Annotated in this window: 50 protein-coding genes and 1 pseudogene (2 of these 51 only partly in view); 32 read left to right on the plus strand and 19 right to left on the minus strand. The window is 42.2% G+C overall.

The window, feature by feature from the left end:
* The 4 genes from Q0R52_RS15975 to Q0R52_RS15990 all read right to left on the minus strand — a co-directional run.
* A protein-coding gene (locus tag Q0R52_RS15975) for a GNAT family N-acetyltransferase (RefSeq protein WP_295796026.1) crosses the window boundary here: on the minus strand, positions 1 to 398 show its 5' portion. It extends 121 nt beyond the left edge of the window; 398 of the gene's 519 nt are visible here — the first part of the coding sequence; it begins with the start codon at positions 396 to 398; its stop codon lies beyond the left edge, outside the window.
* Positions 399 to 483: 85 nt separating this feature from the next.
* Positions 484 to 1074: a hypothetical protein gene (locus tag Q0R52_RS15980; RefSeq protein WP_252790308.1), complete on the minus strand. Its 591-nt coding sequence runs from the start codon at positions 1072 to 1074 to the stop codon at positions 484 to 486.
* On the minus strand, positions 1061 to 1558 hold the full coding sequence (locus Q0R52_RS15985) for an RNA polymerase sigma factor (protein WP_252790307.1): 498 nt from the start codon (positions 1556 to 1558) through the stop codon (positions 1061 to 1063). The genes Q0R52_RS15980 and Q0R52_RS15985 overlap by 14 nt, the downstream gene beginning before the upstream one ends.
* Before the next feature lie 42 nt (positions 1559 to 1600).
* Positions 1601 to 2128 (minus strand): hypothetical protein, encoded by a 528-nt coding sequence (locus Q0R52_RS15990; RefSeq protein ID WP_295796032.1) that lies wholly within the window; start codon positions 2126 to 2128, stop codon positions 1601 to 1603.
* Between the two features lie 196 nt (positions 2129 to 2324).
* On the opposite strand from Q0R52_RS15990, the pseudogene Q0R52_RS15995 reads away from it, so the two are divergent.
* The 6 genes and pseudogenes from Q0R52_RS15995 (at position 2325) to Q0R52_RS16020 (ending at position 8493) form a co-directional block, all read left to right on the plus strand.
* Positions 2325 to 4043, plus strand: a pseudogene (locus Q0R52_RS15995) (GMC family oxidoreductase).
* 83 nt (positions 4044 to 4126) lie between these two features.
* Complete coding sequence (locus Q0R52_RS16000; protein ID WP_295796034.1) at positions 4127 to 5125, plus strand: phosphotransferase; 999 nt, start codon at positions 4127 to 4129, stop codon at positions 5123 to 5125.
* 96 nt (positions 5126 to 5221) lie between these two features.
* A complete protein-coding gene (locus Q0R52_RS16005; protein ID WP_295796037.1) occupies positions 5222 to 5722 on the plus strand; it encodes a molybdopterin-dependent oxidoreductase in 501 nt (166 codons plus the stop codon).
* Between the two features lie 632 nt (positions 5723 to 6354).
* The gene (locus Q0R52_RS16010; protein ID WP_295796040.1) at positions 6355 to 7008 is read left to right on the plus strand and encodes a DUF4331 family protein; all 654 of its coding nucleotides are present in this window, start codon (positions 6355 to 6357) and stop codon (positions 7006 to 7008) included.
* 29 nt (positions 7009 to 7037) lie between these two features.
* The gene (locus Q0R52_RS16015) at positions 7038 to 7592 is read left to right on the plus strand and encodes a DUF4331 family protein (RefSeq protein ID WP_295796042.1); all 555 of its coding nucleotides are present in this window, start codon (positions 7038 to 7040) and stop codon (positions 7590 to 7592) included.
* A 217-nt stretch (positions 7593 to 7809) separates the two neighbouring features.
* Positions 7810 to 8493, plus strand: coding sequence for a HupE/UreJ family protein (locus Q0R52_RS16020; RefSeq protein WP_295796043.1), 684 nt, complete (start codon positions 7810 to 7812; stop codon positions 8491 to 8493).
* Here the strand turns inward: Q0R52_RS16020 and Q0R52_RS16025 are convergent.
* The gene (locus Q0R52_RS16025; protein WP_295796045.1) at positions 8482 to 9774 is read right to left on the minus strand and encodes a hypothetical protein; all 1293 of its coding nucleotides are present in this window, start codon (positions 9772 to 9774) and stop codon (positions 8482 to 8484) included. The genes Q0R52_RS16020 and Q0R52_RS16025 overlap by 12 nt on opposite strands.
* Before the next feature lie 166 nt (positions 9775 to 9940).
* Between Q0R52_RS16025 and Q0R52_RS16030 the strand changes: the two genes are divergently transcribed.
* The 10 genes from Q0R52_RS16030 to Q0R52_RS16075 all read left to right on the plus strand — a co-directional run bounded on the left by Q0R52_RS16030 (position 9941) and on the right by Q0R52_RS16075 (position 22899).
* A complete protein-coding gene (locus Q0R52_RS16030) occupies positions 9941 to 10390 on the plus strand; it encodes a hypothetical protein (protein WP_295796047.1) in 450 nt (149 codons plus the stop codon).
* 282 nt (positions 10391 to 10672) lie between these two features.
* Positions 10673 to 12961 carry a TonB-dependent receptor gene (locus Q0R52_RS16035; protein ID WP_295796049.1) on the plus strand — a complete coding sequence of 763 codons (2289 nt, stop codon included), beginning with the start codon at positions 10673 to 10675 and terminating at the stop codon, positions 12959 to 12961.
* Between the two features lie 58 nt (positions 12962 to 13019).
* Positions 13020 to 13457, plus strand: coding sequence for a MarR family transcriptional regulator (locus Q0R52_RS16040; RefSeq protein WP_295796050.1), 438 nt, complete (start codon positions 13020 to 13022; stop codon positions 13455 to 13457).
* 1 nt (position 13458) lies between these two features.
* Positions 13459 to 13965 carry a GNAT family N-acetyltransferase gene (locus tag Q0R52_RS16045; RefSeq protein ID WP_295796052.1) on the plus strand — a complete coding sequence of 169 codons (507 nt, stop codon included), beginning with the start codon at positions 13459 to 13461 and terminating at the stop codon, positions 13963 to 13965.
* 330 nt (positions 13966 to 14295) lie between these two features.
* Entirely contained in the window at positions 14296 to 14973 is a 678-nt protein-coding gene (locus tag Q0R52_RS16050) for an ABC transporter ATP-binding protein (RefSeq protein WP_295796053.1), read from the plus strand.
* 28 nt (positions 14974 to 15001) lie between these two features.
* Positions 15002 to 16348, plus strand: coding sequence for a TolC family protein (locus tag Q0R52_RS16055; protein ID WP_295796054.1), 1347 nt, complete (start codon positions 15002 to 15004; stop codon positions 16346 to 16348).
* Between the two features lie 173 nt (positions 16349 to 16521).
* Positions 16522 to 17118 carry a porin family protein gene (locus tag Q0R52_RS16060; RefSeq protein ID WP_295796056.1) on the plus strand — a complete coding sequence of 199 codons (597 nt, stop codon included), beginning with the start codon at positions 16522 to 16524 and terminating at the stop codon, positions 17116 to 17118.
* A gap of 209 nt (positions 17119 to 17327) precedes the next feature.
* The gene (locus tag Q0R52_RS16065) at positions 17328 to 19124 is read left to right on the plus strand and encodes a glycoside hydrolase family 9 protein (RefSeq protein WP_295796057.1); all 1797 of its coding nucleotides are present in this window, start codon (positions 17328 to 17330) and stop codon (positions 19122 to 19124) included.
* Positions 19125 to 19150: 26 nt separating this feature from the next.
* Positions 19151 to 21430 (plus strand): glycoside hydrolase family 3 N-terminal domain-containing protein, encoded by a 2280-nt coding sequence (locus Q0R52_RS16070; RefSeq protein WP_295796058.1) that lies wholly within the window; start codon positions 19151 to 19153, stop codon positions 21428 to 21430.
* Positions 21431 to 21855: 425 nt separating this feature from the next.
* Positions 21856 to 22899, plus strand: coding sequence for a glycosyl hydrolase 53 family protein (locus Q0R52_RS16075; RefSeq protein ID WP_295796059.1), 1044 nt, complete (start codon positions 21856 to 21858; stop codon positions 22897 to 22899).
* On the opposite strand, the gene Q0R52_RS16080 is transcribed toward Q0R52_RS16075, so the two are convergent.
* The 5 genes from Q0R52_RS16080 to Q0R52_RS16100 form a co-directional block, all read right to left on the minus strand.
* Entirely contained in the window at positions 22896 to 23960 is a 1065-nt protein-coding gene (locus Q0R52_RS16080; RefSeq protein ID WP_295796061.1) for a DUF3667 domain-containing protein, read from the minus strand. The two genes, Q0R52_RS16075 and Q0R52_RS16080, sit on opposite strands and share 4 nt — an antisense overlap.
* A gap of 66 nt (positions 23961 to 24026) precedes the next feature.
* A complete protein-coding gene (locus Q0R52_RS16085; RefSeq protein WP_295796063.1) occupies positions 24027 to 25286 on the minus strand; it encodes a nucleoside permease in 1260 nt (419 codons plus the stop codon).
* 129 nt (positions 25287 to 25415) lie between these two features.
* Positions 25416 to 26021, minus strand: coding sequence for a bifunctional nuclease family protein (locus Q0R52_RS16090; protein ID WP_252790290.1), 606 nt, complete (start codon positions 26019 to 26021; stop codon positions 25416 to 25418).
* Positions 26022 to 26045: 24 nt separating this feature from the next.
* The gene (locus Q0R52_RS16095) at positions 26046 to 27020 is read right to left on the minus strand and encodes an electron transfer flavoprotein subunit alpha/FixB family protein (protein WP_295796065.1); all 975 of its coding nucleotides are present in this window, start codon (positions 27018 to 27020) and stop codon (positions 26046 to 26048) included.
* A 39-nt stretch (positions 27021 to 27059) separates the two neighbouring features.
* Positions 27060 to 27797 (minus strand): electron transfer flavoprotein subunit beta/FixA family protein, encoded by a 738-nt coding sequence (locus Q0R52_RS16100; RefSeq protein ID WP_295796067.1) that lies wholly within the window; start codon positions 27795 to 27797, stop codon positions 27060 to 27062.
* A gap of 104 nt (positions 27798 to 27901) precedes the next feature.
* On the opposite strand from Q0R52_RS16100, the gene Q0R52_RS16105 reads away from it, so the two are divergent.
* Both Q0R52_RS16105 and chrA read left to right on the plus strand, forming a co-directional pair.
* The gene (locus Q0R52_RS16105) at positions 27902 to 28225 is read left to right on the plus strand and encodes a tetratricopeptide repeat protein (protein ID WP_295796069.1); all 324 of its coding nucleotides are present in this window, start codon (positions 27902 to 27904) and stop codon (positions 28223 to 28225) included.
* Between the two features lie 194 nt (positions 28226 to 28419).
* Entirely contained in the window at positions 28420 to 29619 is a 1200-nt protein-coding gene (gene chrA / locus Q0R52_RS16110) for a chromate efflux transporter (RefSeq protein WP_295796071.1), read from the plus strand.
* Between the two features lie 247 nt (positions 29620 to 29866).
* Here the strand turns inward: chrA and dnaB are convergent, their stop codons facing one another.
* The gene (gene dnaB / locus Q0R52_RS16115) at positions 29867 to 31438 is read right to left on the minus strand and encodes a replicative DNA helicase (protein WP_252790285.1); all 1572 of its coding nucleotides are present in this window, start codon (positions 31436 to 31438) and stop codon (positions 29867 to 29869) included.
* A gap of 295 nt (positions 31439 to 31733) precedes the next feature.
* On the opposite strand from dnaB, the gene rlmB reads away from it, so the two are divergent.
* Positions 31734 to 32507 (plus strand): 23S rRNA (guanosine(2251)-2'-O)-methyltransferase RlmB, encoded by a 774-nt coding sequence (rlmB, locus tag Q0R52_RS16120; protein ID WP_295796074.1) that lies wholly within the window; start codon positions 31734 to 31736, stop codon positions 32505 to 32507.
* Positions 32508 to 32602: 95 nt separating this feature from the next.
* Here rlmB and Q0R52_RS16125 read toward each other — a convergent pair whose 3' ends face one another.
* Positions 32603 to 33688 carry a mannose-1-phosphate guanylyltransferase gene (locus Q0R52_RS16125; RefSeq protein ID WP_295796076.1) on the minus strand — a complete coding sequence of 362 codons (1086 nt, stop codon included), beginning with the start codon at positions 33686 to 33688 and terminating at the stop codon, positions 32603 to 32605.
* Positions 33689 to 34018: 330 nt separating this feature from the next.
* Here Q0R52_RS16125 and recQ point away from each other — a divergent pair, with 330 nt between their 5' ends.
* Entirely contained in the window at positions 34019 to 36211 is a 2193-nt protein-coding gene (gene recQ / locus Q0R52_RS16130) for a DNA helicase RecQ (protein WP_295796211.1), read from the plus strand.
* Positions 36212 to 36284: 73 nt separating this feature from the next.
* Here the strand turns inward: recQ and Q0R52_RS16135 are convergent, their stop codons facing one another.
* The 3 genes from Q0R52_RS16135 to Q0R52_RS16145 all read right to left on the minus strand — a co-directional run bounded on the left by Q0R52_RS16135 (position 36285) and on the right by Q0R52_RS16145 (position 39715).
* On the minus strand, positions 36285 to 36932 hold the full coding sequence (locus tag Q0R52_RS16135) for a carbohydrate-binding protein (RefSeq protein ID WP_295796078.1): 648 nt from the start codon (positions 36930 to 36932) through the stop codon (positions 36285 to 36287).
* 76 nt (positions 36933 to 37008) lie between these two features.
* Complete coding sequence (locus Q0R52_RS16140) at positions 37009 to 38802, minus strand: OmpA family protein (protein ID WP_295796079.1); 1794 nt, start codon at positions 38800 to 38802, stop codon at positions 37009 to 37011.
* Positions 38803 to 39091: 289 nt separating this feature from the next.
* Complete coding sequence (locus Q0R52_RS16145; protein WP_295796081.1) at positions 39092 to 39715, minus strand: 7-carboxy-7-deazaguanine synthase QueE; 624 nt, start codon at positions 39713 to 39715, stop codon at positions 39092 to 39094.
* Positions 39716 to 39864: 149 nt separating this feature from the next.
* Here Q0R52_RS16145 and Q0R52_RS16150 point away from each other — a divergent pair, with 149 nt between their 5' ends.
* From Q0R52_RS16150 to Q0R52_RS16165, 4 genes are read left to right on the plus strand one after another with little or no spacing between them, the layout of a single operon-like run.
* On the plus strand, positions 39865 to 40629 hold the full coding sequence (locus Q0R52_RS16150; RefSeq protein WP_295796083.1) for a hypothetical protein: 765 nt from the start codon (positions 39865 to 39867) through the stop codon (positions 40627 to 40629).
* Between the two features lie 5 nt (positions 40630 to 40634).
* The gene (locus Q0R52_RS16155) at positions 40635 to 40967 is read left to right on the plus strand and encodes a Rieske (2Fe-2S) protein (protein ID WP_295796085.1); all 333 of its coding nucleotides are present in this window, start codon (positions 40635 to 40637) and stop codon (positions 40965 to 40967) included.
* Positions 40964 to 41398, plus strand: a complete 435-nt coding sequence (locus Q0R52_RS16160; RefSeq protein ID WP_295796086.1) for a hypothetical protein — start codon at positions 40964 to 40966, stop codon at positions 41396 to 41398. Before Q0R52_RS16155 ends, Q0R52_RS16160 begins: the two co-directional genes overlap by 4 nt.
* Positions 41399 to 41448: 50 nt before the next feature.
* Positions 41449 to 44217, plus strand: a complete 2769-nt coding sequence (locus Q0R52_RS16165) for a family 78 glycoside hydrolase catalytic domain (protein ID WP_295796088.1) — start codon at positions 41449 to 41451, stop codon at positions 44215 to 44217.
* A 9-nt stretch (positions 44218 to 44226) separates the two neighbouring features.
* Here the strand turns inward: Q0R52_RS16165 and Q0R52_RS16170 are convergent, their stop codons facing one another.
* Together Q0R52_RS16170 and lepA are read right to left on the minus strand one after the other, a co-directional pair.
* Positions 44227 to 45108, minus strand: coding sequence for a tetrahydrofolate dehydrogenase/cyclohydrolase catalytic domain-containing protein (locus Q0R52_RS16170; RefSeq protein ID WP_295796090.1), 882 nt, complete (start codon positions 45106 to 45108; stop codon positions 44227 to 44229).
* A gap of 87 nt (positions 45109 to 45195) precedes the next feature.
* On the minus strand, positions 45196 to 46983 hold the full coding sequence (gene lepA / locus Q0R52_RS16175) for a translation elongation factor 4 (RefSeq protein ID WP_295796091.1): 1788 nt from the start codon (positions 46981 to 46983) through the stop codon (positions 45196 to 45198).
* A gap of 363 nt (positions 46984 to 47346) precedes the next feature.
* Here lepA and mtaB point away from each other — a divergent pair, with 363 nt between their 5' ends.
* The 4 genes from mtaB to Q0R52_RS16195 all read left to right on the plus strand — a co-directional run bounded on the left by mtaB (position 47347) and on the right by Q0R52_RS16195 (position 51307).
* The gene (gene mtaB, locus Q0R52_RS16180) at positions 47347 to 48666 is read left to right on the plus strand and encodes a tRNA (N(6)-L-threonylcarbamoyladenosine(37)-C(2))-methylthiotransferase MtaB (RefSeq protein WP_295796093.1); all 1320 of its coding nucleotides are present in this window, start codon (positions 47347 to 47349) and stop codon (positions 48664 to 48666) included.
* A gap of 27 nt (positions 48667 to 48693) precedes the next feature.
* On the plus strand, positions 48694 to 49863 hold the full coding sequence (locus tag Q0R52_RS16185; RefSeq protein ID WP_295796095.1) for a prolipoprotein diacylglyceryl transferase family protein: 1170 nt from the start codon (positions 48694 to 48696) through the stop codon (positions 49861 to 49863).
* Entirely contained in the window at positions 49856 to 50320 is a 465-nt protein-coding gene (locus tag Q0R52_RS16190; RefSeq protein WP_295796097.1) for a GtrA family protein, read from the plus strand. The genes Q0R52_RS16185 and Q0R52_RS16190 overlap by 8 nt, the downstream gene beginning before the upstream one ends.
* A gap of 198 nt (positions 50321 to 50518) precedes the next feature.
* Positions 50519 to 51307, plus strand: coding sequence for an inositol monophosphatase family protein (locus tag Q0R52_RS16195; protein ID WP_295796098.1), 789 nt, complete (start codon positions 50519 to 50521; stop codon positions 51305 to 51307).
* A gap of 107 nt (positions 51308 to 51414) precedes the next feature.
* Here the strand turns inward: Q0R52_RS16195 and Q0R52_RS16200 are convergent, their stop codons facing one another.
* Together Q0R52_RS16200 and purB are read right to left on the minus strand one after the other, a co-directional pair.
* Positions 51415 to 51966 (minus strand): NifU family protein, encoded by a 552-nt coding sequence (locus Q0R52_RS16200; RefSeq protein WP_295796099.1) that lies wholly within the window; start codon positions 51964 to 51966, stop codon positions 51415 to 51417.
* 155 nt (positions 51967 to 52121) lie between these two features.
* Entirely contained in the window at positions 52122 to 53465 is a 1344-nt protein-coding gene (gene purB / locus Q0R52_RS16205; RefSeq protein ID WP_295796100.1) for an adenylosuccinate lyase, read from the minus strand.
* Between the two features lie 268 nt (positions 53466 to 53733).
* On the opposite strand from purB, the gene Q0R52_RS16210 reads away from it, so the two are divergent.
* From Q0R52_RS16210 to Q0R52_RS16225, 4 genes are all read left to right on the plus strand, one after another.
* A complete protein-coding gene (locus Q0R52_RS16210) occupies positions 53734 to 54345 on the plus strand; it encodes a TetR/AcrR family transcriptional regulator (RefSeq protein ID WP_295796103.1) in 612 nt (203 codons plus the stop codon).
* Between the two features lie 83 nt (positions 54346 to 54428).
* On the plus strand, positions 54429 to 55778 hold the full coding sequence (locus tag Q0R52_RS16215) for a TolC family protein (RefSeq protein WP_295796105.1): 1350 nt from the start codon (positions 54429 to 54431) through the stop codon (positions 55776 to 55778).
* A gap of 24 nt (positions 55779 to 55802) precedes the next feature.
* Positions 55803 to 56906, plus strand: coding sequence for an efflux RND transporter periplasmic adaptor subunit (locus Q0R52_RS16220; RefSeq protein WP_295796106.1), 1104 nt, complete (start codon positions 55803 to 55805; stop codon positions 56904 to 56906).
* 24 nt (positions 56907 to 56930) lie between these two features.
* On the plus strand, positions 56931 to 57671 hold the beginning of the coding sequence (locus Q0R52_RS16225; RefSeq protein WP_295796108.1) for an efflux RND transporter permease subunit. Its footprint extends 2694 nt past the window's final position; the window shows 741 of its 3435 coding nt (coding positions 1–741); the start codon lies at positions 56931 to 56933; the stop codon falls past the right edge of the window.

Raw genomic sequence — 57671 nt, forward strand, 5'->3', positions numbered from 1 at the left:
CATACACCTAGCCATACGTAGGCAAATTGCTTACTTAGGGCTGTATTTATAGCAAAATCGAGCAATTGCTTCCCGATTTGTTTACCAGGATGCTCGCCTGATACATATATACGTTCAACTTCCAGCGCATTTTTATCCTTGTATTCTGTTTGCGCATCGTTAAAATTTAGTTTGATATAGCCGACGATTACGTCGTTGAGCATTGCAAAATAAAATTCAGAATCCGGATTACTAAGCTGGCTTTGCATGTTTTGCATTGTAAACGCAACGGAAGAGTAGGCCTCCATATTTGCAGGCTCATTTAAATGAGCGAAAAACTCGTAAAATGTTTTTTTGCTGTAATCCAACAGTATACCAGCTTGTGATAGTTCTGCCTTTTTGATTTGAATGTTCGACAATTTGATAATTTGAAGATGTTGAAAACCTAAATACAAGAATAATAATTTTCAAATCAACACATCATCAAATTTTAAAAATTAAAAACTAATCAAATTGTTCCTGCAGGCGTATCAACCTGTCGATCATTAAATTCAGCTTTTCTTCCTCATTTTTAAACATCCTCGGTTTTAAATAAAAGGTGATGAACAAAAACCAAATGATGATGGAGCCATAGGTTACCAGTTTAAAGTAGGTGGGTGCATCCTCCAATACCTCAATAAAATACAGCGCCAGGCCAGTGCTTATCATCAGCATAAAAACATAGTAAAACCAGCCGATAGTTTTGGTGCGGTTTTTTTGATATTCTTTAAGCGTATTGAGGTATTCCGTTGGGTTTTGAGTGAGGTCGTGCTTGTTCAAGATGTGGTAGTGGCGTACTATAAGGGACAAGTATAGCAGCATGGTTACTAAAATCAGCAATATGCCGACTATAGTGGCGGGAGAGCGGAAAGCAAAAAAGAAAGTTATAATAAAGGCGCAAACTATCAACCCAATCATGGCAACAATACCCCAGTAAAGTTTACTGGTTATGCCGCGTATCCCTTTCTTCACCTGCTTTAACGCCTCGTCCACCGAAAGCTTGTCGTGTTTTGGCTGTCCCTGCCAAACCGACATTAAATGCTCAAATTCTTTCATAGTGGTTATACAATTCGGTTAGTTTTTGTTTAATACGATAAATTTTCACCCGCAGATTTCCTTCTGATATCCCCGAAACTTCAGCGATTTCGGGGTATGGCACCTCATCAAGTACCAATGTAATAATAATTCTTTCCGATTCTTCCAACTTCGATATGCACTTATAGAGCAGGGCCACCTGCTCGTTTTTTTCAGATACTTCTTCTTTTTTTGTTTCAGATATTAAGGGTGTAAGCTCGTCTTTTGCCTGTCGTTTTTCCGACCGCAGGTAAGTAAGGCAAGTATTGACAGCAATACGGTATATCCAGGTCGATATCATAGCCTGGTTGCGGAATTTGTCGAGGTTTTGCCAGACTTTTAAAAAGGTTTCCTGTAAAAGGTCGCTCGCAGCATCATCATCACCTGTATAACCGTAGCACAAATGGTAGATTTTTTTTGAATTGGCTTCGTAAATCTTCTTAAAAGCTGCTTCTTTTTCTGCCACTATCAGTTAATTTATTAGTTAGATTTTAAAACACCAAAGATGTTACAACAAATAGTCATTCTTGTAAAACCACGGGAATTTATTTTCAGCCGCTGCAATTAAAGTATTATACTCCTGGCTGTAATCAAATTGCAAATCCTCATGCAGCTTATTTATGCTTGCGTTTATTTTTTGCACCTGCCGAACCAGTATCATCCGCAACGGTTTGTACGAGGTGTTGCGGTTGATGTATTGCAAGTAGTTGTTGCAAAAATTGAGCAACAACTCTATTTCAGCCGGTTTCGAGCCCATGAATTTGGTATACTTGCTTATCAGCCTCAACACCTTACGCACGCTTTTCGACGCCAGGTAACTGTGCGACGGCAACTGGCTAAGCATAAAGCCAACTTCGGCCTTTACTTTTTCAACAAACGCATGTTCGTCATTTGCTTCAAATAGAAGGTAAGCCAGCAATTCTTTGTTTTCCTTTTTATACCGCACCAGTCGCAGGCAAAGCTCGGCAACCTGCTCCTGCGGCAAATGCTGAACTTCTTTTTTTATATCCTGTAAGCCATAGGTAGTTATGCTCATTGTAGTAAATATGCTGCAAATTACTAAATTTTGTAGTATAACGCTAATGAGGAGGTATGGTTTTATACGCGACGGGAATCAAAGACATAAATGTTCATAATACAATTACAACATTGTTTTAGTTAATGCATTTTGATATTATTGTAAAACCAATTATGCAATCGATTTCACACATGCAAACCAACAAACGCAAAACATGGCAGCAGATACTGTAAACATCAACGGCAAGGCTAAAATCAATAACACTTATGACGCCATTGTTATTGGCTCTGGTATAAGTGGCGGCTGGGCTGCCAAGGAGCTTACCGGTCGGGGACTAAAAACCATAATGCTGGAACGTGGGCGTAATTTTGAACATTTAAAAGACTATAAATCTGCCGCAAAAGACCCCTGGGAACTTGAACACCGCGGCAACCCGACACAAATGGAGCGGCGTGCGCGCCCGGTTATTTCGCGCAACTGGGGTGCTTACGAGCCGATTATGGATTATTGGGCGAACGAACAGGACGCACCCTATACCGAAATAAAGCCATTTAACTGGTGGCGTTCATACCAGTTAGGTGGCCGTTCTATTTTATGGGGACGCCAAAGCTACCGGTGGAGCGATTTTGACTTTGAAGCCAATGCCAAAGATGGCTGGGCAATAGACTGGCCCATACGCTATAAAGACCTTGCGCCATGGTACGATCATGTAGAAAAATTTGCCGGTGTAAATGGCTCGATAGAGGGCCTGCCGCAACTGCCGGATGGTCATTTTTTGAAGCCGATGGATTTAAACGTGGTGGAAAAAGATGTGGCTGAACGTTTGAAAAAACACTACAACAACACCCGCCATATGATAATTGGCCGCAGCGCTAATCTTACCGAGGCAATTCCGGATAGAACTGCCTGCCATTTCAGGAACCGTTGCTGGGAAGGATGCCCGTTTGGCGGGTATTTTAGCACGCAGTCGTCAACTTTGCCGGCAGCTGTAGCAACCGGTAATTTAACGGTAAGGCCGTTTTCGATTGTTACCAAAATCATTTATGATAAAAACACTAAAAAAGCAACGGGGGTTGAGATTGTTGATGCCGAAACGCACCAAACCTACGAGTATCATGCAAAAATTGTGTTTGTAAATGCATCAACACTGAACAGCGCGTGGGTGTTGATGAATTCGGCGACCGACATTTGGCCAGATGGCTTAGGCAGCAGCAGTGGCGAACTGGGGCATAACATAATGGATCATCATTATAACCTGGGTGCATCGGGCACGATTGAAGGATACGAGGATAAATACTATTTTGGAAGAAGACCAAATGGTATTTATTTGGTGCGGTTTGCCAACCTGCCCGGCGATACGAAGCGGGACTATATGCGTGGTTTTGGCTATTAGGGTTCAGCGAGCCGCGAGGGCTGGAGCAGAAATATTGCGGAGTTAAACGTGGGCGCAGCCTTTAAAGAGGCAATTACTGAACCGGGTCAATGGGCGATAGGGATCACTGGTTTTGGTGAGTTGCTGCCATACCATGATAACAAAATTACGCTGGATAAAGACAGGAAAGACAAATGGGGCCTGCCGATTTTGGCTATGGATGCCGAAATAAAAGATAACGAAAAGAAAATGCGTGTCGATATTGTAAAAGAGGCGCGCGAAATGCTGGAAAATGCGGGCGTAAAAAACGTCCAATCGTGGGACAGGGGGCATAACGTAGGCGATGGCATCCACGAGATGGGCACTGCCCGCATGGGCCGCGATCCGAAAACATCGGTGTTGAACGAGCATAACCAGGTTTGGGATGCTAAAAACGTGTTTGTTACTGATGGTGCCTGTATGGTTTCGTCAGCCTGCCAAAACCCGTCATTAACTTATATGGCTTTAACTGCCCGTGCGGCTAATTTTGCTGCGGACGAATTGAAGAAAGGAAATATCTAAAAGGAGGTAAAAGTTGAAAGGTTAAAGGCGAAAGCTGAAAGGTAATTGATACTTTTGCGCGCTAAACAATCACCGGATCAACAATGGATATTTTCCCTGCGCAGTATTCTACACTTTCGTCAAAGGCTTTAAATAGGTTTATTTCAGAACGCTATGGGTTAGTTAGTACCGTTTGCCGATTGCTTATCCATAATGTGAGCGATACCTATTTGATTGAGAACAGCACAGATAAATACATCCTCAAAATATATCGCGACGCCCATCGTAAACTTGACGAGATAGCAGGCGAGGTTGAGTTGCTTACCATACTTACTGAAAGAGGTGCGAAAGTATCGTATCCTGTTGCCGATTTATCTGGTCACAAAATACAAGCCTTTAATGCGATAGAGGGCACCCGGCACGGTGTATTATTTACTTTTGCACAAGGCAGGGTTGTGAATGATATGAATGATGCGCAACTGACCATACTAGGACAAGAGATGGCAGCCATTCATAATATAACTTCAGATATTAACCTGAAAAACAATAGGATATCATTTAGTATTGAAAGTACAATTTCAGGTCCGTTGGAAACTATTAAACCTGCATTTAGCGACCTGCCGGATGAGTACGAATATTTAACTAGTACTGCCGAAAAGGTAATTGCGCGGCTTAATCAATTCGATTATAATAATTTTAGCTACGGCTATTGCCAGTACGATTTTTTGCCAAAGAACTTTCATTTCGACCGGAACAACCAAATTACCTTTTTCGATTTTGATTTTGCCGGCCAGGGCTACCTGGCTAATGATATAATGTCGTTTTATATTCACTACTTTTTAGAAGCCACTTATGGTAAAATGTCGCGCGGGGAAGCCGAACGCGCATTTGCTGTATTTGTTGAAAATTACCGTAAAGTAAGGCCGCTGCACAATGATGAGTTGAATGCGATACAATGTCTGGGCTTCGGCTTTTGGGTGTTTTACCTGGGCTTTCAATACGAGAACTTTGATGATTGGTCGAGCATCTTCTTCGGCCCTAAGTATTTAAAGGACAGGACGGCGCTTGTAAAGAAATGGATAGACTGGTTTGGCGGATTGTAGAACAAGCTGATGCTGCAAATTTTATTAACAAAAACGGCTAAAGCCCGGCAATTTGTATCGTGTAGTCATTATCTTTGCTTTATCTATCATCACAATATGAAAAGTACTGTTATTACTTTCCTATGCATTGCAATATTATTTATTACCAGCACCATAACAAAAGCGCAGGTAACAGCACCAAACGTTAAAATAACGGGCGAGGTTAGTACACCACTTGATATAAAACTATCTGATCTTCAGTTGTATAGCCAGGTCCAGGTAAAGTACAAAGATAAGGACGGTAACTACCATAATTATAGCGGAGTAGTTCTGGCTGATATCTTGCAAAAGGCAGGTGTTCCGCTCGGTAAAGAACTGCACGGAAAAAACCTCGCTAAATTTGTGGTAGCTGAAGGGAGCGACGGCTACCAGGCCGTTTTTGCGCTGGCTGAACTGGATAAAGGTTTTACCGACAGGCTGGTTATAATCGCTGTTACCATTGACAGTAAGCCGCTGTCACCGACTGAGGGGCCGTTTCGCATCATCGTGCAAGATGAGAAAAAACAGGCCAGATGTGTACGAATGGTAAGAACCATTAAAGTTGAGTCTGCAAAATAGTTTATAACAAATGAGTGCCAATTTTAAATTGAAGGTATGGCGCAACTTTTGCATATGTTTGCTATGCAACGTCATTAAGGTTTTATCGGGATGTTTCAGGTTCCCCTCTTGGAATGTCGTCTGAACCAAATGATGAACCAATTGGGCCTCGTTAAAGCTTAACGGTGCGGGACTGATGCTGAATACAGCATACGAGTTGGAGCACAGACAGCCGCGCCCTAACAATGACCGTATTGCCGCACATCAGGTACTTTTTTATATTTTGGCTGCCCCGCAGGCCGCTTTATATGCGGCATTTTATTGAAAATAGTGTTCAATTAAACAAGTCCGAAATTACACGTTACCACTGGAAAGCAATTCCCCTTAAAGACCCGGATGGGGCTGGTTCATGTTTCCACTAACCGTTGCCGAACGCCTGAATTTCCCCTGAAATTTCCGCCGGTTTTATTTTTTTTTTATTTTTTTTTGCCGTCTTACCCTCCCGTTTTTATACTTAAAAGCGTCATTTTTTTGCGACAAACAGGCACGCCCATTCCAAGCCGGAATAAATAAAAGTGCTATTCCATAAAACCGGATGCTATTGATGTTGCGTATTTCAACCAAATACATCAAATAACTAAAAAAGAATCATAATGAAAAAGACTAAACTAATTATCGCATCCGCAGCCGTAGCACTGGCATTAGGCGGAGGAATTTTATGGGCCTCGGACCACGCTGACGCGCCCAATGTAAAAGGTAAAAGCACCGACATTACTGACTTGTATGTTTTCCAGGGGGAAAATACAAACAACCTCGTATTTGTTGGAAATGTGCAGGGTTTATTAACACCCGCTGCCACGGGCGCTGCATCGTTTTCAGAAAACACGATGATTGAATTTAAAATTGACAACAGCGGCGATAATGTTGAAGACCTTGTAATTCAATGTGTTTACAAAGCCGGCAAAATGTACATTTACGGCCCGGTTAAACCAGCAAACACAGGCACATCAAGCACAGTTGTTGGTACTGCTTCGGTAGTTGTACCCGTTACCCCTTACGGTACTGCTGCTATTACCACTACTTCCACTACAGGCATCAAAGCATTTGCCGGCCCAAGGGATGACCCTTTCTTTTTTGACCTTGACCAATTCCACAAAATAACCGGCGGAACAGCATCAGGTTTCAACAACCCAGGCACCGATACATTTGCAGGTACCAACGTATTGAGCGTTGTTGTTGAAGTTCCAAAAAGCATGTTAAACAGCACCGGTAAATTAGGTGTATGGCTGCAAACAAAAACTAAATAATTTATCAACTAAGAAAGGAAATCAGAATCATGAAAAAGAATATAATATACTCGATAATAGGTATTTGTGCATTGACACTAACAATAAGCTCTTGCAGTAAAGATAAAAAGGTTACACCAACTCCGGGCGACCCTAACACAGGTGCGGTATTCTCAGTAGCAGGCGACCAGGTAGGCCGCCCCGGTATAGCAACAGTATTTGTTAGCGCCGCTGATAAAGATAATTTCAACACAACAGTTCCTTCGGCAATGGGTGCATTGTACCAGCCCAAGTTTCAAACGCAGCTACAAGCCTACAATGGCGGTGCTTATACCACAAACCTTTTAGGTTTATCAGCAGCAGCGTTTACAGGTGTATTGGCAACAGACGTGCTTGGCGTTTCAACAACTGGTAAAACAACCTACTACGATGGCACTAACGTGCTTACAGGAAGGGCATTGAATGACGATGTTATTGACGTAAGCTTAATATTAATATTTGGCGGACCTGATGCTACTAAAAACGCAGCATTGACTTCGGACCACGTAAATGCTAACGACAAGCCGTTTTTAACTTCGTTCCCGTACGAGGCGGCACCATGGTAAAAGTTTGAGTAATAATAGGTTTGGGTTTGCGAAGGCTGGGGATATCCCCGGCTTTTGTTATATAAAACACAGATTTAGGCAGATGAAGGTAATGAAACAGATGTGCCTAACAAATTAAAATAAAATCAGCTTCATCAGTTCAATCAGCTAACATCCGCGATAACTTTTTTATCACAGTTTTCATCAGCGTACATCCGTATATTAGCCCATCAAATAAATGGAACACAATACCCCACAAACCTCACACTACAGGCGCATAGCCGGTCTTTCGCTATTGTTTTTACTGTTAAGTCAGCCGCTTTGGGCACATGTGATAGTCGGCGAGCTAGAAAAAATGTCGAAAGGGGACGCGGCTTTGGTTTACCTGGGGTTGGGTTATAAGCATATTCTTCCTTTAGGTTTCGACCATATTCTTTTTATCCTGAGCCTGTTCCTGCTGTCTCCTAAACTAAAACCTGTGCTGTGGCAGGCAACTGCGTTTACAGTTGCACATTCAGTAACCCTTGGGTTGGCAATGTACCACGTAATTACGCCCCCGGCAAAAATTGTGGAGCCGGTTATAGCGCTATCCATTTTGTATGTGGCTTTAGAGAACATCTTTTCGCCAAAACTTAAGACCTCGCGAATTGGCGTAGTATTCCTGTTTGGCCTTGTACATGGGATGGGTTTTGCAGGCGCGCTGGGGCAATTGGGGCTTCCCAAGAACTCCTATCTTATCTCGCTGATAATGTTTAATGTAGGCGTGGAGCTGGGGCAGTTAACGGTGATACTAACCGCGTACTTTGTACTGGCACGCTACTTCGGCGATAAGCCTTACTACCGCAAATACATTGTAATCCCGCTATCAATTATGATCGCGATGGTTGCCACTTACTGGACGATTCAGCGCTTATTCTTCTAAATTCTTTTCCAGGTCTTTTTCGAGCGCGGGGCTAAGGTCATATTGGTTCTTTTTAGCTGCTTTAAAAAACTCACCGGCGTTGTAGCCTTTTCCGAGGCCTTTCATCATTTTGCCCATGTAATAAAGTTCCAACCCTTCCAGCGGCTGGCCAGACACATGCTGTTCAAAAACCTTATAGGCTTCATCGTGTTTGTTATCCTCAAACAGCGTATAAGCGTACCATGCCCAGGTTTGCGGCGTTGCCCGGTTGGTTAATTCATCTTTAGCCAATGCTTCGGCTTGCACAGGATTATTTAAAATACCTGTATAAATTTCGATGGTATATTTATTATACATCCGGCCGTAAACGGTATCAGTTGCTTTGGCAATAAAGTCAACAGCATATTTTTTCTCCAGTGTTTTATCGCCGCGTTGCTGGGCCATTTGGTATAGCTTATATAGCGGATCGGGCAGTTTGTTTTTTGTGAGTACAAATTTGAATAATTTTTCGGCCAGCGTATCGTTTTTATCGCCGACCAGAGCCACCCAGCCGAGGCCAAGAATGCTGTGAAAATCGGCACTGTTTAACTTAATGCATTGTTTGTAAAGATCGCCGGCCTTTTGCAGATCGCCGGCGTGTATATTAAGGTCGGCAGCATTTGAAAGGGCAATCCCCTCCAGGTATGGAGATTTTTCGGATAGCGAGGCTCCTTTTGTCATCGCACTTATTGCGCTATCGATGGTGCCGCTAAAATGGTCGTATTTAGAACGCCTAAAAAAATAGCTATAATCTTTATCGCGTTTCATGCGGTTTAAAAATATTCCCGCAGCATTATATCGCCCCAACTCGAAATTTACATCGAACGTTAACGTATTTAGGGTAAACTTATCAACCCCTAATTTTTGGGCTTTTTCAAACAATGAATCTGCTTTACTAAAATGGTGTTGCAGCATAGCTGTTGATGTTAAAGCCACAAACGGCCCTGCAAGCGTATTGTTATAAGTTTTGTTCACCGCGTTGTAAATGGAATCTGCGCGCTTAACATCGTTTATATCGCCAAAAAAATGGAAGCGGGAGATAAGCGCAGAGGCATATTTTGATTCATTAACCTGGCGCGGATTTTTTGGGTCGATACGGCTTTTCCAAAACTGTATGTCCTTATCATTGATCTCCGCAGCTTTCGATAGGGTGTAATTGCCTATCAGGCTGTCGGTATAGGCTTCACTAACAATTTTTGCGTTTTTATTTTTGCAGGATACAAACAGGGTGGCCAATAAAACAGCGCCAATAACATACTTCATATAAGGGGGATTTTTTGAATGGAATTACGTAAATATAGGTTTATTGGTTTGAACGGCTTTTTATAAATATTTAATATCGTTAATATCGGCTGAAATAAATCTGTAGCAAACCAATCTTCGTAATTCACCATAACCTTTAACTAATACCGGTACATTGTTTACAAACTTGCATAAATTACTTCATATAGATGAGTTCGAGAACCCATTGATATTTGCTGCGCATAAACGTGCCGTGCCGCTGCGAAGGGTATTGATGAAGGATGTTGCTTCGCTACTGCTGGTTGCTTATGTACTGCTGATATTAAATCCGGTGATGCCCATTATCGTTGATGCCGCAGCGCATACCTTTTGGGAGAAGCAGCACCTGCTAACCGTACACAATGTTAACGGTAAATACCACATGCATTTCGAGCTGTTAAAAAGCGACCGCCAGGCTGATAGCAAAGCCCCAGGTAATTTAAAAACCGGCAGCGAAGATTATATTCATACTGTTTTTAACGTCTCCTACAGCTTTGTTAACAAAAGCTACACTATAAAGCAGGCGTACCCGCCATTCTACTGTCTTGCTCATCCTCAGTTATTTAAGGATGTTGACTATCCACCGCCACGCGCTTAACCTACCATTTTACTTTTATCATTCCATTATTTTGATTTAAGCAAATACGCTTCGCTGGTTAGTGTGCGATAATATTTTTATGCATTCATTATTCCTTTTTTAGCAGTAATTATTGCTAAACACAGGTCTGTTTTATTATTGATGATTACATAAGTTATTTGTGTGTACGCACGCTAATCAGCCAGGCTATTTGGTCCTGTACTTCGCTTTAACTCCATTGTAAAGCAGGCTGACTATTGCCCGCTATGGACCTTTTGTATACTCCTTATTAGCAATTTAAAAATGAAACTACTTTTATATAAAACCTCAAAAAAACTGGTGATGCTTTTTGCATTGCTGTTTTTAACCGCCATGCTGTATGCCCAGCAGAAAGGCATCAGCGGGCGGGTAATCGACAGTGCAACCAATACGCCTGTTAACGGTGCCACTGTAATTTTAATACCAGCAAACAGGGCCACTCTTACCGACGAGATAGGCCGGTTTACCTTTAAAGATATATCAAACACAACAACCATAACTATAACCGCTGTAGGTTACGAAAAACGGGTTTTTAATATAGCAGATTTTAAAGATGGCCAAACCGTAAGCCTTAGCGAGCACCAAACCCAACTGGCAGATGTTGTGGTAAGGGCCGATGCCGGCAATCCGTATAAAGCCATCAGCGAAACCGACATCAGGATGCGGGGAATATCAAACTCGGAGGAAGTGCTGAGGATTGTACCAGGTCTGTTTATAGGCCAGCACCAGGGCGGGGGTAAGGCCGAGCAGATATTTTTGCGCGGTTTTGATGCAGACCACGGTACCGATATTTCATTGCATGTTGATGGTATCCCGGTTAGCATGGTATCGCACGCGCACGGACAGGGTTATGCCGACAGTCACTTTATTATCCCCGAAACTATCGAAAGCACCGAATTTAAAAAAGGCCCTTATGATGCTAAAAAAGGTGATTTGGTAACATCCGGTTTTGTTGATTTCCATACGGCAGATGCTATCAGCGGCAATACCATAAAACTGGAAGGCGGGCAGTTTAATACTTTCAGGGCGCTGGCCATGATTAATTTGTTGTATGACGGGGCAAAAGCGAAGGGGCAATCGTGGTATGCGGCGTCTGAATTCAGGTACAGCGACAGCTATTTTGATAATCCGCAGCATTTTAAACGATTTAACTTTTTTACAAAATATAAGGATAAATTATCAGAACATAACACACTTACACTGAGTGCATCAACATTATACACCACTTGGTTTGCCTCTGGCCAGATACCGGACCAGGCCATTGACCAGCATGTAGTTGGATTTTATGGGGCGCTCGACCCCCGGGAGGGTGGTGTTACATCGCGTACGAATGTAATCGCGCAGTTGCTGACAACCCTGCCGAATAATTCCATTATTAAAAACCAGGTTTATTATACACGTTATAAGTTTGATTTGCACACCAACTTTACCTTCTTTTTAGTAGACACTGTTAACGGCGATGAAATAAGGCAAAAAGAGGCCCGTAATTTATATGGATACAATGGCAGCTATATTCACGAAGGATACTGGGGCAATACAAAGGTAACCACGGATATAGGCCTTAATGTACGTTATGATGTCACCGACAGTTCGGAACTATCGCATACAAAGGACAGGTACACCTTGCTTAACCGCATTAAACTGGGTGATATTAATGAATTGAACGCGGGAGCTTACATAAGCGAAACATTCAGGTTTAACGAGAAATTTAGTATCAATGCAGGCCTGCGGTTCGACCAGTTTTTGTATCGCTACAACAATAAATTTGCCGGTGATACTACCTTACCTGGTGTCGGAATTTATAAGGCAAACAACAACATAGTTAGCCCGAAGCTAAATTTTTACTACCAGGTCGGTGATAAAACTGAACTTTACCTTTCGATGGGCAAAGGTTTCCACTCCAACGATGCCCGGGCAGTGGTAGCGGTAAACGGCCTGCAAACACTGCCGGCAGCCTTCGGTACAGATTTAGGGGTAGTGTTTAAACCCGCAGCCAACTTACTGATAAACGCCGCTGTTTGGTACATATACCTGCAAAAGGAATATGTTTACGGCGGCGACGGCGGCACGGTGGATTTTAGCGGCCGCACCCGGCGTTTGGGCTTCGATTTCTCTACAAGGTACCAACCCATCAAATCGTTGTTTTTTGATGTGGATTTAAACTATGCTCACGGGCGCTCAGTTGACGACCCAATCGGGAAAAATTATATCCCACTCGCGCCTGTGTTGAGCAGCACAGGCGGCGTAACTTACACCCACAAGAGCGGCATTAATGGCAGTTTACGTTATAGATATTTGTCTGACAGGCCTGCAAATGAAAATTACAGCCTGACCGCGCAAGGTTATTTTGTAAACGATTTAGTGTTAAACTATGCTCAGCCAAAATATGAAATTGGCGTAACCATTAACAATGTGTTTAACGTGCAGTGGAAGGAAACGCAGTTTGACACGATAACCCGCTTGCAACATGAAACTAACCCGGTTGATGGCATTGCATTTACACCGGGGACAAAGTTTGCGGCCGTTTTGCATGTAAGTTACTTTTTTAAGTAGCTGAAATCAAACGTACAAATGTAGTTGCTTTTGTCAACTATATTTGTACGTTTGTATAATGATAGACGAATATGTAGCCCGCATCAGGGCGTTCAACCGCTTTTATACCTCGATAATTGGCTTGCTGGATCAATATCTCGACAGCGAGTTTTCACTAACTGAAGTGCGTATTATGTTCGAACTGCACCATCATCCCGATGGAATGACTGCCAGTGACCTGATTGACTTGCTAAATCTCGACAAAGGTTATCTAAGCAGGCTGCTTCAAAACCTTGAAAAAAAGCGGCTCATCCTAAAAAAGCAGTCTGAGCGCGATGGAAGGGTATTTAAATTGCAGCTGTCGTCGAAAGGTAGCGATGATTTTTTGGGATTAAATAATGCTTCACAAGCCCAGGTAAAAGATATCCTGTCAAAATTTACCGAAGCAGATATTATGAATTTAACCGGCCATATGGAGGCCATCAGGAATATTTTTGATAATAGACCCCACAAATAACATGAATCACAAGATTGATCTAAATGACATTACTATCCGTACTTTCCTTCGGCCCGGCGATATTGGCTATGTAACTTGGATGCACGGAGCGTTATACTGTAAAGAGTACAATTTTTCAACCAGCTTTGAGGCTTATGTTGCGGCCGGTCTGTATGAATTTCATAAACATTACGATCCGGATATGGATAGGGTATGGATTGCAGAGCACCACGGCAGGATAGTTGGTTTTCTGCTTTTAATGCATCGTGAAAATAATGCGGCGCAGTTGCGTTTTTTTATTTTGGAACCCGAATATCGAGGTATAGGGCTCGGCAAAAAGCTAATCATATTGTTTACTGATTTTTTAAAGGAAAAAGGATATAAAACATGTTTCCTATGGACTACAGAAGAGCAAACAACCGCAGCCGCCATGTATAAAAAAATGGGGTTTGTTTTAACTAATGACGTGGAATCAATTGCATTCGGGAAAAAGCTGATGGAGCAGCGGTATGAGCGGCTATTGGGTTAGCTTTAAACCAAGTAACAACCCTCTCGCCAGGCTTAAGGAAGATGAAGGCAACGCAACTTTTATTACTGACGCCAGTTGGTTTATTCGTAACAGTTCACAATTCTCCGATCTTCAACGTGTATCATAACCGTACGCCCCATGTTACATAAGCGAACAGTTTTTACCTAAAGTTTAATACATAACAACTTGATATTTAATATATTAAAAGTTTGGTATGTTATTGATGCCTATGTGCCCGAATTACGGGATAGCTATAATTAATTTCAAATAGTTATTATAAATTAGCAACTCGATAATTTACCAAATAACTAATTCATTAATTAAAAACACATGTTATCACTTCAGCATATTTCAAAGTACTACCAAGCCGGCGGCAACAAGAATATTGTATTAAACGACATTAACCTTGAGGTTGAAGAAGGCGAATTTATTTCTATCATGGGCCCGTCGGGCTCGGGCAAATCAACATTGCTGAATGTTATCGGCATGCTTGATGAACCATCTGAAGGATTTCACTATTTCGTGGGCAATGCCGTTCATCAATTGAAAGACAAGCAACGGTCGGCCCTTTATAAACAATATATCGGCTTTGTATTCCAGGCTTACCATTTGATAGACGAACTTACCGTTTATGAAAACATCGAGACTCCGTTAATTTACCAGGACTTTAAGGGCACTGAGCGCAAAGCTATGGTTGCCGATATGCTCGACCGTTTCCAGATTGTAGGTAAAAAAGACCTCTTCCCCGCGCAGTTATCAGGTGGTCAGCAGCAGTTGGTGGGTATAGCCCGCGCGCTTATTGCAAGGCCAAAACTATTATTAGCCGATGAGCCTACCGGTAACCTGAACTCCAAACAAGGTGAGGAAATTATGGAATTATTCCGCAAGCTGAATAAGGAAGACGGAGTAACTATTATACAAGTAACACACTCAGAAAAAAACGCCGAATACGGCTCAAGAATAATTAACCTTTTAGACGGCAGAGTAGAATCGTCACATAAATTCTAAAATACCGGCAGTAAATATCATCATAATCATGTTTTTCAAAAAAATATCTTTAGTCCTTTTAATCTTATCAGCAGCAATATCTGTCAATGCCCAGCAGCAAACGCAGTTGGATAGTGTTTTAACGTTGCAGCAATGTGTTAATATTGCCATTATCAATAACCTTAGTGTAAAGAAAAGTGAAACCCAAATGCTGCGCGACAAGATTTCCTGGGATCAGGCGCGAGAATACTTGTTGCCAAATTTAAATGGACAGGCGGGGTATAATATTACTTACGGGCGGGGTACCAACACTTCAGGTGTGACAGTTAGTGCATCACAAAGTAAATTTGCACAGTTTTCTCTTAACAGTAATATTCTTTTATCTAACGGCCTAAGCGCGATAAATTCCATCAGGCAAAATTCATTGGCCTACCAGGCTGGAAAAATGGATTTCCAGGAGGTTAAGAACGAAACCACGTTGACTATAATTTCATTTTACTTTATAGTACTCAACAGCGAAGATCAATTAAGCCAGGCCAGGTTACAATTTGATGCTTCGAAAGTAAACCTTGACCGTGAAAAAAATTTAAATGATGCCGGTAGTATTGCGCCAGCCGAATACTATAATATTAAAGGGGTACACAGTACCGACCAGATAAACATTTACAACGCGCAAACAGCGGTGTTAACAGCCAAAATTAACTTGCTGGAAGCTATGAACGTAGCTTATAAAAAGGACATAAGATTGGAACGTTTGCAGGCTAATAATTCGCCCGGACTTTACCCATCAAACCCTGATGAAATATATTCGGCCGCGCTAAGCAGCTTAGCATTGGTTAAAGCGTCAGACCTTAGGGTAAAATCGGCTGAAAAAGAAGTTTCGGCTGCCAAAGGGAAGTATTACCCAACATTATCATTAGGTTACGGAACCTCTACCCAATACTCAAACTTACCTAACGGCAACGAACCGCCGGCAAGCTTTAGTTCGCAGTTTAAAGACAACAGGCTATACGGCCCAAGTCTTAATTTGCAGGTACCTTTCTTGAATTATTTTCAAAGCAGGAATAATGTAAGGCGCGCTAAACTTGATTTGCTTGATGCACAGAATAACAACAGCTCAACGCAAATTCAGCTAAAGCAACAGATAGAGCAGGCCCATGCAAACATGAACAACGCATACGACCGCTTGCAGATTCTCAATGATCAGGTTGTGACTTACCAGTCGCTTTACGATGCCCAGAAAACAAAATTTGACGCTGGTGTTATCACATCCGACATATTCATTATCGCTAAAAACAACCTTGACGCAGCTAATGTGAACCTAATTAACGCCCGGTACGACTATTTAATACGCACTAAAATATTAGATTACTACCAGGGGAAACTTAGCTTCTAAATTTTTATAATTCTTTTTGGATTAATAAAAATTGTTCTACATTTATCGCAGATTCTACCAAAATATCCGGTATACATTAAACTGATTAATGTATACCGGATATTGCTAATTTAAGGCCATTCCTGCACTATTTAAAATCAATCATTTTCTTTATAAACTCCTTATTAATCACTATGAAAAAACTAATTCTTACTTTAATAACAATTACAGCTGCGTTTACTTTTGCCTCGGCGCAGGTTATACCATCGTTCCAGTTAGGTATTAAGGGCGGTGTGAATTTTGCAAGCTTATCATCATCAGCAGGTTCAACATTCAGCACAGGTAACCGTGCTGGATATTTGGGCGGATTATGGGCGAGGGTTGGGGCCCTGGGCTTTAATTTCCAGCCCGAACTTTATGTAACCGGCAAAAATGTACAAATTACAGACAATGGCACCGAAGTAAAAGCAAAATTTACCAGCATTGACGTACCGCTTTTATTTGGGGGCAAAATTGGTGCTTTTGGTTTTGGCGGGCGTTTTTATACCGGCCCGCTGGTATCATTTGCTATCAACAAAAGCCAAAGCTTCGGTACAGCTATAGGCAACGCAACCTCGCTCGATTATAAAGATCAAAATTACGCGTGGGTATTTGGTGCGGGAATCGATATTAAAAACATATCGGTCGACTTACGTTACGAAGCAGGACTTAGTAAACAGACTTATGGCAGCTCACAAACCAAGGTTAGTTTGTTTAATTTAAGTTTAGCAATACCATTGCTTAAAATATAATAGTCAAAAATATTTGATGTAAGGCCCGCTTGAAAAAGCGGGCCTTTTTTGCTTAATCTCAAACTATCGATCGTGCTCTGATTACTTAAATGCTTGTTTAGTATTATGTTTTTCGCCGATTATTGCCAATTTAGTATTATACTTATTGTACAAGTTACACATATCTTTATAAACCATTTATAGGCGATATTAAATAAGTGTTATCATTTATGTGTAATAAATATTTGCGAGGGTATCGAAAGTCCTGCTGTTGCCTGCTTGCGGCAGCTTTAATTTTTAGTGTTCAGCCTGTTTTATCGCAGCAAAAAACTGCCAGCGAAGGCGTTAACGTCCGGTTAAATCAAACTGGTTTTTATCCGGCCGGGCCCAAAATCGGGATTGTATTAAACAGTAAAGGCGATGATTTTTATATTCAGACGACGGCTAAAAAGAATGTATATGCCGGCAAATTGAAAAGATCAATTAAGCCGACATTTGGAGGAGCTTATACCGGAATCGCCGACTTTTCCGAATTTAAAACCGCAGGTAAATATCTGCTTTATGTGCCTGGCTCAGGCTATTCGTTTCCGTTTGAAATTAAACCGTCGGTGCATCACAACGTGGCGGCGGCCTCAATAAAAGCTTACTATTTTATGCGTGCGTCCACCGCCCTAAAAGAAAAGTATGCGGGCAAATGGAGCAGGGCAGAGGGGCACCCGGATACAAGCGTGTTAATCCACGTATCGGCAGCGAGCGATGGCCGTCCGGCAGGCGCAATAATTTCATCGCCCCGGGGTTGGTACGATGCAGGCGATTACAACAAATACATAGTGAACAGCGGGATTACAACAAGCACATTATTGTCGTTATACGAGGATTTTCCCGCTTACATGAAAACTGTGAAGTTGAACATTCCCGAAAGCGGTAATGGTTTGCCGGATGTACTGAATGAAATATTGTGGAACCTGCGCTGGATGCTCACCATGCAGGATCCGGCCGACGGCGGGGTGTATCACAAACTAACCAATGTGGCATTTGATAAAATGGAAATGCCGGACAAAAGTCTGGAGCCACGGTATGTGGTACAAAAAGGAACGGCTGCAACGCTCGGTTTTGCAGCTGTAATGGCGCAGGCCAGCAGGGTCTTCACCAAGTTTAAAACACAGTTGCCGGGTTTGGCCGATTCGTGTTTAATACAGGCAAGCAAAGCATGGGATTGGGCGATGAAAAACCCTAACGTGGTTTATAATCAAGATGCCATGAACAAACAGTTTGAGCCCAAAGTGAGTACCGGCGCCTATGGTGACCGAAATTTCAAGGACGAATTTATTTGGGCAGCATCCGAACTCACGGTTGCGACTCAGAAGCCTGGCTTTTTAAAAGACATAAATTTACTGCCCGATACTACGATGCCGGTGCCCACCTGGAGCCAGGTAAAGCTTCTGGGTTACTATACGCTCCTAAAAAACAACAAAGCGTTCGGTCCAAATGGCCCAAAGGAACTATCAGAAATTAAAAAACGATTACTGGCTGCAGCCGATAATATGATAGCCGGTGCAGATGAAACGGCCTATCAAACCGTGATGAACAAATTTGCCAGGCATTTTGGTTGGGGTAGCAACTCGGAAGCGGCAAATGAGGGAATTTTGCTGATACAGGCTTACCGCTTATCGCCCAACAAAAAATACCTGGAGTATGCCCTTGCCAACCTGGATTACATTTTAGGTAGAAACGGCGCGGGTTACTCCTATATAACAGGTTACGGCAGTAAAACGCCTATGCACCCGCATCACCGGCCGTCAGTAGCCGATGGTATTGTTGAACCGATACCAGGTTTATTGGCAGGCGGCGCTAACCCTGGCATGCAGGATGGGATAAAAGTACCGTCGACTAACCCTGATGAGGCGTACATAGATGACGACCGCGCTTATGCCGCAAATGAAATAGCAATAAACTGGAACGCACCGTTTGCTTATTTGGCAAATGCGATAGAGGCATTGCAGACTGAATTTAGAAAATCAAAATAAAACCAATCAACCAAACCAATATAATCATGAAAAGGATAGTTTTTATTTTAAGCGCGGTATGTTTTAACGTGCTGTTGCTGGCTGCCCAGCCCAAAAAGGGCGGGTCACAAGGGAGCGATATCGACAAAAAAGTTGATGATTTGATCGCCAAAATGACGCTCGAGGAAAAAGTGGGGCAGATGACGGAGGTGACATCGGACGTAGTGTCAACCACCACCAATGGCGCACATCAAATTGATGCTGCGAAAATAAAGGAAGCCATTTTAAAATATCATGTTGGCTCGATATTAAACGTGAGTGGCCAGGCTTATACCCGCGAGCATTGGTACGAAGTTGTTTCGGCTATACAAGCTGAAGCTGCGAAGGACCGGTTGAAAATCCCGGTTATATACGGTATCGACGCGATACATGGTGTTACATACACAGCCGGCAGCACGCTTTTTCCGCATGAAATAGCAATAGCAGCCACTTTTAACAGGGACATTGCCTACAAAGCCGGCGAGATAACAGCATACGAAACGCGGGCCAGTTATATCCCGTGGAACTACTCACCTGTGCTTGATTTGGGGAAATCGCCGCTTTGGCCGCGTATTTATGAAACTTTTGGGGAGGACCCATATTTAATAAAAACCATGGGCACGTCAATTATTAAAGGCTACCAGGGCAATGACGTTGGCGATAAATATCACGTTGCAGCGTGTATGAAACACTACCTGGGTTACGGCTACCCGGTAAGTGGCAAAGATCGCACGCCAGCCTGGATACCTGATCGTTACATGCGTGAATACTTTTTACCACCTTTTATCGAAGCGGTTAAGGCAGGAGCAAGGACGATTATGATCAACTCTGGCGAGATAAACGGCGTTCCCATCCACGGTAGCAAATATATGCTAACCGATGTGCTGCGTGGCGAACTGCATTTTGATGGTATAGCTGTAAGCGACTGGCGCGATATCGAATACCTGCACGACCGTCACCACATTGCAGCTACACAAAAAGAGGCAGTAATGATAGCCGTAAATGCTGGTATAGATATGAGCATGGTGCCTTATGAGTATAGCTTTTATAACTATTTAATTGAACTGGTACGCGAAGGCAAGGTATCGATGGCACGCGTAAACGAGGCTGTTCACCGCATCCTTAAAGTGAAATATCAATTAGGCTTATTTGAAAGGCCTGTTGGCAACCCTAATGATTATCCAAAATTCGGATCGGATGAGTTCAGGCAGGTGAGCGTGCAGGCTGCTACGGAAGCTATCACGTTGCTAAAAAATAACAATAATATACTGCCGCTTAAAAAGAATATCAAAGTGCTGGTAACCGGCCCAACCGCTAATACCATGCGCTCGCTGGATGGTGGCTGGAGTTATAACTGGCAAGGCGACCAGGCGGATAAATTCGCTGCCGACAAAAACACCATTTTAGAAGCGATTCAACAGAAAATTGGCAAGGGTAACGTAAGTTACGAGCCGGGTGCAACCTTTGATAGCCTTAAAAATGTAAACGATGCCGTAAAGGCGGCAAAAAATGCTGACGTGATTGTACTTTGTTTAGGCGAATTATCCTATACCGAAAACGTGGGCAATATTGATGATCTTAACCTGCCATGGGCACAAACCCAGTTGGCTATGGAATTGGCAAAAACAGGTAAGCCGGTTATCCTTGTTCTAGCTGAGGGAAGGCCACGTATTGTTACGCAGGCTGAGAGCCAGTCTGCCGCAACGGTAATGACTTACCTGGCAGGTAACGAAGGGGGAGACGCGCTGGCGAGCATTTTATTTGGTGATGCCAACCCGTCGGGCAGGCTGCCGGTTACTTATCCAAAATATCCAAACTCGTTAAACAACTATTACCGCAAAAATCTGGAGAATGGCAACTCTGATGACAGTCACAGTTATAACCCGCTGTATGAGTTTGGTTTTGGCTTAAGCTATACTAGTTTTGGCTATAGCAATCTGCATTTGAGCAAGCCTAACTTAAAGGAAAATGAAACTTTAACGGTTACCGTTGATGTTAAGAATACCGGAACCGTTGAGGGTAAAGAGTCGGTGTTACTGTACACCAGCCAGATGTACGCGAGCATAGCGCCCGACACCAAACGTTTAAGGGCCTATGATAAGATCAATCTTAAACCAGGTGAGAGCAAAACCGTCACCTTTAAAATTACAGCTAAAGATTTAGCTTTTGTAAACGACATTAGCAAAACGGTTACTGAAGCAGGCGAGTTTAAAATTCAAATTGGCGACCAAACACAAAGCTTTAATTTTATCTCAAATACAGTGCCGTCGAGGACAGGAAGATTATAGAACACATTAGAAATGTGGTTAAAGATGTGTAAAAAGCCAAATATCCGCGGCTTTTTACACATCTTTTTTCATTCTTTAAAATCATTCGCATGCCGGCAAAGCGTTCCATTTTTACCAGCGGAACACCCGGAACGCTATGAAACATACTGATTATCAATGAGTTTATTTTTTACAATTGTTAAATAAACTAAAGTAACTAATGTTAAGTCAAGAGTCTTTAGTCGGAAGTCTTGTCTTTTCTGACTTAGAACTTGAGACTTTCGACTCGAGACTATCCGTCTAAGTACCGGCTATCTTATACGTTGTTCTGCCGGTAACAATCAACTCGTTGTAAAACTGAATAATAAATGTTAAATAAACATTTTATTTTTAATGCCGGGATTATATATTTGTTATACCAATTTATAATCAGAAAAAACAACGGCATGAAAAAGATATTGTGTGTTTACTGTGGTCTGTTATTACTGTTCATATCCTGCTCAAGTAAAGGAGGTAATCCGCCGCCAACCCCACCCGAAACGTTTAAACCGCCTGTAGTGTCGGCATCTTTTGCAAAAGGCGCTGATATCAGCTGGGTAACGCAGATGGAATCTACGGGCGTTAAGTTTTATGATAAAAGTGGTAGCCAGCAGGACTTGTTCGGTTTAATGAAAAGCCTTGGCTTTAATTCCATAAGGCTGCGGGCATGGGTTAATCCCGCCGATGGTTGGTGCAATACTGCCGATTTGGTTGCGAAAGCATTACGTGCAAAGGCTGCCGGTATGAAAATTATGATTGACTTTCATTACAGTGACAGCTGGGCCGATCCCGGGAAACAGCCAAAGCCGGCTGCATGGGCAACGCTCGATTTTGTTGCTTTGACAACCACGCTGCATGATTATACCGTGGACGTCATGAAAGTCTTAAAAACCAACGGTATAACACCTGATTGGGTACAGGTTGGTAACGAAACTAATGATGGCATGCTGTGGGAAGATGGACATGCTTCAAAGAGCATGGTAAACTTCGCTGCGCTGATAAAGGCTGGATATTCTGCTGTAAAATCAGTCAGCAGCACTACTAAAGTAATCGTGCATATTTCGAACGGTTATGATAATGGTCTTTTCCGCTGGATGTTTGATGGCTTGAAAGCAAACGGGGCACAATGGGATATTATAGGGATGTCGCTTTATCCTTCGGTTGATAACTGGGCAGACTACGACAACAAATGCCTTGCTAATATAAACGATATGGTTAGCCGTTATTCAACACCTTGTATGGTTGTTGAGGTTGGAATGCCGACATCATCGCCCGATGCGAGCCGTAGTTTTCTAACAGATATTATTACCAAAGTAAACGATGTATCTGGCAGCAACGGACTTGGTGTTTTTTATTGGGAACCAGAAGCCTATAACTGGCAGGGATATGGTCTTGGTGCATTTGACAATAATGGCAAGCCAACGATCGCGCTGGACGCATTCGGTAATTAAAGCAACAACGCCGAAATAATAAGAACCAGGCAAAAGCAAAATACGAATACCACCATGTAGCTTACATAGATACCTATAAATTTGGTTATGGTTCGGAATGTACTACGCTGGTATACAACCTTTAGCGCCTTGTACACATACCACAGCATATAAATACCCGCAATAAAGTTGACTAAACCAACCCATGTTTCATTTTCAGGTGTGAGTTTAAGCAGCAGCATCAGTATTGCCAGGAAGATAAAAATGAAACAGTGCAGGTGAAACGCAAATATTAAATGTTCCACATAAAACTTTTTATTGCGCCAAAAGGTAAATCTTAATATCAGCGCAAACAAAGGCAGCATCAGGAACATCATTTTTGGGATATTATGCCTTACCTCTTCGTAAAATACTTCCTTTGAACGTGTTCCATACTTTGACTTATAATCGAACGCCTTTTTGTTATAAAGTTTTGCAAACCAACCATCCTGATTGCTTTCTGGCAGCTTTTGTTGCTTGGTAATATATTGTTTATAGCTGGTATCAGCGGTAATGATAAGCAGGCCCGATTTAAAGTTTTTGCTCACCGTATCAGCATCGGCGCGTGCTTTCAAGTCGGCCTGGTGTTTAATTTCGTCGTTAACTATTTTTGTTTTTTGAGCAGCGCTTAAATTATGGTCTTTGGCAAGTGATTGTTTTAGTGAATCAATATGCTTTGACGTTGCCGCCGGTGTTTTACCATTTTCGTTTAGTTTCACAAAATCGCTTTCGCGCCCGGTATTAAACAGCAGCAAAAAATAAACGATGCTGATGAATATGTACATTTTAACCGGGTGCAAATATTGGGAGCGCCGGCCATTCATGTATTCATTTGTGAGGAACCCCGGTTTAAACAGCAGGGGCTTTAACGTATGAAAAAACTGGTGGTCGAAGTGGAAATAATCGCTGATGGCATGGTTCATCATGTGGCCAAAGCTTTCCTTTAGTTCTAGGTTCTCCTGGCCACAATTATGGCAATATTTCCCCTCTAAAATGGTACCGCAGTTAAGGCAGTCGTTTTCCTGGCGGTAGTGTTTTTTCATTCTTTTAAATGGATTTCAATAGCGTCTTAAAAGTAGCGAATACCAACCAGTACAGCAAAAGGTTTTTTAAGCATTTTCTATGGCGCGCTCGAGTTCTGGCGTGTGTTTGTACCGGAACACAAACGGAAAAATAATCGCAATTACTAAAGCGTATCCCGCAAAACTGAGCCATATGCCGTGCCAGTTTTTGCTATGATCTGCCAATGTAAAAAACTTGTCGATAAGAAAACCGCTGAGTATGCTTCCAAAGAAGGCACCAAATCCGTTCACCATCATCATAAACAAACCTTGCGCACTGGCCCTTATTTCAGGTCCGATTTGAGTTTCTACAAACAATGAACCCGATATATTAAAGAAGTCGAAGGCCATACCATACACAATACATGATAAAATTATCATCCATAGTCCACCGGCCGGGTCGCCAAAAGCGAAGAGCCCAAATCTTAATACCCATGCAAGCATACTTATCAGCATTACATACTTGATTCCGAATTTCCGGAGGACAAAAGGTATTGCCAATATGAAAAGCGTTTCTGATACCTGCGATATTGACATGATAATAGCAGGGTATTTCATAGCAAGCGAGTCCTTATAAGCAGGAATGTTATTGAAATCGTGAAGAAATGTATCGCCGTAAGCGTTCGTTAACTGCAAAGCCGCACCCAACAAAAGGGAGAAGGCAAAGAAAATAGCAAAACGGGGAGTTTTAAACAGCGAGAATGCATTTAAACCCAGCATATTAACAAATGATTTGTCGCCGGTCTTTTTGAAAAGTGGAGGGCATTTAGGCAACGTGAATGCAAAAATACCCAGGGTAAGGGCAACCGCAGAGGCAATATAAAACTGGTTTGAGGTTGTTTCGCTGTGAGTAATACTAACTGTCCATAATGCTGCTATAAAGCCTATAGTTCCATAAATACGAATAGGGGGGTACTCTTTAACTACGTCTATATTGGCCCTTTTTAAAGCGGAATAAGCCACTGTTATTGACAATGATAAGGTCGGCATGTAAAACACCATATTTAATAAAATGACCCAAAAAAATGTTGTTGGGTTAGTCACGAGTGGCAGGCTAAATAAGGTTAAAGAACCTAAAATATGCATTACCCCATAAAGTTTTTCAGCATTTATATACCGGTCTGCAATAATACCGGTAAGGGCGGGCATGAAGATGGCCGAGATACCCATAGTAGAAAATATCGCTCCAAACTGCGCCCCCGACCAATGCTTATTTTGAAACCAATAAGCTCCGATAGTTAGCAACCAGGCCCCCCACACGAAAAATTGCATAAAATTCATTAGTATTAAGCGAAACTTAATATTCATAGAGCGCTGGTTTAAAACAATAAATGTACAATTCGGTAATTAAAGCCGGAAAGTAGTGAAATAATTGCAAAATCACGAAGCTTCAATAGCAGAGTTTGTTAAAATTTTAGGAAGAGGGATGTGATGGTATTAAGATGCTTTCCTGCGGTTAAGTTCATCGCGTATTTTGGCGGCTTTCTCGTACGATTCTTCAGCAAGAGCCTCCTGTAGCTTTGTCCGCAACTCATCGGTGCTCAATGCTGCGAAGCCACCTGCAGAGGATGTTGTTGCCGCAGTCTTTTCTTCTTTTGTTTCATTGATGTTCTCTAGGTAAACAAAATCGTTACCTTCTATTACTATACCCGCGGTTGAAAGAATAAATTCGAAGGTATAAATAGGACAGTCGAAACGTACGGCTACCGCAATAGCGTCGCTGGTGCGTGCATCAATTTCAACTGATTTTTTGCCGTCGGTGCAAATTAGTTTAGAGTAAAAAATGCCATCGACAAGATTGTAAATCACAATCTCCTGTATTTTAATATTGTAGGCCTCGCCCAGGCTTTTAAATAAGTCGTGAGTCAAGGGCCGGCTGGGCGTCATCTTTTCAATCTCGATAGCTATGGCCTGCGCCTCGAAGCTGCCGATTATAATTGGCAGTCGCCTGCGGCCACTTACTTCGCCTAAAACCAAAGCATAGGCACCAGACTGCGTTTGGCTGTACGATAAGCCAACAATATCCAGTTTTATTTTTTTCATATCATTACCCATCACAACACATCTTTATGCCGAAGCTTTGTATTCTTTTACAGCTGCAATCAATTTTGGTACTACTTCAAAGGCATCGCCAACAATACCGTAGTCTGCCACTTTAAAAAACGGCGCCTCAGGGTCTTTGTTTATTACAACAATAACTTTCGACGAGCTTACACCAGCCAGGTGCTGTATCGCGCCCGAAATTCCTATTGCAATATACAAATTTGGACTGACAGCAATACCTGTTTGGCCAACATGTTCGCTATGCGGGCGCCATCCAGCGTCTGACACTGGTTTTGAGCATGCCAGCGCAGCACCCAGTAAACCTGCAAGTTCTTCAACCATGCCCCAGTTTTCAGGCCCTTTTAACCCGCGGCCTGCCGATACAACAATATCAGCATCGGGCAGGGACACTTTGTCGGTTGAGCGCACAATCTCTTTGATCATTGCTTTGAAATCCGATGCGTTCCCTTCAGCGGCATAATCCTCAACTGTTGCTGCGCCACCATTTTCAACAACTTTATAAGAGTTTGGCGTTAGAGATATTACTTTGTTGATTGATGTTAATTCAACCACTGCAAATGCCTTACCCGAAAATGCCGTTTTTTTAACGGTAAATTTACCGGTTTGTTCCGGTAACGCTACTGCGCCATCGGCAACACCTGCCTGTAATTTAACGCCAATGCGCGGTGCAAGGCCACGGCCCGAAAATGAGTTTGACAATACTACTATATCAGCGCCTTCCTTTTTAGCCGCGTCGGCTATAACAGAGGCATAAGCCTGGTTAATGAAGTTTTTCAATTTAGCGTTCGAAACATTCAGCACCTTTTCGGCGCCATATTTACCAAGCGCGATTAACTGGTCGCTGCTTACGTCGCCTATAGATATAGCCACTAAATTGGTATTATTCTGATCGGCAATGGCGCGTGCATATGAAACAGCTTCGAACGTTGATTTTTTAAATTTTCCGTCTGCGTTTTCGGTATATACTAAAACTGGCATAATAAATCTTTAGATAAATAATTTGGTTAAGGCTTATTGTTAGATTACCCGGGCCTCGTCGTGTAGTAAATCAACCAGCTTCGCGGTATCATCGGCAGCAACCAGTTTAACCTGGCCACGCGGCGCAGGTGTTTCATAACTGATGATTTCAGATAATGTTTTAACCCCGACCGGTTCAATAACAGTTAGCGGCTTGGTACGCGCGGACATGATGCCGCGCATGTTTGGTATTTTCGGTTCAGCCACACCTTCTGCAGCACCGGCAACAATAGGCAGGGGGGTGGTCAGCACTTCCTTACCGCCTTCAATTTCGCGTTCAACGGTTACATTATCGCCGTCGATGTCCAGTTTTTTGATGATGGATACTGATGGCAAGTCTAAAAGCTCACCCAGCATACTTGCTACTTTCGAACCATTATAGTCAATTGATTCGCGGCCGGTTAATATTAAATCAAAAGGATTTGCTTTAACGTATGCTGCAACCTGGGCTGCTACATACCAGGCGTCGTGCGCTTTGGCATTTACCCGTACGGCATCTGTAGCACCGATAGCCAGGGCCTTCCGTATGGTAGGCTCGGTACTTGCTTCCCCAACATTTATTACGGTTACCGTGCCGTTGCCGCCATCAGTAAGCTCGATTGCACGGGCAAGTGCAATTTCGTCGTAAGGATTTAGTATAAACTGCACGCCGTTGTTATTAAATTGCGTGTTATTATCAGTAAAAGTTATTTTTGTAGTGGTATCAGGCACATTACTTATGCAAACCAGAATTTTCATCGTACTGTTGTTTATAGATTGATTACCTAAAGATAAATGACTGAAAATTGTTTTTCATTTATAAATAGGTTGTGCAAATTTAGTTAAAAAAGAGAGAGTTTAAAATGCAGATAAGCAGATTAGAGAAGCTATTGGAATTTATTAAAAATGAGCCGGGTGACCCGTTCCTTAAATACGCGCTGGCAACAGAGTATCTTCGTATCAATCAAACAGATAAGGCGCTTGGATACTACGAGGACCTGGTAACTAACCACCAGGACTACGTGGGTACATATTACCATTTGGGAAAACTATATGAGGCCCTTGGACGTAAGCAGGATGCCATAAATACCTACGAAACCGGCATGACAGTAGCCCGTGATAAGCGCGATAATCACGCATTTTCGGAATTGAAAGGCGTTTATGATGAATTGGTGGATGAATATTAAGGAGTTCATAGCTAATGGTTCATGGTTCATGGTAGGTTCATTTAGACTGGGGATATTTAAACGCGAACTTCGGGCTAAATAATAAACAACTATCTACCTTCAGGCGATGAATCATCAACCATGAACTAAATTCCTTCCAGCTATGATCTATGAACCATCAACCATGAACTCTCTTCAACCATGAACTAACCCCAATGAGCAAACGGCACCTCATCTTTCTTCGGGATGTTATTATCTACACGTTCACAGCTTTTGGCGGGCCACAGGCGCATATAGCAGTTTTGCTGCGCGAGTTTGTTGAAAAGAGGAGATATGTTACCGAAGAAGAATTGATGGAACTGAATGCCCTGGCCCAACTGCTGCCAGGCCCTTCATCAACCCAAACACTGGTTGGCATTGCCTGGAAGGTAGGAGGGCTTCGCCTGGCTATTATTACTTTTTTTATTTGGGTTCTACCTTCGGCCGCAATTATGTGCCTTGCGGCTATCAGCTATAAATTGTTCGCCGATAAATCAAAATTTACCGAGATCCTACGTTTTGTGCAGCCTATAGCGGTTGGGATTGTTGCTTACGCCACCTATACTTTTGCCAACAGGTTTTTGAAAACAAAAGTGAGCACCCTGCTGGCAATAGGGTCATTGATAGCCACGCTTATTTTACAAAACGCTTACGCGTTCCCATTACTTGTTTTGTTAGGTGGAATAATATCATCAGCGCTTGAAACGCAGCCGCAGGAAAACGAGTTGCGGGTGAAACTGTTTTCGAACGTAAACCCCAATAAGGTAACTTACTTTATCGGTATCCTGCTGTTTTTTGCAGCTCTTGGTGCCGTAATTAATCAAACTTCGGTATTCAGCCTACCTATTCGTCTATTCGAAAACTTCTATCGCAATGGTATCCTGATTTTTGGCGGTGGGCAGGTGCTGGTGCCGCTGATGTTTACAGAATTTGTTGGTGTTAAGCATTACCTTACCAATTCCGAATTTCTATCCGGTTATGCGCTCCAGCAAGCTTTGCCAGGGCCGACGTTTTCATTCACGTCGTTTTTGGGCGCTATTACTATGGGCAATAAAGGTGCAGGCCTTGTTGGGCAGGTATTTGGGAGTGTGGTTGCAGTCATCGGCATCAATGCGCCGGGATTGATCCTCATATTATTTATCGTTCCGTTCTGGAATGACTTGAAAAAGATAACACGCATAAAAAATTCGCTTAGCGGTATAAATGCGGTGGCTGTAGGTTTTATGGCGACGGCGCTAATTTTACTCGTACGCCCATTTGGCCTCGACTGGATGGCCTATTTAATAATGATATGCTCGTTTTTGACTTTAAATTTTACCAGGATAAAAACGCCGGTGATAATTGTTATTGGGGTGGTGTTGGGGCTACTGGTATAGGCAGTATTATGGTTGATTTTTTGTTCCTGTTCACAGTGGAACATAAGGAACAGGGTGGAACAGGAACACGTTAAGCCCCTAGGCTAAAATGCTTGTTTCTGTATCAATAATGCACTTTTTACATTATCTGCTACCCTAAAAAACGCGAAAAGCACTGACAAATTGGTGTCAGTACTTTTTATCTTTCGAGCCTTTTATTAAAAACCGCATTGCTACCCAAAACTTCTCCGCAATACAACTGTGGCTTCTAAAACGGCACAGGTCCATCGTCATCATCCATCTGGTCCATTTTTGATGGGCGGATAATAAAGTTGCTTTGTTTTTCAAAATCCTGCGATGGGGCCAATCCCGAGAAAGCATTTGCCGGCGAGAATGAGCCGTCCATGCCCTGGTCTAAGTCGGTAAATTTCACAAACTTGCCTACGAATTTCAGCCTTACGCGGCCTGTTTCGCCGTTACGGTGCTTAGCGATAATTACTTCACCAACGCCAGCTGTAGGCATATTGTCCTCATCTACTTCCAACCCGTAGTATTCAGGACGATACAGGAACAGTACCATATCCGCATCCTGCTCAATTGAACCCGACTCACGCAAATCCGATAGCATCGGCCTTTTTGAACCGCCCGGACGGCTTTCAACTGCACGGCTTAATTGCGACAGTGCCAGCACTGGGACATTTAATTCTTTAGCAACAGATTTCAATGCACGCGATATACTACCAATTTCCTGCTCACGGTTACCGCCGCCTTTGGCATCAGCTGCCTTGCCGTGCATCAGCTGCAAGTAATCGACAATGATTAGCTGTATATCGTGCTGCGATTTTAAACGGCGGCACTTGGCGCGGAATTCAAAGATATTTAACGCAGGCGTATCATCAATAATTAACGGAGCTGCCTCCAGCCTGCCGATTTTGGAGTGGATTTGTTGCCATTCCCACTCTTCCATATTGCCCTTACGAATTTTCTCCTGCTCAATTTCAGTTTCGCCGGATATTAGACGGTTAACCAACTGAACCGAGGACATTTCGAGTGAGAAAACAACTACCGGCTTATTAAAATCGACAGCTGCGTTTCGTGCACAGGTCAATACAAACGCGGTTTTACCCATCGCGGGGCGGGCAGCTATGATGACCAGGTCGGATTTTTGCCAGCCCGAGGTCATGCGATCCAGATCGGTAAAGCCGGAAGCTACACCAGTAAGGCCGTCTTTTTTATCTTTTAACGCTTCGATTTCTTTTAATGCTTCATGCATCAAATCATCCATTTTGCGCGAATCGCGGCGGAGGTTGTTTTGGGCGATTTCGAAAAGGTTTTTCTCCGCTTTATCTAACAAATCCAACACGTCCGAAGTGTCTTCATAAGCGCTTTGAATAACTTCCGTCGAAATCCTTATCAATTCCCGCTGGATGAATTTCTGGATAATGATACGGGAGTGGTATTCGATATTGGCTGCAGAAGCAACGCGGTTGGTAAGTTCCGTGATGTAATAGGCGCCGCCTATCATTTCCAGCTCGCCCAATTGGCGCAATTGCGCAGTTACCGTTAAGATATCCACAGGCGATGATTTTTCGAATAACGTCCGTATTGCTGCAAATATTTTTTGGTGACTGTCTTTATAAAAAACGTCCGCCTTTAAAATATCAATCACTGAGGATAATGCATCTTTTTCGAGCATCAGTGCGCCAAGTACTGCTTCTTCCAGGTCGATTGCCTGGGGCGGAAGTTTCCCAAGCCCGCTATATGGGGTTGGGTTAGTGATCCTGCTTCTCCTGTCGGTTGTGTTCTGCTTGTTGCCTGCGCTATCGTTATCAAAATTCATGGGACAACAAAAATATACAAAAGTTGACGGGAATGTTTTAGGATTATTCAACATCCGGCGATTTTTGGCAATAAAAATCGTTCAAAGAAAGCTCTGATTCAATGCATACGCCTAACATCTGATGTTTGCAAAATGTTAGTAACTTTATATAGTGATTGGTTTACAGTTGTTTAACTGAATGTTAATAAAGTTTTGGATTGTTAACTATTCTAAAAAGACCAAAATAGTCTATTGGTTCAATAAGTGCTCAAATCAATAAATATGGCTATTTTTGCAATATTATTTTAATTTTTAAATGTCATACAATACAAGAGAACCCCGAGAGAGTAACCAGGTAGTTTTTGGAACAAGGGCGGTGATTGAAGCCATCCGATCAGGCAAAGAGATAGAATCTTTATACATACAGCGAGGCATTGGCGGCGAGCTTTTAAACGAATTGCGGGCATTGTTGCACGAATATAATATCACAGCGCAACAGGTACCGGTAGAAAAGCTCAACCGCATTACCATGAAAAATCACCAGGGGGTGATTGCGTTTATCTCGCCTATCATCTACCAAAAGATAGAAGACATCATCCCGGCTGTTTACGAAAAAGGAGAGGTGCCGCTGATATTGGTGCTCGATTCGATTACGGATGTGCGCAACATGGGCGCAATTGCGCGCACAGCAGAATGCAGCGGAGTACATGCGATTGTAGTGCCCGCAAAAGGTTCGGCACAAATAAACCCGGACGCAATAAAAACTTCAGCAGGCGCATTATATAAAATACCGGTTTGCCGCCACGATAACTTTATGCAAACTGTAAAGTTTTTGCAGGAATCGGGCCTGCAGCTGGTTTGCTGCACCGAAAAAACCCAGGAATACATTTATAAACCCGATTATACCGTTCCAACAGCAATAGTTATGGGCTCGGAAGAAGACGGTGTGCGCAACGACATCATCCGTATAGCCGACCATTTGGCTAAAATACCAATGTATGGAGAAATCGAATCATTGAACGTTTCGGTGGCAACGGGGATAATTTTATATGAGGCGATAAGGCAACGTTTAGGCCCCCAAACCCCCTAAAGGGGGCTTTGAATAGCAATGGGTAAAAAGAAAGGCCGGTTTTTCGAACCGGCCTTTTGCTTTTTGCTCCCCCTTTAGGGGGCTGGGGGCCTCGCCTAAATATACTTCGCCCCAAATTGCTGCTTAACGTCGGCAACAACTTTTTTAACGTTTTGCTCCTGGTCGCGGGGGCATATCAGCAGGGTGTTGTTGGCTTCAACAACAATAAAATCGTGCAGGCCCTGTAATATTACCAGCTTTTCGCCGGGTACATTAACCATGCAGTTTGATGAATCGTACATAATTACTTTTTCCGATGGAATAACAGCGTTACCAACATAATCCTTATCGGCAAGGTCGTAAATAGAGGCCCATGTACCTAAGTCGCTCCAGCCAAATTCTGATGGCAGCACGTAAACGTTATCAGCCTTCTCCATTATACCATAGTCGATAGATATATTGGTGCATTGCAGGTACGAGTTGTGGATGTGCGCTTTTTCGTCGCTGGTGTTGTAAACTGGCCTGGCTTCTGCAAAAATTTCATGCATATCAGGCAAATAATTACTGAAGGCGTTTACTATCGCCTTAGCCGACCATACAAATATGCCGGCGTTCCATAAAAAGTCGCCGCTTTGCAAAAATGTTTTTGCAATTTCCAGGGTTGGCTTTTCTGTAAAAGTTTTTACCTTAAAAAAGTCATTGTTGAGGCTTTGTTCGGTATATTGAATATAACCATAACCGGTATCAGGCCTCGATGGTTTGATACCAAGGGTTACGAGGCAATTATTTTTGGACGCCGTTTCAAGTGATTTTTCAATGGTGCTGATAAATGCAGCTTCATCGAGTATCAAATGGTCGGACGGGGCAACTACAATGCAAGCATCCGGGTTAAGGCTTTCTATTTTGAACGAACCATAAGCCACGCAAGGCGCCGTGTTACGCATTACCGGTTCGGTTAGTATCTGGTCGTCGGTCATATCCGGCAATTGCTTTTTTACAAGGCCGGTGTAAATCTCGTTGGTAACTACGTAAATGTTCTCTTTGGGGCATATTTTCAGGAAACGATCGTAGGTGTTTTGTATCAAAGTTTTCCCGGTTCCCAGTATGTCGATAAATTGTTTAGGGTGAGATGTGCGGCTTATGGGCCAAAAACGGCTTCCGATACCGCCCGCCATAATGATGGCATAGTAGTTTTTATTCATGTTTGTTAAACAATTTTTGTTTAAGTTGTTTGTTTGGCATTGCCAGTGAAGCTATCGCAGCCATTTTTTTCGATTTTGTTTACAGCCAATTAACCATAGTTTAATTTGGTAAACGCAGGGCAAAATTGAACAATAATTTGTAATATATGAATTAAATAAAACTAAATAAAGCAGCCCTGCAAGCTATAGAAGTTAAACGGGATAAATAAACAAATTGTTTTTCACAGAATAATCATTTTTATATAAAATTTTTAATAAAATCCATCGTTTATTGAGAAATTTTTGTTACTTTAAACTTTTAAATACAATCAAAAGAATACATCTGCAATGATAGAAACTAAGAAGTCGCTTTTTGATAATCTCCAGAACTTTTTTGGGTTCGACAACTTTAAGGGAGAGCAGGAAGCGATTATAACAAACATACTAGCCGGGAACGATACGTTTGTAATTATGCCCACGGGTGGTGGCAAATCAATGTGCTACCAATTGCCTGCGTTAATGAGTGAGGGAACTGCGATAGTTATCTCGCCGTTAATTGCTTTAATGAAAAACCAGGTTGACCAGTTAAGGGCCTTCGGTGGTTCAGACAGCATCGCCCATTTTTTAAATTCATCGCTTACCAAAGCTGATATACTACGTGTTAAAGACGATGTGCTTGCCGGAAAAACCAAATTACTTTACGTTGCCCCTGAATCACTAACCAAACAGGAAAATATTGATTTTTTGCGTCTCAATACCGTGTCATTCGTAGCCGTTGATGAAGCGCATTGTATATCGGAGTGGGGGCATGATTTCAGGCCTGAGTACCGCAAGATACGCCAGGTAATCAGCAATATTGGAGACAATATTCCCATTATAGCTTTAACAGCAACCGCTACGCCAAAAGTTCAGCAGGATATTCAGAAAAACCTGCAGATGAACAATGCTACTATCTACAAATCGTCGTTTAACCGTTCGAACCTTTTTTACGAGGTGCGTGCCAAACGTAATGTGATAAAGGAGATCGTAAAGTTTGTTAAGCAAAATCAGGGCAAATCAGGTATAGTATACTGCCTGAGCCGCAAAAAAGTTGAAGAAGTAGCCGAGGCGCTAAACTTAAACGGTGTTAAGGCCCTGCCATACCACGCAGGTTTGGATCCTAAGGTACGTGCGGACACGCAGGATAAGTTTTTAATGGAGGATGTAGATGTTATCGTCGCTACAATTGCATTCGGTATGGGCATCGACAAGCCCGATGTGCGTTATGTAATCCACCACGATGTGCCTAAGAGTATGGAAGGCTACTACCAGGAAACCGGTCGTGCCGGACGCGACGGTGGCGAAGGTGTTTGTGTTGCTTTTTATTCGGAAAAAGATATTGATAAGCTGCAGAAGTTTATGAAGGACAAGCCTGTTTCGGAACGTGAAATTGGCACCCAGATACTTAAGGAAGTTATCGACTACGCCGAATCGTCGGTTTGCCGCCGTAAGCAGTTGTTGCATTACTTTGGTGAAAACTTTAACGAGGCAGGCTGTAATAACATGTGCGACAATTGCTGCGGCCCTAAAGAGCATTTTGACGGCGAGTTGCACCTGCACAAAGCATTAAGCCTGGTTAAAACAATAGGCGAGAAGTTTGATGACCATCACATCATCAGCATATTGATGGGCGAGGACAATGCCCAGATAAAAAATTACGAGCACGATTCGCTTGATTATTTTGGCTCAGGCAAAGAAGACGGTAAAAACCTTTGGGATTCGCTGATGCGCCAGGCGCTGCTGAACAATTTCCTGTCCAAAGATATTGACCAGTACGGCCTGTTGCGGTTAACCAAATTAGGCAACTCGTTTATAGACAACCCATACAGCATCCGCTTTGTATTGAACAAACCTATGGGCGCTACCGACGATGACGATGAAGCTGACGGCCCTAAAGGCGGCGGCGGTGCCTTGGATACCGAATTGCTGCAGATGCTTAAGGACCTGCGTAAAAAGCTGGCCAAGCAAAAGGGTCTGCCACCATTCGTTATTTTCCAGGATCCGTCATTAGAGGATATGTGTACGCATTACCCTATTACCAATGACGAACTGAAACAAATATCGGGAGTAGGAGAAGGGAAGGCCCTGAAATTTGGCAAGCCTTTCACCGATCTTATCCAAAAATATGTTGAGGACAACGATATCGACCGCCCTGTTGACATGGTGATAAAAAGTGCTGCCAATAAATCGGCGCTTAAAGTGTTTATTATCCAGAATATCGACCGGCATTTAAATTTGGATGATATAGCTGCTTCAAAAGGATTGTCGTACGAAGAAATATTGAAAGAAGTGGAAACGATTGTCAATTCAGGCACCAAGCTTAACCTTAACTATTATATCGACGAAGTGATTGATGAAGATAAACAGGAGGAAGTGTTTGATTATTTCCGCACGGCAGAAGTAGATTCGACAGAAAAAGCATTAGCCGAACTTGGAAGCGATGATTACACAATTGAAGAAATACAGTTGATGCGGATAAAGTTTATCTCGGAAATGGGGAATTAACGCAATAAGTAATATAAAATACAAGAGGCCTTCGGATAACGTCTGAAGGCCTTTTATATTTACTGGTTGACCACTATCTGAATTCCAAATAATCAAAATTCATATTACCATTGCCAACAACGCGCAGGGTAAGCACGTGTAACCCTTTATTAAGTTTTACTGATGTCAGTGAATCAGCCCTATTCCAATGGTGCCATTGCCGCCATTTAACAGTATCGGCGTAGTTATGGGTAGAAATGATTCTCAAATCTTTGGCGATTTCTTTTCCATCTAAATCTAAACTAATAACGCCATCGCCGTTGGCGGTATACATCAGGCCAATCTTATAAATTGCAGTGCGATCAACCTGAACTGTATATTTTATCCATTCGCCGGGCTTTGTCCAACCAACGTAAAGCTGCTCCATTTTTGGTGGCACGTTGCTGTAAGGATTATTGTCAATATCATGGGTTTTAGTGTATGATATGTCAACGCCCTCGTGCATCCTGAATTCGTTTAGATAGCTGCCATTGGCCGGGTTAAGTTTCCCGCTGCCGTTATTTACACTGTCGTCATCATGATATGCAACACCTTCGCCACCCAAATCATAAAACTCACATTCAATTTTGCCGGGAATATGTTGAGCTTTATTTTGCCAGGGCTTGCCAGTGTAACTGGGTTGCCGGATTAATAAGCCTGCAAATACAGTAACAGACCAAACAGCAAGCAATACGATTTTCATTGGCTATGAATTAATTTTAGAACAGGGCATTGTATTCGACATTTCTCCTAATCTCTAGTCACCAGTTAAATAATCTCTATTTCGCAATTATTTTAAATTCAGTCCGCCTGTTTTTTTGACGTCCCTCATCGGTATCATTTGCAGCAATAGGCTGCGTTTTACCATACCCTTTAAAAACAAGCCGACCAGCATCAATTTTATTGTCGATAAGGTATTGATAAACCGACTTCGCCCTGTTTTGAGAAAGCGTTTGGTTAAGCTGGTCGTTACCCACGTTATCGGTATGTCCCGATATTTCTATATGCAGCGTGGGGTTTAGGGTTAAAAATGAGAGCAGTTGTTGTAATTCGGCAACAGATTCCGGTTTTAGATCAAACTTATTGGTATCGAAAAATATATTGTTTAATACCACCTTATTACCAATTTCAATAGGGTCAAGTAAAACGGCAATATTAAACGCAGTTTTAGGCTCATGTCCAACCAGGGAAAAGTTAGCCGAATAAAAGAGGTAACCCGATTTTGAAATATTCAGTCCATAGTTTTTGCCGGCAGTTAACGTGGCTAAAAAGTCGCCTTCATCGGCATCGCTGTAATCCTGGAAAACGGGTTGGTTCTTTTGCAAATCGACAATCTCGACTGCAGCCTCTAATGGCGCTTTTGTTTTGGCATCATTTACGGTTCCCTTTACGTAGGTAACCAGGTTGGGCCGCAGGTTGGGCGGCAGCTCGAACGTATAAATATCATATCCACCAAAACCGTTTAAGTTATTGGATGAGAAAAAGGCATAGCTGCCATTGGCCGTTAAAGTAAGCCCGTTTTCATCTCCGCTCGAATTGATGGGATAGCCCAGGTTTTCGGGCTTTTGCCATTTGCCATCTTTGCTTAAGCGGCTTACAAATAAATCCTTTCCACCAAGGCCCGGCCAGCCATTCGAACAAAAATAAAACGTACTATCATCGGGGTGAATAAACGGCGATTGCTCGTCATAAATAGTGTTGATGTTTGGCCCGAGGTTTTCGGGTTCGCCCCAGCCTTTATCGCTGAGGGTCGACTTCCAGATATCGTACCCTCCGTAGCCACCTTTTCGGTTGCTAACAAAGTAGAGTGTTTTACCATCAGCACTTATCGATGGTTGAGATTCCCAGCCGGTTGTGTTTACAGGCGGACTTAAGTCAACGGGTTTACCCCAGTCGTCGCCTTTTTTCTGTGCTATGTAAATATCGCAGCGACCTAGTCCATCAGGACGGTTACAGCCTGTAAAAAACAAGTATTTGCCATCCTGCGATATGGATTCGGCACCTTCATTGTATTGTGGTGTATTAATCAGGTCGCTCAGGTAGGTAGCTGTTTGCCACTTATTGTTTAGTTTATTGCTTTTATAAAAATCTTCGTTGTTGTTTATTTTCCGGGTAAATATTAGTGTGCTTTCATCGGCAGTGGCAACCGGGAGGTATTCATCAGCAGGGGTATTTATTTCGGGGCCAAGATTAATTGGTTTAAACGCCACCGGGTGGGCAATTGCCTGTATGCTGAATTTACAGTCTGCTATCAGTTTTTGCGCATAATAAGTATTTTGTGTTGTAATGTTTGGATAGGTTAAATACTTTTCGAGGTGCTGCTGCGCAAGCTCATATTGGGCGCTATTCACCTCCAGTTCGCCGACTTTGAGATAGACGGCGCGATTAAACTCTGGATTTAAAACAATTACTTTATGAAATTGATCTATAGATTCTTTGTAGCGGCGCATCTGCCGCAAAACATCGCCCAAAACTGCATGAGCCTCAACAAATTTGTCGTCTGCCTCTACGGACTTTTGCAGATTTTCAACAGCCTCATCATACATGTGGTCGTCTAAATTTGTATTTGCCAAAGCAAAATATTTAATAGCGGCTCTATCGGTGGTAGAGTATTGCCTCTGCTGGGCGGATATAAAATTGGATATAAATACTAACAGAACCGAGAAGAAAGTAACTCTCATTGGTTTTGATACGTGTTTTTCTATCCTAAGTTACGTTTTTTTATCAGAATGTGGAATCGGGTCTAGAATCGAGAGTCAAGAACCAGGTGAAAAATTGAAAAAAGTAGCTAAATTATACCAAAAGAATCGAACAATATACCTCATTGCCTTGGCTCTTGATTCTTGGCTCTTGGATCTATTTTTAAGGAATATTCAAATACTTATGCGTTTGCAACGATATTTCCCAACGAGGGTTGTTCATTACATAGTCCACAATAAGCGGGGTCATTTCTTTTGATTTTGACCATTCGGGCTGCAGAAACAGTTTACATGTTGGTGAAACCAATTTTGCATTTTCTTCGGCAAAAGCGAAGTCTGATTTATTAAATATAATCACCTTAAGTTCGTCTGCATTTGCTGCCACCAAATGCATGGGGCCTTTGAATTTTTTAGGCGAAAGGCAAATCCAGTCCCAATTGCCCGAAAGCGGGTAGGCGCCGGAAGTTTCAATAAATGTTTTGATGCCTTGTTTTTGCAGGCCGGCGGTTAGATAATCGAGGTTATAAATCAGCGGTTCGCCGCCGGTAACTACCACCGCTTTAGCCGGGTGTTTGGATGCATTTTCAATTATCTGATCAGCAGATGTTAGTGCGTGGAGCTCGGCATCCCAGCTTTCTTTTACATCGCACCAGTGGCAGCCTACATCGCAACCGCCAAGGCGGATAAAATAAGCAGCCTTGCCAGTATTGTATCCTTCCCCCTGTATCGTATAAAACTCTTCCATTAAAGGAAGTAATGTGCCGTCGTCCGGTATTTGGTGTGCCATAATTTAAAGGTGCAAAGGTATGATTTTGAGGTGAAAGGATAAAGGCGAAAGGAAAAAGGTGATTTTAAGAAGATAATTTGAAAAAACCTTTCACCTTTACCCTTTTACCTTTCAGCAATTTTCTCTATTATTACTTAAAATTTTGCAATATGAAAAAACTTTACTTCCTGGTACTATTTTTCGTGTTGCTTTGCTTTTCATCATGCCTGGATATTGAGGAGCAATATAACTTTAAACAGGATGGCTCATGCAGTGTGGTGTATGGCTTTGATATGGGTAGCGCTGTATCTGTACTGATGAACTTAATGTCCGACTCGGTTAAAGAAACACCTCAGTTTTCGTTGGTGAAGGATACCACACTTAATTTTTATACGGCTCTCCCCGACAGTACGCAGCAAAAAATGACCGCCGAAGAAGCCACCATGGTTAAAGCCAGTGATCTGCACGTAAAAATGGATTTGAAAAAAAGCATAATGAAGGTAAGTATAAATCACGTGGCTAAAAATGCTGCCGATTTGGAGTATTACCTTAAGCATATTTCAAAAATATCAATGAACAGTCAGCTGAAATCGCTGCAAAAAGGGGAGAAGGCCCCTATAGGTTTTAATGCCCAGCAATTGGTGGCAGGCGAGGATTATTACACTTACGAGATAACGCCGCATAAATTTTACCGGATTGTCGACAAGGAAAAATTTAATGCATTTTTAAAGAAAACACAATCTGCATTTTCAATGGCCAAGGCCATGCTGATTGACATGCCTTATAAAGTAATTCTTAACTTTGCAAAACCCGTAAAAAAAGTAAACAATCCCAAGGCCATTGTATCGGCTGACAGAAAACGTGTTACCCTTATTACCAACATGGATGATGTGATGAAAAACCCATCACTGATGAACTTGAAAATTGACTTTTAGCACGTATGAAGTGGTACCCCGTGCCGGATGTTGAAGACGCCGGCAAGCCATTTATGAAAAAAATTAAAATTGACAATAAAGGTATCTGCGTGGTAGGTTACGGCGGCGAAGTTTATGCTGTATCCGCAGAGTGTCCGCATGCCGGATTTGATTTGGGTGAGGGCTGGTGCGAAAACGGAAATATTATTTGCCCATTGCACGGTTACGCTTTTGATTTAAAAACCGGCAAAGGGGTTAATGATTATGTTAAAACTTACCCTGCTAAAATAGAAAACAACACAGTATATGTTGGCACGCCAACTGTTTGGGATGATATAAAAAGAATATTTAATAAATGAACCAAAGAGGAATAGATTATATAACCGAAGATTTTTATGAGTCGTTGAGTTTCCAGGATGGCGAGATGCCCGATTTGGAAACAGTAAAGGAACTATTTTATGAAAACGGACTTTTGATAAACAACAGTTTTAGCAAACCTGTTATCTCTACTGTAGATGAATATATCCAATCGTTTGAATCTCAGATAGCTGATGGGTCAATGCTTCAATTTATGCAGCGCGAGCTTTATTCTCAAACCGAGGTGTTTGGCAAGGTCGCTCAACGTTTGAGCGTTTACGAATATAGTTTTACCTATCATGAAACCGCAAATGCACCCAGAGGGATAAATTATATTCAATTTATTTTGGATAACGACCACTGGCGCATAACCTCAATGGCCTGGGCTGATGAAAATGAGAACCATCAGATCCCGGTGGAGTTTTTGAGATAAGATAAGGGACGCAAGCCTCAATTAATCAGCGATATATAAGCTATGCTAAAATGAATAAAATCATTTCAACTCTTTCGTTTCTTTGCATCAGTTTTGGCTTATCGGCCCAACCCTTTATATCTGATCTTAACTGTGAACATCGTATTGATCCGATAACTGTTGATACCCAAAATCCGGCTTTAAGTTGGCAGATCGGGGGTAACCAGCGTAATTTGAAACAAATAGCTTACAGGATTCTGGTTGCTGATGATGTTACGTTGTTGAAAAAGAACTTTGGCAATACCTGGGATTCAAAAAATGTATTGTCAAAGCAATCGCTGCAAATACCATTCGCCGGCAAAAAGCTGGATCCTTTGAAAACCTATTATTGGAAAGTAATGGTTTGGGACAATCATCATCAAACATCTGGCTGGAGCAAGATAGCAAAGTGGCAAATGGGATTACAGTCCAAATCAGACTGGAAGGGTGCCAGTTGGATAGCTTATGAAAAGATGCCGGATTCTTTAGTGCTAATTCCGGGCATTGAAAACACAAACGACAAAAGATGGAATAAAGGGAGTGATATTTTACCAATGCTGCGAAAAGAATTTGTCGTGGATAAAAAGCTAAAAAAGGCAACCGTTTTTATAACCGGGTTAGGGCAGTTTGATTTAAGTATTAATGGTAATAAGGTTGGCGATCACTTTTTAGATCCCGGATGGACAAAATATGATAAGCATGCCCTTTACCTGGCGTTTGACGTAACTGATGAATTGAGGTCAGGAAAGAATGCCTTGGGTGTAATGCTTGGAAATGGATTTTATTACATGCCAGGCGAAAGATACCATAAGCTGAAAAGCGCTTTTGGGTATCCTAAAATGATTTGCCGGCTTGCCTTGCAATACCAGGACGGGACTGAAGAAAATATCATCACTGATCAGTCATGGAAAGCCACCCCGGGTCCGGTTATTTTTTCAAGTATTTATGGCGGTGAAGATTATGATGCAAATTTTGAGCAAAACGGGTGGAACCGGGCTGGGTTTAACGATACTGGTTGGAAGAATGCGACCGTTGTTGAGGGGCCCGAGCGATTGGATGCGCAAGCTGAAGACCCGCTGAAGATATTTGACCAATTTTCTCCGGTAAAAATCTCGCAGCCAAAGCCGGGCGTTTGGGTGTACGACATGGGACAAAATGCTTCGGCTATTCCTTTTATAAAAGTTAGTGGCAATAAAGGTGCAGTGGTTAAGCTAACACCGGCTGAACTGCTGAACGATGACGGCATGATTACCCAGGAAGCTGTGGGTACACCTGTTTACTTTAAATACACGCTAAAAGGTAATGGCATTGAAACCTGGCACCCCCAGTTTATGTACTATGGTTTCAGGTATATACAGGTTGAGGGTGCTGTTCCGGAAGGTGAGCCCAATTCAATGCACCTGCCGGTTATATCAGCAATAAAAAGTTTGCACACCCGCAATTCAGCCACCAGTGTCGGGACTTTTAGCTGTTCAAATGATTTATTCAACAAGACCTTTAAACTTATAGACTGGGCTATCAGGAGTAATACGGCCAGCGTATTTACAGATTGCCCTCATCGTGAGAAACTGGGCTGGCTGGAAGAAGCTCACCTGGTTGGGCCGTCCATCAGGTATAATTATGATATTGCAACCTTATGCCGTAAAGTGGTAAGGGATATGATAAACTCACAAACCGCCGACGGGTTAATCCCTGACATAGCGCCGGAATATGTTGAATTCGGTGGTGGATTTCGAAACTCGCCCGAATGGGGAAGTAACGGCATAATAATGCCATATTATATTTACCAGTGGTATGGCGATAAACAGGTGTTGTCAGAAAGTTATGACATGATGACCCGTTACGCGGCTTACCTGCAGAAACAGTCAAAAAATAATTTGCTTTATTTTGGCCTTGGTGACTGGTATGACCTCGGGCCCGGCGACCCGGGAGTATCACAATTAACGCCACCAGGAATAACCGGAACAGCTATTTACTATTATGACCTTACTATACTTTCGAAAGTAGCAACACTATTGGGAAAGACAAGCGACGTAATTAAATATAACAAGTTGGTCAATGATGTTAAAATAGCATTTAACAACACTTTTTTCGATAAGCAGACCTTCCAATATGGTACCGGCAGCCAAGCTGCAAATTCAATGGCGGTATACACAGGCATTGTTGAAGCAGGCTATAAAACAGCCGTTATTAATAACATAGTGAAAGACATTCGCCTGCATAATAATGGACTAACGGCCGGCGACATTGGGTACCGATATCTCTTAAGGGTACTGGACGATGCGGACCGGTCAGACGTGATATTTGATATGAATAGCCGGTCGGATGTTCCCGGATATGGCTATCAATTAGCCCGCGGGGCCACGTCGCTTACCGAATCCTGGCAGGGCAACCGAATATCGTCAAATAATCATTTTATGCTAGGTCATTTAATGGAATGGTTTTATAGCGGTCTTGGTGGTATTAAGCCTGATTCAAATTCAATAGCATTTGATAAGATTGTTATCAGGCCCGAACCTGTTGGGGATGTTACCTGGGCGAACGCAAGTTATTTATCCCCATACGGAATGATAGCCAATAGATGGAAGACGAATGGAGGATTGTTTACGATGCAAACCAGCATTCCCGCTAACTCAACGGCAGTAATTTATTTACCCGCACGTAAAAACTCCGTAGTGAGCGAAAATGGCCGTTCATTATTAAACCGGCGTGATATCAAAATATTAAAATTTGAAAACGAGAGAGCTGTTTTAGCCGTCGGCTCCGGAAACTATTCGTTTTCAGTTAGAAACATCAATTAAAAAACTCAACTAAGGGTAAACTTCCTTATTAGCCGATGCCAAAGTATTCTTCAACAAACCAATAATTGTCATCAATCCCACTCCACCCGGTACCGGGGTAATCCATGATGCTTTTTGGGATACATTTTCAAAATCAACATCGCCGTAAAGTTTGAAGCCCGATTTGGTTAGCGTACTGGTTTCGCGGTTCATGCCGACATCAATAACTACCACGCCGTCTTTTACCATATCGGCGGTGATGAAGTTCTTTTTGCCGATGGCTACAATCAGGATGTCAGCATCAAGCGTAAATTTTTTGATATCAGGTGTACGACTGTGGCAGATGGTTACCGTGCAGTTGCCAGGGGTAGTGTTGCGCGCCATCAGGATGCTCATGGGCGAGCCTACTATATTGCTGCGACCAACCACCACGCAATGTTTGCCTGCAGTTTCGATGCCGTATTCTTTCAGCATCAAAGTAATGCCATAGGGCGTTGCGGGGATAAACGATGGCAGGTTACGCTGCATGCGTCCGAGGTTTACCGGATGAAATCCGTCCACATCTTTGCGGTGGTCGATCTTCTCGGTTACTTTCTCCGGGTCAATATGTTTTGGCAGGGGTAGTTGAACAATAATGCCATCAATGTCAGCATTTGCATTAAGCTCAGCTACTTTGGCTAACAATTCCTCTTCTGTTACGTCACTTTCGTAGCGTACGAGCGTCGATTTAAAACCTACAGCTTCGCAATTTTTTATTTTGCTGGCCACATAAGTTTCGCTGCCGCCATCGTGCCCAACCAGCACAGCCACCAAATGTGGTTTACGCCCGGTTTCAGCCAGTATTTTAGCAGCCGACTCAGCTATTTCACCTTTGAGTTTTTCTGATACGTATTTTCCGTCGAGTAAATTCATGATATGAGAGTCAAGAGTCACGAGTCAAGAGTCAAGAAAGAAAACATTATAGTCTTGATTCTTGGCTCGTGACTTTTGATTCTATTTTTAATCCAGTTTCAACACCGCCATAAACGCCGATTGTGGTATCTCTACGTTACCGACCTGGCGCATGCGTTTTTTACCTTTTTTCTGTTTTTCCAACAGCTTGCGTTTACGACTGATATCCCCACCGTAACATTTGGCGGTAACATCTTTACGTAAAGCTTTTACTGTTTCGCGGGCGATGATTTTGGCGCCGATGGAAGCTTGTATAATTATTTCAAACTGCTGACGTGGTATGAGTTCTCTTAACTTTTCGCAGATTTTTTTACCGAAATCGTAAGAGTTGCCCCGGAATATCAGTGACGATAAAGCATCAACCGGCTCCGCGTTTAAACGGATATCTAAACGTACCAGGTCTGATTTACGGTAACCGATCTGGTGATAGTCGAATGATGCGTACCCTTTTGAAATGGTTTTTAGTTTATCGTAAAAGTCAAAAACTATCTCGCCCATCGGCATTTCAAATATCAGCTCAACCCTATCAGATGTTAAATACGATTGATTTTTAATATAACCACGTTTTTGAATACAAAGCGACATGATCGGCCCTACAAATTCCGACTTCGAAATTATGGTAGCTTTTATATAGGGTTCCTCCACATAGTCAATCCTACTGGGGTCAGGCAGATCTGATGGATTGTTAACTGTAATAGCATCGCCTTTGGTAGTGTAGGCCAGGTATGATACGTTGGGCACGGTGGTAATTACCGTCATATCAAACTCGCGCTCCAATCGCTCCTGGATGATTTCCATGTGGAGCATGCCCAGAAATCCACAACGGAAGCCAAACCCTAGAGCGGCAGACGATTCCGGTTCAAAAACCAATGACGCATCATTCAATTGCAGTTTGGCCATGGCTTCGCGCAATTCTTCGTAGTCATCTGTATCAACCGGGTAAATACCGGCAAATACCATTGGCTTAACTTCCTCAAAACCCTGTATTCCTGCTTCACACGGCCGGTCTACGCGGGTAATTGTATCGCCAACCTTTACTTCCCGGGCCTCTTTTATACCCGAGATAATATATCCTACGTCGCCTGTTTTAATGACGTCTTTAGGTAACTGCTTCAATTTCAGCGTGCCAACCTCATCGGCCAGGTATTGTTTTTCCGTAGCGAAGAATTTTACTTTATCGCCTTTGCGGATCTCGCCGTTTACCACTTTAAAGTAAGCGACAATACCGCGGAAAGAGTTAAAAACTGAGTCGAATATCAAAGCCTGTAATGGTGCTTCAGGATCGCCGACAGGAGGAGGGACTCTTTTAACAATAGCCTCTAATATGTCGTGTACGCCCATGCCGGTCTTGCCGGATGCAGCCAAAATTTCTTCGCGTTTACAGCCAATTAGTTCAACAATCTGGTCTTTAACCTCCTCTGGCATAGCGCCGGGTAAGTCCATTTTATTTAATACCGGGATAATCTCCAGGTCGTTTTCTAAAGCGAGATATAAGTTTGATATAGTTTGGGCCTGTATTCCCTGCGCTGCATCAACAATCAGCAGCGCGCCTTCGCAGGCAGCTATAGAACGCGAAACTTCGTACGAGAAATCCACGTGCCCGGGTGTATCAATCAGGTTCAGCGTATATTTTTGCCCGTCGAGTATATAATCCATCTGAATGGCATGACTTTTAATTGTGATGCCGCGCTCACGCTCCAAGTCCATATCATCAAGCAGTTGTGCCTGAGATTCGCGCTGGGTGATAGTATTTGTATATTCAAGCAACCTGTCGGCAAGTGTACTCTTACCGTGGTCGATATGTGCTATTATGCAAAAATTACGAATGTGTTCCATTTATCGCGCAAAAATAGCGTTTTGGAGCGACATTTTGAAAGGAGAGATTTTGGAAAGTTTGTCAACATGGCAGTTGTAGCTTACAAAGCTTAACATAATTGGCATATTTTATGTCCTTGATGTTACTTTTCAATTGAATTATTCTCGTTAAACTGGCTCAATTTCAAATAATTAATGACTTTATTAATGATTGCCCCTTTCTCTCTTTATTGAGTTTGGTGTTTAATATTTCTATCGATACCAATGGGTTTAACAAACCCTTGTAATTGCGGCTAAATTCAGTGAATTCCCGGTAGTACGTTCGGCTAAAAATTATTAGGTAGATAAATAAGACCAAAATAAGTATCTTTGCACGCTTTAAAAATGAATAAAAAAGTAGCATTTTATACGCTAGGCTGTAAGCTTAATTACTCGGAAACATCGTCGATTGGGCGCCAGTTTAACAACGCTGGTTTCAATACGGTTGAGTTTACCGATACGCCCGACGTATTTGTTATTAACACCTGTTCGGTAACTGATAATGCCGATAAAAAGTGTAAAAAGGTTGTTAAAGAAGCTTTAAAAATATCGCCTAACGCATACGTCACCATAGTAGGGTGCTATGCCCAGCTTAAACCAAAGGAGATTGCCGAAATACCAGGTGTGGATATGGTTTTAGGTGCCGCTGAGAAATTTCAGATTGTTGATTACATTACCGATTTAACAAAAAACGCGAAAGCGGTGGTTCATAACCAACCTGTATCTGAAGCTAAGGATTTTGTTCCCGGTTTTTCCATCGGCGACCGCACCCGTACATTTTTAAAAGTACAGGACGGTTGCGATTATTCGTGCTCATTCTGTACCATCCCACCGGCCCGTGGCAACAGCCGCAGCGATACTATTGAACATGTGGTTGAACAGGCTATGGAAATAGCCGCCAGTGGTGTAAAAGAAATTGTTTTAACCGGCGTAAACCTGGGCGATTTCGGCATAAGGGATGGTCAGCGCGCCGACAAGTTTTTTGATTTAGTAAAGGCGCTGGATAAAGTTGAGGGAATTAACAGGTTCCGTATCTCCTCTATTGAACCCAATTTACTAAGCGACGAAATTATTGAGTTTGTGGCGCAGTCCAACCGTTTTGTGCCGCATTTTCATATCCCGCTGCAATCGGGCAGCGATAAAATACTGGGCCTGATGCGCCGCCGTTACAAACGCGATTTGTACATAAGCAGGGTAGCCCAAATAAAACAGCTGATGCCGCATTGCTGTATTGGTGTAGATATAATAGTGGGCTTCCCGGGCGAAACACGCGAGGATTTTATTGACACTTATAATTTTTTGAACGACCTTAACGTTTCATATCTGCACGTGTTTACTTACTCCGAAAGGGAAAACACACTTGCCAGCGAGATGAGCGGGGTAGTACCGGGATCGACACGTGCAGAGCGCAGCAAAATGCTGCACATATTATCTGACAAAAAACGCCGGGCGTTTTACGAAAGCCAGTTGGGTAAAATGGATGAAGTGTTGTTTGAGGGTGATATTAAAGATGGATTTATGCACGGCTTTACCCGTAATTATGTGAAAGTAAAAACTGAATATGACCCCTTGCTGGTAAACGAATTAAAAACGGTACACTTAACAACAATATCACCCGATGGTGATGTTGAAATAACTGAAAGCGAAGAAATATTGGCCCATTAACCTTATCTTGCTCCCAAATTACAAACGATGTTTCCAAATTTATTTTACCTAATACGTTACCTTACAGGCCTCGAAATTCCGTTTTTACAGATCATACAAACGTTTGGTTTTTTTGTGGCCATTGCGTTTATGGGCGGGTACTGGGCATTTGTACAGGAGTTTAAACGGAAAGAGAAATTAGGCGTAATCCATTCGTTCAAAAAAATGGTTACCATCGGTGCGCCGGCATCTTTTGCCGAGTTACTAGGTAACGGCATTTTTGGTTTTATAATTGGCTATAAACTGGTTGATTCCGCCCTCAATTTTCACACACTGGTTGATGACCCGCAGGCATTTTTACTATCACTGCGTGGCAACTGGCTGGGTGGTATTGTTGGTGCAGCTGTGTTTGTTTACTGGGCATATTACGAAAATAAAAAACAACGGTTACCAACCCCAAAAACAGAAAACGTTACTGTACACCCCGCTGAATTGATGGGAAGCATTTTGCTTTGGGCGGCAGTTTTTGGTTTTTTAGGAGCCAAAGTATTTAACGCACTGGAAAACTGGGGCGAATTCATGAAAGACCCCGTCGGAATGCTGATAGGCTTTAGCGGTCTTACGTTTTACGGCGGATTGATTTGCGGCGGTGCAGCCGTGTTATACATTGCAAATAAAAACGGTATCAAACCACTCAATATGCTTGATATTGGCGGCCCTGGTATGATGCTTGCATACGGCATTGGCCGTATCGGCTGCCAGATGTCGGGCGATGGTGACTGGGGTATTGATAATCTTAACCCTAAACCACATTGGCTTGACTGGATGCCAAACTGGATGTGGAGCTTTAATTTTCCGCATAATGTAAACAATGTTGGTAATCTAATCCCGGGCGATACAGGCAAGTTTAACCGGGTGTTGTCAATGCCGGTATATCCAACGTCGTTTTATGAATTTGTTATGTGTATTTTACTATTCTTTTTCCTTTGGAAAATACGCGACAGGATAAAAGCGCCGGGCGTAATGTTTGGCATTTACATGATACTAGCCGGCGTTGAACGTTTTTTTATTGAACGGATACGTGTAAACACACAATACCACGTTGCAGGCATTAGCTTTACACAAGCCGAAATGATTTCGGTATTGATGGTACTGGGTGGGGCAGCATTGATTTTTACCGGCTATAAAAAGAGCCAGACCCAGTTAAAGCATGGCTGAGATTAACCTGGGGAATAAATTGCTTGATAACCATATTGTAAGGTTTGTTTTTTCGGCGGGATTGGGTTTTTTGGTTGATATTTCAGCTTTTTACCTTTTCTATCATAATTTTCTCGTTCAAAAAACTTACAATATACTTTCCATAACCGTTCGTAATTCCACCCTTTCGCTGGCATTATCGTTTTTTATGGGGGTAGTAGTTAATTTCCTGATAACCAAATATTTTGTTTTCTCGCAGTCAAAATCGTCATCACTCAAACAATTTATACGTTTTGCGTCGGTAGCTATTATCGGTTTTTTTGCCAACCTGGCCATCCTGAAATTGTTTATACAGGATCTTAATATGTATCCGCCAGTGGCGAGGCCTTTGGCGGCGCTAAGCCTGTTTTTTGCGAGCTACTTTATTCATAAGGCTTTCTCGTTTAGCCTGGCTTTGCGGCATCAGAAGGTTAATTAACACTAACTAACACTAATTATCACTAATTAAGGCGAATTACACGAATTTAAAAATGCACCAATTTTTACGAATTGTTGTGAATCACACGAATACTTAACATTGGAAGATTAGGGTCTTAATTCTCGTCTTTATGCAAGTCAATTCGTGTAATTCGATTACATTCGTGAAATTAGTGTCTATTAGATTCTTTGATTAATTATGGAGTTAGAAAATATAATAAATAGTGTGATCGATATTTCGAAACAAGCCGGCAGCTTTATAAGAGAGCAGCGAAAAACCTTTAGTGCCGATAAAATTGAGCTGAAAGGGCTTAATGACCTTGTATCGTATGTTGATAAAACTGCTGAAGAAATAATTGTTAAAGCGCTAGTCGAAGTATTACCCGAAGCCGGCTTTATCACTGAAGAAAAAACCATCAACAAAACAGGAGAACGCTATAATTGGATCATCGATCCGCTCGATGGCACCACCAATTTTATCCATGGCTTGCCGGTTTACTCTGTAAGCATTGCTTTGCAGGAATACGACGAATTGGTATTAGGCGTAGTTTACGAAGTGAATATGGATGAGTGTTTTTATGCGTGGAAAGGTTCTCCAGCCTATTTGAATGGCAACATAATTAAAACAAGCGACAGCCCGACAATTGACCAAAGTTTGTTAGCTACCGGATTCCCATATCACGATTTTACAAGACAACCGGCTTATATCGGTTTGTTCACTGAATTAATGAAAAGCTGCCATGGTTTGCGTCGTTTAGGCTCAGCCGCTGTTGACCTGGCTTACACGGCCTGCGGCAGGTTTGATGCGTTTTATGAGTACAACCTTAACCCATGGGACGTTGCTGCAGGAGTTTTAATAGTGCGGCAGGCAGGTGGACAAGTAGTAAACTTTAAAGGTGGCGATGAGATATTGCAAAGCCGGGAATTGCTTGCCACAAACGGGAAGGTAACGGATGAAATGTTAGGTGTAATTAAAAAATACTTTTAACTGTTGATTTCACCGATTTTGGAAAATGATTTCACCTATAAATAAAAAAGATTACACTGATTTCTTTAATCGGTGTAATCTTCCATAAATAAGTGTAATCATAAAACTTATAGCGCTTCAGAAACCACTTCGGTTACTTCAGGTACCATTCTTTTAAGTAGATTTTCGATACCTGCTTTAAGCGTTACAGTTGACGACGGGCAGCCGCTGCATGAGCCGCGCAGCTCTACCGTTACCACGCCTTCGTCGAATGATTTATAGCTGATTGCACCGCCATCCTGCTCAACAGCCGGGCGAACGTAATCGTGTAATATCTGCTGGATCTTAACTTCTATGTCTGAACCTTCAAAATCTCCGGCCTCGGGTTGCTCTTCGTCCTGCACCTTTAGCTCAGCTTCAACAGCGCCTTTTACAAATTCTTTTAATATCGGCAGGATATCGTCCCAGTTATCACCCTCAAATTTGGTAATGGTAACAAAGTTGCTGGCGAAGAATACACCGTTTACAAACGAAAACTTATAAAGCTCTTTAGCAAAAGGCGATTTTTCGGCACTCTCTTTTGTAGCAAAGTCAACACTGCCATTTATAAGCAACTTGTTCACAATGAACTTCATAGTTGCCGGGTTCGGGGTTGATTCTGTATATACGTTGATGTTCATTTTCTTATCTCAATTAATAATAACGTAACAAATTTAAGCAGGTTTTTGATTTATGTAACCATATTAAATTGTTATGACCTGTAGGTGACTTTGGAGCAGGAAGCCTAAAGCAGAATTACCTAAGCTAAAAAGGCTTTCAATTTTTGCTTTCAGTTCTATATTCCTGTATAAGTATGCGGCGTAATTTTCTTTATCTCGCTCTTAATATCGTCGCTCACATTCAACCCATCAACAAACACGGCAATTGTTTCTGCATTAACGCGGGTATTAGTGCGTGTTAAATCCTTTAACGCCTCGTAAGGATTAGGGTAGCCCTCACGGCGCAAAATAGTTTGTATTGCTTCGGCAACTACAGCCCAGTTGGCTTCGAGGTGGGCATTAAGTGCATCCTGGTTGAGCAGCAATTTATTTAGGCCCTTTATAGTTGATTTTATGGCGATCAACGTATGGCCCACAGGTACACCTATATTACGTAACACGGTTGAGTCGGTAAGATCGCGCTGTAGCCTTGAGATAGGCAGTTTTGCGGCAAAGTGCTCAAACAAGGCATTAGCAATACCCAAATTACCTTCCGAGTTTTCAAAGTCGATTGGGTTTACCTTATGTGGCATGGCCGATGAACCTATTTCGCCTTCTTTTATTTTCTGCTTAAAATAGTTCATTGAGATGTAGGTCCACATATCGCGGTCGAGGTCGATCAGGATGTTGTTGATACGTTTTAAAGCATCGCACTGGGCGGCAAAGTTGTCGTAATGCTCAATCTGCGTGGTAAACTGTGAACGGTTCAACCCTAAAACATCATTTACAAAATGGTTGCCGAACGCTTTCCAGTCGATTTCGGGATAGCCGACATTATGTGCATTATAATTACCGGTAGCGCCGCCAAACTTGGCGGAATAGGGTACAGCTTTTAATAAATTCAATTGGTTTTCCAGGCGCTCTACAAAAACCATTATTTCTTTACCCAGGCGGCTTGGCGATGCAGGCTGCCCGTGGGTGTGGGCCAGCATAGGCACCTTCTCCCAATCGGCAGCGAATTTCCTGAGCAAATTAACAACCTCATTTATAGCAGGATAATACGAATTATTTAACGCTTCTTTAAATGACAAAGGGACTGCTGTATTATTAATATCCTGCGAGGTTAGCCCGAAGTGGATAAACTCCTTAAATTCTTCAAGACCAAGTTTATCAAATTCCTTTTTTATAAAGTACTCAACCGCTTTAACATCATGATTGGTGACTTTCTCAATCTCTTTTATACTCGCCGCATCTGCTTCGCTAAAATTTTTAACAATGTTGCGTAACTTTTCTGCTACATTTTTATCAAACTTTTGTAATTGCGGTAAAGGGTGTACACACAACGCTATGAAATATTCAATTTCAACAAACACCCGGTATTTGATTAACGCATATTCAGAAAAGTAAGCAGCAAGCTCTGCAGTTGTATTACGATAGCGGCCGTCGATAGGTGAAATTGCCGAAAGAGGAGTGAGGGTCATTAGTTCTTTGATTTTTTTGCAAAAATACAAAAAAGCAGTAGCAGTTGCAGTGGGGAGTAGCACTGACTTTGAAAATAACCATGGATTTAGTAGCAGTAGCAGTGGGAAGTAGCAGTTATTTTTCGACAATGAGAGCTCAGGCTACTAAAAACTGCTACTGCCACCTACCACTGCTACTTCTTTAAAGACACATTTGTCATAAAAACGCAATAAACTTTGGAAACTTTGGAATCTAAAAATGTTTCCGTAGTTTTGACCTTGTAAGTCAATGAGTCAAATAGAGAGAATAATACAAGGCGGCGAGGAACTGTTTTTAACTGCAGGGATCAAGAGCGTAACGATGGACGATATAGCCAAACACTTGGGTATGTCGAAGAAAACCATTTACCAGTTTTTTAAGGATAAAAACGACCTGGTAATTGCTTTGGTAACAAAAAAACTGAAGGAAGACGAGGAACAGATGGAGGATATCATCAGCAAATCAAGCAATGTGATTGAGGAGATGATTAACATGATGAAGTGCTCGGAGGACATATTTTCTAGGATCAATCCAATCGTGATCCATGATATGCAAAAATATCACCCGGATGCCTGGGCACAGTTTCAAAAGTTTAAAGCTGAAGTTATAGTGACTACGCTGGAAGAACTTTTAACAAAAGGTATTAAGCAGGGTTACATTCGGCCGGATATTGACGTAAGGATATTGGCAAGGATGCGGGTGGCACAGGTGGAACTGGGTTTTAATACCAAGGAATTCCCGATAGCCGAATTTAACCCATGGAAGGTACAGGTGCAATTTTTAGAGCATTTTAACTATGGCATTTGCACACTTAAAGGTTACAAACTTTTAAATCAATATAAAAATATAAACGATGAATAACACTGCTGACATAGGGCTGTCATTAACAGGGCCTAAGTTTACATCAGCATAAAACTAAAACACACAAATCACAACTATATACAATGAAACATATACTAATAATAACAATGCTTGCATGCGGATTTGCCCTCACCGGGTATGCGCAACAGGCGCCGCCGGATACGCAGCGATATAATTTTACGATACAGGATTGTGTAAATTATGCGTATACACACCAGGACTCGGTGATTAATGCCGGCCTAGACGTAAAGAGCGCTGAATATAAAGTTAAGGAAACTATCGGGATAGGTTTGCCACAGGTTAAAGGCTCTGCGTCATTCCAGGACTACCTTAAGATTCCTACCACCTTACTTCCGGGTCAATTTTTTGGGCAGCCGGAAGGAACTTTTGTCCCGGTTCAGTTTGGAGTTAAATATCAATCGAGCTTTGGTATAAACGCCGATCAGATTTTGTTTGACGGCAGCTACCTGGTAGGGTTAAAGGCGTCAAGAACATACAAGGAACTTTCAATCAGGAATCAAATCCGCTCGAAAATTGAGGTTAACGTAAGCGTTACAAAGGCCTATTACCAAGTGCTTGTTAGTAACGAACAATTAAGGTTATTAAATGCAAATGTTGCTCAATTAAAGCAACAAATGGACGAAACCATTGCACGTAACAAACAAGGGTTTGTTGAAAAGATAGATGTTGACCGTATTACTGTTCAATATAACAACCTGGTAACCGACCGTGAAAACACGCTGCGTTTGCTGGCGTTGAATTACCAGGTACTAAAGTTCCAGATGGGTATGCCAATTGGATATGGCATACAACTGAAAGATAAGCTTGAAGATATCAAACTTGATGAATCGGCCAGCCTTAATAACGACACATCGTTTTACCATAACCGTATAGAATATAATTTGGCAGAAACGGGAGTTGCATTGAAAGAACTTGATTTGAAGCGCCAAAAATCGCACTTTTTGCCTACGTTGAAGCTGAATGGCGCTTATACATCGTCGTACCAGAACAATAGCTTTAGCAACCTGTATAAAATGAATTTCCCTTCAAGTTATGTTGGACTCTCGCTGGAAGTACCCATATTTAATGGTTTTCAAAGGAAAAACCAGGTAAAGCAATCGGAAATAACGGTATTGAAATCAAAAAATGATTTGGTAAACGCAAAAAACGGGCTGATGCTGCAGGCAAGCCAGGCAAACGTTACTTATATTAATGGATTACAGAGCCTAAACAACCAGAAGCGAAACATGAACCTTGCCGAAGATGTTTTAAGGGTATCAAAAATAAAGTACCAACAAGGTGTTGGCTCGAGCATAGAGGTTACACAGGCACAAACAGACCTGGAAACTGCAGACAACAAATACATACAGGGCCTTTATGATGCTTTAGTAAGCAAAGTTGACCTTGACAAAGCATACGGAAGAATACAATAATCAATCACAATATAATATAGCACAATGAAAAAATTACTATACATACCAGCTTTAATTTTACTGGCGGCCTGCTCGAGCAAACCGAAAGATAAAAAAACGGAACTTGCTGATCTTAAAAAACAGCAAGCATCCATTAGTGCACAAATCACCAAACTACAGGCTGAGTTGGGAGGAGGCGACTCTACCAAAACTACTGATGTGGGTGTCGTGATATTAAAAACAACCAATTTTAGCAACTTCGTACAAATACAGGGAAAAATAGATGCCCAGGATAACGTCATGGCTTATCCCCAATCGCCAGGTTCTATCACCGGTCTTTACGTAAAAGCCGGTCAGCATGTAAGTAAAGGCCAGGTGTTGGTTCAGCTGGATAACAGCGTATTGAATCAAAACATAGCCCAGGCTGAAACCCAGGTTGCTTTAAATAAAACGCTGTTTGAAAGGCAAAAAAATCTTTGGGATCAAAAAATAGGAACTGAAGTGCAGTTCCTGCAGGCCCAAACTGCCTTGCAAAGCTCACAAAAACAAGTTTCATCATTGCGTCAGCAAGCTAACCAGTTCCGAATTACTTCGCCAATTAATGGCACTGTCGACCAGATGGACCTGAAATTAGGCCAGGTTGCCCAACCCGGTACTACCGGCATACGTATTGTAAATGCTGACATATTAAAAGTAAAGGCTGATGTACCTGAATCTTATGCAGGCAGTGTAAATACTGGTAATACTGTAAAGATATTGATACCCGATGCCAATGATTCGCTGATTACTAAAGTTACATTTGCGGCAAAGGTTATTGATCCAACTTCACGCAGTTTTGGCGTGGAAATAAAATTGCCGGTTCGGAAAACACTGCGCCCTAATATGACGGCTATTATACAAATAGCCAATTATACCAAATTGCAGGCAATTGTAGCCCCCGTAAAAGCTATTCAAAAATCGGAAGATGGGGATTACGTATTTGTTAATAACAATGGCATAGCGAAAAGGGTTAATATTAAAGTTGGCAATACTTACGCAGGCCAGTCGGAAATTTTATCGGGCTTAAAAGCCGGTGACCAGTTGATTACTGATGGCGCTACAGATATTGAAGAGGGCGACAAAGTGAAGGCTGTACAGTCGGGTAATTAATTATTGATAATTTGATTGTTTATTATGAAAGATCTGAACAAAGAATTTGCGCCCTCAAGTTGGGCCATTGAAAATAAGACGGCCATTTACGTAATGATATTTTTAGTTACGGTGTTGGGGCTGATCAGCTACAACAACCTGCCTAAAGAAAACTTTCCGGACATTGCACAATCAAAGGTATTTGTAACCACGGTTTACAACGGCCAATCTGCGCAAAACGTAGAGATACTGGTGACCAGGCAATTGGAAAAGCAATTAAAATCGTTAAAAGGGTTAAAAAAGGTAACCTCAAACTCATTGCAAAATGTTTCGAGCATCACCTGCGAGTTCCAGGCGAATGTGGACATTCGTAACGCTAAACAAGACGTTAAGGAAGCCGTGGACAAATCCAAACAGGATTTGCCGCAGGGTGACGTGAATTTGCGGGAGTCGCAAATTACTGACATCAACGTGGCTGATTTACCTATCCTTTACATTAACTTATCCGGCGATTATGACCTTAAAAAATTAAAGGAGTATGCGGATCTTTTGAAGGACGAGATAGAAAGCTATAAAGAAATCTCGAAGGTGGACGAAGTTGGTGCTTTAACGCCCGAAATCCAGGTGAATGTGGATATGAATAAAATGGCAGCGGCTCAATTAACTTTTGGAGATATACAACAAGCCATAGGGAATGAGAATATCATTGGTTCGGCCGGAACGGTTAAAACTGATGGTGTACGCCGCAGTATCGACATCAGGCAGGATTTCAAAAATGCCGATGAA

The organism is Mucilaginibacter sp., from assembly GCF_025359345.1.
Lineage (GTDB): Bacteria > Bacteroidota > Bacteroidia > Sphingobacteriales > Sphingobacteriaceae > Mucilaginibacter.

Excerpts from the sequence above, each read along its gene's own strand:
- Q0R52_RS15980 (WP_252790308.1), bottom strand. The coding sequence starts at position 1,074 with ATGAAAGAATTTGAGCATTTAATGTCGGTTTGGCAGGGACAGCCAAAA.
- Q0R52_RS15990 (WP_295796032.1), bottom strand. The coding sequence starts at position 2,128 with ATGAGCATAACTACCTATGGCTTACAGGATATAAAAAAAGAAGTTCAG.
- Q0R52_RS16000 (WP_295796034.1), top strand. The coding sequence starts at position 4,127 with ATGGATATTTTCCCTGCGCAGTATTCTACACTTTCGTCAAAGGCTTTA.
- Q0R52_RS16005 (WP_295796037.1), top strand. The coding sequence starts at position 5,222 with ATGAAAAGTACTGTTATTACTTTCCTATGCATTGCAATATTATTTATT.
- Q0R52_RS16010 (WP_295796040.1), top strand. The coding sequence starts at position 6,355 with ATGAAAAAGACTAAACTAATTATCGCATCCGCAGCCGTAGCACTGGCA.
- Q0R52_RS16015 (WP_295796042.1), top strand. The coding sequence starts at position 7,038 with ATGAAAAAGAATATAATATACTCGATAATAGGTATTTGTGCATTGACA.
- Q0R52_RS16020 (WP_295796043.1), top strand. The coding sequence starts at position 7,810 with ATGGAACACAATACCCCACAAACCTCACACTACAGGCGCATAGCCGGT.
- Q0R52_RS16025 (WP_295796045.1), bottom strand. The coding sequence starts at position 9,774 with ATGAAGTATGTTATTGGCGCTGTTTTATTGGCCACCCTGTTTGTATCC.
- Q0R52_RS16035 (WP_295796049.1), top strand. The coding sequence starts at position 10,673 with ATGAAACTACTTTTATATAAAACCTCAAAAAAACTGGTGATGCTTTTT.
- Q0R52_RS16040 (WP_295796050.1), top strand. The coding sequence starts at position 13,020 with ATGATAGACGAATATGTAGCCCGCATCAGGGCGTTCAACCGCTTTTAT.
- Q0R52_RS16045 (WP_295796052.1), top strand. The coding sequence starts at position 13,459 with ATGAATCACAAGATTGATCTAAATGACATTACTATCCGTACTTTCCTT.
- Q0R52_RS16050 (WP_295796053.1), top strand. The coding sequence starts at position 14,296 with ATGTTATCACTTCAGCATATTTCAAAGTACTACCAAGCCGGCGGCAAC.
- Q0R52_RS16055 (WP_295796054.1), top strand. The coding sequence starts at position 15,002 with ATGTTTTTCAAAAAAATATCTTTAGTCCTTTTAATCTTATCAGCAGCA.
- Q0R52_RS16060 (WP_295796056.1), top strand. The coding sequence starts at position 16,522 with ATGAAAAAACTAATTCTTACTTTAATAACAATTACAGCTGCGTTTACT.
- Q0R52_RS16065 (WP_295796057.1), top strand. The coding sequence starts at position 17,328 with ATGTGTAATAAATATTTGCGAGGGTATCGAAAGTCCTGCTGTTGCCTG.
- Q0R52_RS16070 (WP_295796058.1), top strand. The coding sequence starts at position 19,151 with ATGAAAAGGATAGTTTTTATTTTAAGCGCGGTATGTTTTAACGTGCTG.
- Q0R52_RS16075 (WP_295796059.1), top strand. The coding sequence starts at position 21,856 with ATGAAAAAGATATTGTGTGTTTACTGTGGTCTGTTATTACTGTTCATA.
- Q0R52_RS16080 (WP_295796061.1), bottom strand. The coding sequence starts at position 23,960 with ATGAAAAAACACTACCGCCAGGAAAACGACTGCCTTAACTGCGGTACC.
- Q0R52_RS16085 (WP_295796063.1), bottom strand. The coding sequence starts at position 25,286 with ATGAATATTAAGTTTCGCTTAATACTAATGAATTTTATGCAATTTTTC.
- Q0R52_RS16090 (WP_252790290.1), bottom strand. The coding sequence starts at position 26,021 with ATGAAAAAAATAAAACTGGATATTGTTGGCTTATCGTACAGCCAAACG.
- Q0R52_RS16095 (WP_295796065.1), bottom strand. The coding sequence starts at position 27,020 with ATGCCAGTTTTAGTATATACCGAAAACGCAGACGGAAAATTTAAAAAA.
- Q0R52_RS16100 (WP_295796067.1), bottom strand. The coding sequence starts at position 27,797 with ATGAAAATTCTGGTTTGCATAAGTAATGTGCCTGATACCACTACAAAA.
- Q0R52_RS16105 (WP_295796069.1), top strand. The coding sequence starts at position 27,902 with ATGCAGATAAGCAGATTAGAGAAGCTATTGGAATTTATTAAAAATGAG.
- chrA (WP_295796071.1), top strand. The coding sequence starts at position 28,420 with ATGAGCAAACGGCACCTCATCTTTCTTCGGGATGTTATTATCTACACG.
- dnaB (WP_252790285.1), bottom strand. The coding sequence starts at position 31,438 with ATGAATTTTGATAACGATAGCGCAGGCAACAAGCAGAACACAACCGAC.
- rlmB (WP_295796074.1), top strand. The coding sequence starts at position 31,734 with ATGTCATACAATACAAGAGAACCCCGAGAGAGTAACCAGGTAGTTTTT.
- Q0R52_RS16125 (WP_295796076.1), bottom strand. The coding sequence starts at position 33,688 with ATGAATAAAAACTACTATGCCATCATTATGGCGGGCGGTATCGGAAGC.
- Q0R52_RS16135 (WP_295796078.1), bottom strand. The coding sequence starts at position 36,932 with ATGAAAATCGTATTGCTTGCTGTTTGGTCTGTTACTGTATTTGCAGGC.
- Q0R52_RS16145 (WP_295796081.1), bottom strand. The coding sequence starts at position 39,715 with ATGGCACACCAAATACCGGACGACGGCACATTACTTCCTTTAATGGAA.
- Q0R52_RS16150 (WP_295796083.1), top strand. The coding sequence starts at position 39,865 with ATGAAAAAACTTTACTTCCTGGTACTATTTTTCGTGTTGCTTTGCTTT.
- Q0R52_RS16155 (WP_295796085.1), top strand. The coding sequence starts at position 40,635 with ATGAAGTGGTACCCCGTGCCGGATGTTGAAGACGCCGGCAAGCCATTT.
- Q0R52_RS16160 (WP_295796086.1), top strand. The coding sequence starts at position 40,964 with ATGAACCAAAGAGGAATAGATTATATAACCGAAGATTTTTATGAGTCG.
- Q0R52_RS16165 (WP_295796088.1), top strand. The coding sequence starts at position 41,449 with ATGAATAAAATCATTTCAACTCTTTCGTTTCTTTGCATCAGTTTTGGC.
- Q0R52_RS16170 (WP_295796090.1), bottom strand. The coding sequence starts at position 45,108 with ATGAATTTACTCGACGGAAAATACGTATCAGAAAAACTCAAAGGTGAA.
- lepA (WP_295796091.1), bottom strand. The coding sequence starts at position 46,983 with ATGGAACACATTCGTAATTTTTGCATAATAGCACATATCGACCACGGT.
- mtaB (WP_295796093.1), top strand. The coding sequence starts at position 47,347 with ATGAATAAAAAAGTAGCATTTTATACGCTAGGCTGTAAGCTTAATTAC.
- Q0R52_RS16185 (WP_295796095.1), top strand. The coding sequence starts at position 48,694 with ATGTTTCCAAATTTATTTTACCTAATACGTTACCTTACAGGCCTCGAA.
- Q0R52_RS16190 (WP_295796097.1), top strand. The coding sequence starts at position 49,856 with ATGGCTGAGATTAACCTGGGGAATAAATTGCTTGATAACCATATTGTA.
- Q0R52_RS16195 (WP_295796098.1), top strand. The coding sequence starts at position 50,519 with ATGGAGTTAGAAAATATAATAAATAGTGTGATCGATATTTCGAAACAA.
- Q0R52_RS16200 (WP_295796099.1), bottom strand. The coding sequence starts at position 51,966 with ATGAACATCAACGTATATACAGAATCAACCCCGAACCCGGCAACTATG.
- purB (WP_295796100.1), bottom strand. The coding sequence starts at position 53,465 with ATGACCCTCACTCCTCTTTCGGCAATTTCACCTATCGACGGCCGCTAT.
- Q0R52_RS16210 (WP_295796103.1), top strand. The coding sequence starts at position 53,734 with ATGAGTCAAATAGAGAGAATAATACAAGGCGGCGAGGAACTGTTTTTA.
- Q0R52_RS16215 (WP_295796105.1), top strand. The coding sequence starts at position 54,429 with ATGAAACATATACTAATAATAACAATGCTTGCATGCGGATTTGCCCTC.
- Q0R52_RS16220 (WP_295796106.1), top strand. The coding sequence starts at position 55,803 with ATGAAAAAATTACTATACATACCAGCTTTAATTTTACTGGCGGCCTGC.